At 47.3% G+C, this 57,097-nt stretch carries 60 protein-coding genes (2 of these 60 cut by a window edge); 31 read left to right on the top strand and 29 right to left on the bottom strand.

Translation table 11 applies throughout. The features are described 5' to 3' along the window. Positions 1–827, bottom strand: partial view of a hypothetical protein gene (locus tag N7U64_RS10590; RefSeq protein WP_318929762.1) — the 5' portion only. It extends 436 nt beyond the left edge of the window; only the first 827 of its 1,263 coding nucleotides appear in the window; its start codon is at positions 825–827; its stop codon lies off the left edge, out of view. 125 nt (positions 828–952) lie between these two features. On the opposite strand from N7U64_RS10590, the gene N7U64_RS10585 reads away from it, so the two are divergent. Then, on the top strand, positions 953–1,759 hold the full coding sequence (locus tag N7U64_RS10585; protein ID WP_012371750.1) for a Cof-type HAD-IIB family hydrolase: 807 nt from the start codon (positions 953–955) through the stop codon (positions 1,757–1,759). 54 nt (positions 1,760–1,813) lie between these two features. On the opposite strand, the gene N7U64_RS10580 is transcribed toward N7U64_RS10585, so the two are convergent. After that, a complete protein-coding gene (locus N7U64_RS10580) occupies positions 1,814–2,473 on the bottom strand; it encodes a uracil-DNA glycosylase (protein WP_012371751.1) in 660 nt (219 codons plus the stop codon). 80 nt (positions 2,474–2,553) lie between these two features. On the opposite strand from N7U64_RS10580, the gene N7U64_RS10575 reads away from it, so the two are divergent. Continuing rightward, positions 2,554–3,276 carry a WecB/TagA/CpsF family glycosyltransferase gene (locus N7U64_RS10575; protein ID WP_318929761.1) on the top strand — a complete coding sequence of 241 codons (723 nt, stop codon included), beginning with the start codon at positions 2,554–2,556 and terminating at the stop codon, positions 3,274–3,276. A gap of 50 nt (positions 3,277–3,326) precedes the next feature. On the opposite strand, the gene N7U64_RS10570 is transcribed toward N7U64_RS10575, so the two are convergent. Together N7U64_RS10570 and N7U64_RS10565 are read right to left on the bottom strand one after the other, a co-directional pair. After that, positions 3,327–3,959 (bottom strand): NAD(P)H-dependent oxidoreductase, encoded by a 633-nt coding sequence (locus N7U64_RS10570; RefSeq protein ID WP_012371753.1) that lies wholly within the window; start codon positions 3,957–3,959, stop codon positions 3,327–3,329. A 116-nt stretch (positions 3,960–4,075) separates the two neighbouring features. Next, positions 4,076–4,534: a MarR family winged helix-turn-helix transcriptional regulator gene (locus N7U64_RS10565; protein WP_012371754.1), complete on the bottom strand. Its 459-nt coding sequence runs from the start codon at positions 4,532–4,534 to the stop codon at positions 4,076–4,078. Between the two features lie 171 nt (positions 4,535–4,705). Between N7U64_RS10565 and N7U64_RS10560 the strand changes: the two genes are divergently transcribed. Further along, positions 4,706–4,963 carry a hypothetical protein gene (locus N7U64_RS10560; RefSeq protein ID WP_318929760.1) on the top strand — a complete coding sequence of 86 codons (258 nt, stop codon included), beginning with the start codon at positions 4,706–4,708 and terminating at the stop codon, positions 4,961–4,963. A gap of 12 nt (positions 4,964–4,975) precedes the next feature. Then, entirely contained in the window at positions 4,976–5,941 is a 966-nt protein-coding gene (locus N7U64_RS10555) for a LacI family DNA-binding transcriptional regulator (RefSeq protein WP_318929759.1), read from the top strand. A gap of 62 nt (positions 5,942–6,003) precedes the next feature. Here the strand turns inward: N7U64_RS10555 and N7U64_RS10550 are convergent, their stop codons facing one another. The 5 genes from N7U64_RS10550 to cbpA all read right to left on the bottom strand — a co-directional run bounded on the left by N7U64_RS10550 (position 6,004) and on the right by cbpA (position 12,310). Further along, the gene (locus tag N7U64_RS10550) at positions 6,004–6,666 is read right to left on the bottom strand and encodes a C40 family peptidase (RefSeq protein ID WP_214767629.1); all 663 of its coding nucleotides are present in this window, start codon (positions 6,664–6,666) and stop codon (positions 6,004–6,006) included. Positions 6,667–6,883: 217 nt separating this feature from the next. Beyond that, positions 6,884–10,054 carry an efflux RND transporter permease subunit gene (locus tag N7U64_RS10545; RefSeq protein WP_318929758.1) on the bottom strand — a complete coding sequence of 1,057 codons (3,171 nt, stop codon included), beginning with the start codon at positions 10,052–10,054 and terminating at the stop codon, positions 6,884–6,886. 44 nt (positions 10,055–10,098) lie between these two features. Next, positions 10,099–10,656 carry a TetR/AcrR family transcriptional regulator gene (locus N7U64_RS10540; protein WP_318929757.1) on the bottom strand — a complete coding sequence of 186 codons (558 nt, stop codon included), beginning with the start codon at positions 10,654–10,656 and terminating at the stop codon, positions 10,099–10,101. A gap of 190 nt (positions 10,657–10,846) precedes the next feature. Further along, positions 10,847–11,614: a pyrroline-5-carboxylate reductase family protein gene (locus N7U64_RS10535; RefSeq protein WP_318929756.1), complete on the bottom strand. Its 768-nt coding sequence runs from the start codon at positions 11,612–11,614 to the stop codon at positions 10,847–10,849. Positions 11,615–11,671: 57 nt separating this feature from the next. Beyond that, complete coding sequence (gene cbpA / locus N7U64_RS10530) at positions 11,672–12,310, bottom strand: cyclic di-AMP binding protein CbpA (protein WP_012371761.1); 639 nt, start codon at positions 12,308–12,310, stop codon at positions 11,672–11,674. Positions 12,311–12,645: 335 nt separating this feature from the next. On the opposite strand from cbpA, the gene N7U64_RS10525 reads away from it, so the two are divergent. The 9 genes from N7U64_RS10525 to queF all read left to right on the top strand — a co-directional run bounded on the left by N7U64_RS10525 (position 12,646) and on the right by queF (position 18,806). Continuing rightward, a complete protein-coding gene (locus N7U64_RS10525; RefSeq protein ID WP_012371762.1) occupies positions 12,646–13,263 on the top strand; it encodes a DUF47 domain-containing protein in 618 nt (205 codons plus the stop codon). A 16-nt stretch (positions 13,264–13,279) separates the two neighbouring features. Continuing rightward, positions 13,280–14,284 (top strand): inorganic phosphate transporter, encoded by a 1,005-nt coding sequence (locus N7U64_RS10520; RefSeq protein ID WP_318929755.1) that lies wholly within the window; start codon positions 13,280–13,282, stop codon positions 14,282–14,284. A 131-nt stretch (positions 14,285–14,415) separates the two neighbouring features. Then, positions 14,416–15,231 (top strand): bifunctional hydroxymethylpyrimidine kinase/phosphomethylpyrimidine kinase, encoded by an 816-nt coding sequence (locus tag N7U64_RS10515; RefSeq protein WP_012371764.1) that lies wholly within the window; start codon positions 14,416–14,418, stop codon positions 15,229–15,231. 61 nt (positions 15,232–15,292) lie between these two features. Further along, a complete protein-coding gene (locus tag N7U64_RS10510; protein ID WP_012371765.1) occupies positions 15,293–15,658 on the top strand; it encodes a YojF family protein in 366 nt (121 codons plus the stop codon). Beyond that, a complete protein-coding gene (bshB2, locus tag N7U64_RS10505) occupies positions 15,658–16,314 on the top strand; it encodes a bacillithiol biosynthesis deacetylase BshB2 (protein ID WP_290828097.1) in 657 nt (218 codons plus the stop codon). Before N7U64_RS10510 ends, bshB2 begins: the two co-directional genes overlap by 1 nt. 170 nt (positions 16,315–16,484) lie before the next feature. Continuing rightward, positions 16,485–17,141, top strand: coding sequence for a 7-cyano-7-deazaguanine synthase QueC (gene queC / locus N7U64_RS10500; protein WP_318929754.1), 657 nt, complete (start codon positions 16,485–16,487; stop codon positions 17,139–17,141). Next, complete coding sequence (queD, locus tag N7U64_RS10495; protein WP_012371768.1) at positions 17,138–17,593, top strand: 6-carboxytetrahydropterin synthase QueD; 456 nt, start codon at positions 17,138–17,140, stop codon at positions 17,591–17,593. The genes queC and queD overlap by 4 nt, the downstream gene beginning before the upstream one ends. After that, positions 17,590–18,306 (top strand): 7-carboxy-7-deazaguanine synthase QueE, encoded by a 717-nt coding sequence (queE, locus tag N7U64_RS10490; RefSeq protein ID WP_318929753.1) that lies wholly within the window; start codon positions 17,590–17,592, stop codon positions 18,304–18,306. The genes queD and queE overlap by 4 nt, the downstream gene beginning before the upstream one ends. Positions 18,307–18,317: 11 nt before the next feature. Beyond that, a complete protein-coding gene (queF, locus tag N7U64_RS10485; RefSeq protein ID WP_012371770.1) occupies positions 18,318–18,806 on the top strand; it encodes a preQ(1) synthase in 489 nt (162 codons plus the stop codon). Between the two features lie 48 nt (positions 18,807–18,854). Here queF and N7U64_RS10480 read toward each other — a convergent pair whose 3' ends face one another. Beyond that, positions 18,855–19,139, bottom strand: coding sequence for a helix-turn-helix transcriptional regulator (locus tag N7U64_RS10480; RefSeq protein ID WP_318929752.1), 285 nt, complete (start codon positions 19,137–19,139; stop codon positions 18,855–18,857). A gap of 253 nt (positions 19,140–19,392) precedes the next feature. Between N7U64_RS10480 and N7U64_RS10475 the strand changes: the two genes are divergently transcribed. From N7U64_RS10475 to N7U64_RS10455, 5 genes are all read left to right on the top strand, one after another. Beyond that, positions 19,393–21,048, top strand: a complete 1,656-nt coding sequence (locus N7U64_RS10475; RefSeq protein ID WP_318929751.1) for a PTS transporter subunit IIBC — start codon at positions 19,393–19,395, stop codon at positions 21,046–21,048. 84 nt (positions 21,049–21,132) lie between these two features. Then, complete coding sequence (locus N7U64_RS10470) at positions 21,133–21,936, top strand: endonuclease/exonuclease/phosphatase family protein (protein ID WP_012371773.1); 804 nt, start codon at positions 21,133–21,135, stop codon at positions 21,934–21,936. A 173-nt stretch (positions 21,937–22,109) separates the two neighbouring features. Beyond that, positions 22,110–23,522, top strand: coding sequence for a sucrose-specific PTS transporter subunit IIBC (locus N7U64_RS10465; protein ID WP_214767586.1), 1,413 nt, complete (start codon positions 22,110–22,112; stop codon positions 23,520–23,522). A 57-nt stretch (positions 23,523–23,579) separates the two neighbouring features. Beyond that, positions 23,580–24,482: a PRD domain-containing protein gene (locus N7U64_RS10460; protein WP_214767632.1), complete on the top strand. Its 903-nt coding sequence runs from the start codon at positions 23,580–23,582 to the stop codon at positions 24,480–24,482. Next, positions 24,469–25,404, top strand: coding sequence for a carbohydrate kinase family protein (locus N7U64_RS10455; protein ID WP_290828088.1), 936 nt, complete (start codon positions 24,469–24,471; stop codon positions 25,402–25,404). The genes N7U64_RS10460 and N7U64_RS10455 overlap by 14 nt, the downstream gene beginning before the upstream one ends. Before the next feature lie 85 nt (positions 25,405–25,489). On the opposite strand, the gene N7U64_RS10450 is transcribed toward N7U64_RS10455, so the two are convergent. Then, positions 25,490–26,185, bottom strand: a complete 696-nt coding sequence (locus tag N7U64_RS10450) for an alpha/beta hydrolase (RefSeq protein ID WP_318929750.1) — start codon at positions 26,183–26,185, stop codon at positions 25,490–25,492. 159 nt (positions 26,186–26,344) lie between these two features. Between N7U64_RS10450 and N7U64_RS10445 the strand changes: the two genes are divergently transcribed. Together N7U64_RS10445 and N7U64_RS10440 are read left to right on the top strand one after the other, a co-directional pair. Beyond that, a complete protein-coding gene (locus N7U64_RS10445) occupies positions 26,345–27,616 on the top strand; it encodes a purine/pyrimidine permease (protein WP_012371778.1) in 1,272 nt (423 codons plus the stop codon). A 63-nt stretch (positions 27,617–27,679) separates the two neighbouring features. Beyond that, the gene (locus tag N7U64_RS10440; protein WP_012371779.1) at positions 27,680–28,189 is read left to right on the top strand and encodes a hypothetical protein; all 510 of its coding nucleotides are present in this window, start codon (positions 27,680–27,682) and stop codon (positions 28,187–28,189) included. A gap of 233 nt (positions 28,190–28,422) precedes the next feature. On the opposite strand, the gene N7U64_RS10435 is transcribed toward N7U64_RS10440, so the two are convergent. The 4 genes from N7U64_RS10435 to N7U64_RS10420 all read right to left on the bottom strand — a co-directional run bounded on the left by N7U64_RS10435 (position 28,423) and on the right by N7U64_RS10420 (position 32,341). After that, positions 28,423–29,916: a peptide MFS transporter gene (locus tag N7U64_RS10435; RefSeq protein WP_318929749.1), complete on the bottom strand. Its 1,494-nt coding sequence runs from the start codon at positions 29,914–29,916 to the stop codon at positions 28,423–28,425. Positions 29,917–30,153: 237 nt separating this feature from the next. Continuing rightward, positions 30,154–30,789 carry an NAD(P)H-binding protein gene (locus tag N7U64_RS10430; RefSeq protein WP_318929748.1) on the bottom strand — a complete coding sequence of 212 codons (636 nt, stop codon included), beginning with the start codon at positions 30,787–30,789 and terminating at the stop codon, positions 30,154–30,156. Further along, positions 30,789–32,015, bottom strand: a complete 1,227-nt coding sequence (locus N7U64_RS10425) for a glutathionylspermidine synthase family protein (protein WP_318929747.1) — start codon at positions 32,013–32,015, stop codon at positions 30,789–30,791. Before N7U64_RS10425 ends, N7U64_RS10430 begins: the two co-directional genes overlap by 1 nt. After that, positions 32,012–32,341: a hypothetical protein gene (locus N7U64_RS10420; RefSeq protein WP_318929806.1), complete on the bottom strand. Its 330-nt coding sequence runs from the start codon at positions 32,339–32,341 to the stop codon at positions 32,012–32,014. The genes N7U64_RS10425 and N7U64_RS10420 overlap by 4 nt, the downstream gene beginning before the upstream one ends. Before the next feature lie 142 nt (positions 32,342–32,483). Between N7U64_RS10420 and N7U64_RS10415 the strand changes: the two genes are divergently transcribed. The 4 genes from N7U64_RS10415 (at position 32,484) to N7U64_RS10400 (ending at position 35,724) form a co-directional block, all read left to right on the top strand. Further along, positions 32,484–32,930, top strand: a complete 447-nt coding sequence (locus N7U64_RS10415; RefSeq protein ID WP_214767574.1) for a hypothetical protein — start codon at positions 32,484–32,486, stop codon at positions 32,928–32,930. 86 nt (positions 32,931–33,016) lie between these two features. Beyond that, complete coding sequence (locus N7U64_RS10410) at positions 33,017–33,190, top strand: hypothetical protein (protein WP_012371785.1); 174 nt, start codon at positions 33,017–33,019, stop codon at positions 33,188–33,190. Positions 33,191–33,217: 27 nt separating this feature from the next. Then, the gene (locus N7U64_RS10405) at positions 33,218–34,774 is read left to right on the top strand and encodes an ABC-F family ATP-binding cassette domain-containing protein (protein ID WP_012371786.1); all 1,557 of its coding nucleotides are present in this window, start codon (positions 33,218–33,220) and stop codon (positions 34,772–34,774) included. Positions 34,775–34,938: 164 nt separating this feature from the next. Next, complete coding sequence (locus tag N7U64_RS10400; RefSeq protein ID WP_318929746.1) at positions 34,939–35,724, top strand: alpha/beta hydrolase family protein; 786 nt, start codon at positions 34,939–34,941, stop codon at positions 35,722–35,724. 14 nt (positions 35,725–35,738) lie between these two features. On the opposite strand, the gene N7U64_RS10395 is transcribed toward N7U64_RS10400, so the two are convergent. From N7U64_RS10395 to N7U64_RS10385, 3 genes are read right to left on the bottom strand one after another with little or no spacing between them, the layout of a single operon-like run. Next, positions 35,739–36,314 carry a hypothetical protein gene (locus tag N7U64_RS10395; RefSeq protein ID WP_318091573.1) on the bottom strand — a complete coding sequence of 192 codons (576 nt, stop codon included), beginning with the start codon at positions 36,312–36,314 and terminating at the stop codon, positions 35,739–35,741. After that, positions 36,302–37,192 (bottom strand): FAD:protein FMN transferase, encoded by an 891-nt coding sequence (locus tag N7U64_RS10390; RefSeq protein WP_318929745.1) that lies wholly within the window; start codon positions 37,190–37,192, stop codon positions 36,302–36,304. Before N7U64_RS10390 ends, N7U64_RS10395 begins: the two co-directional genes overlap by 13 nt. Before the next feature lie 13 nt (positions 37,193–37,205). Continuing rightward, the gene (locus N7U64_RS10385; protein ID WP_318091575.1) at positions 37,206–37,526 is read right to left on the bottom strand and encodes a hypothetical protein; all 321 of its coding nucleotides are present in this window, start codon (positions 37,524–37,526) and stop codon (positions 37,206–37,208) included. Between the two features lie 110 nt (positions 37,527–37,636). On the opposite strand from N7U64_RS10385, the gene N7U64_RS10380 reads away from it, so the two are divergent. The 3 genes from N7U64_RS10380 (at position 37,637) to N7U64_RS10370 (ending at position 39,968) form a co-directional block, all read left to right on the top strand. Continuing rightward, positions 37,637–38,314 (top strand): response regulator transcription factor, encoded by a 678-nt coding sequence (locus N7U64_RS10380; protein ID WP_318929744.1) that lies wholly within the window; start codon positions 37,637–37,639, stop codon positions 38,312–38,314. Beyond that, a complete protein-coding gene (locus tag N7U64_RS10375; RefSeq protein ID WP_318929743.1) occupies positions 38,307–39,479 on the top strand; it encodes a HAMP domain-containing sensor histidine kinase in 1,173 nt (390 codons plus the stop codon). The genes N7U64_RS10380 and N7U64_RS10375 overlap by 8 nt, the downstream gene beginning before the upstream one ends. 75 nt (positions 39,480–39,554) lie before the next feature. Further along, positions 39,555–39,968: a DUF2231 domain-containing protein gene (locus tag N7U64_RS10370; protein WP_318929742.1), complete on the top strand. Its 414-nt coding sequence runs from the start codon at positions 39,555–39,557 to the stop codon at positions 39,966–39,968. A 52-nt stretch (positions 39,969–40,020) separates the two neighbouring features. On the opposite strand, the gene N7U64_RS10365 is transcribed toward N7U64_RS10370, so the two are convergent. The 5 genes from N7U64_RS10365 to N7U64_RS10345 all read right to left on the bottom strand — a co-directional run bounded on the left by N7U64_RS10365 (position 40,021) and on the right by N7U64_RS10345 (position 45,673). Next, complete coding sequence (locus N7U64_RS10365) at positions 40,021–41,253, bottom strand: DEAD/DEAH box helicase (RefSeq protein ID WP_318929741.1); 1,233 nt, start codon at positions 41,251–41,253, stop codon at positions 40,021–40,023. 102 nt (positions 41,254–41,355) lie between these two features. Then, positions 41,356–41,655, bottom strand: coding sequence for a DUF3817 domain-containing protein (locus tag N7U64_RS10360; protein ID WP_012371795.1), 300 nt, complete (start codon positions 41,653–41,655; stop codon positions 41,356–41,358). A 77-nt stretch (positions 41,656–41,732) separates the two neighbouring features. Next, complete coding sequence (locus tag N7U64_RS10355) at positions 41,733–42,698, bottom strand: ring-cleaving dioxygenase (RefSeq protein WP_318929740.1); 966 nt, start codon at positions 42,696–42,698, stop codon at positions 41,733–41,735. Positions 42,699–42,824: 126 nt separating this feature from the next. Then, positions 42,825–43,025 (bottom strand): cold-shock protein, encoded by a 201-nt coding sequence (locus tag N7U64_RS10350; RefSeq protein ID WP_012371797.1) that lies wholly within the window; start codon positions 43,023–43,025, stop codon positions 42,825–42,827. Between the two features lie 263 nt (positions 43,026–43,288). Further along, a complete protein-coding gene (locus tag N7U64_RS10345) occupies positions 43,289–45,673 on the bottom strand; it encodes an immune inhibitor A domain-containing protein (RefSeq protein WP_318929739.1) in 2,385 nt (794 codons plus the stop codon). Between the two features lie 280 nt (positions 45,674–45,953). On the opposite strand from N7U64_RS10345, the gene N7U64_RS10340 reads away from it, so the two are divergent. The 3 genes from N7U64_RS10340 to N7U64_RS10330 all read left to right on the top strand — a co-directional run bounded on the left by N7U64_RS10340 (position 45,954) and on the right by N7U64_RS10330 (position 49,614). Further along, on the top strand, positions 45,954–47,447 hold the full coding sequence (locus N7U64_RS10340; protein ID WP_318929738.1) for an HD domain-containing phosphohydrolase: 1,494 nt from the start codon (positions 45,954–45,956) through the stop codon (positions 47,445–47,447). A gap of 21 nt (positions 47,448–47,468) precedes the next feature. After that, positions 47,469–47,900 (top strand): GyrI-like domain-containing protein, encoded by a 432-nt coding sequence (locus N7U64_RS10335; protein WP_318929737.1) that lies wholly within the window; start codon positions 47,469–47,471, stop codon positions 47,898–47,900. Between the two features lie 178 nt (positions 47,901–48,078). Next, on the top strand, positions 48,079–49,614 hold the full coding sequence (locus N7U64_RS10330; RefSeq protein ID WP_318929736.1) for a M4 family metallopeptidase: 1,536 nt from the start codon (positions 48,079–48,081) through the stop codon (positions 49,612–49,614). A gap of 99 nt (positions 49,615–49,713) precedes the next feature. Here N7U64_RS10330 and N7U64_RS10325 read toward each other — a convergent pair whose 3' ends face one another. From N7U64_RS10325 to N7U64_RS10310, 4 genes are all read right to left on the bottom strand, one after another. After that, a complete protein-coding gene (locus N7U64_RS10325; protein ID WP_318929735.1) occupies positions 49,714–50,580 on the bottom strand; it encodes a hypothetical protein in 867 nt (288 codons plus the stop codon). 71 nt (positions 50,581–50,651) lie between these two features. Beyond that, a complete protein-coding gene (locus N7U64_RS10320) occupies positions 50,652–51,635 on the bottom strand; it encodes a YhdH/YhfP family quinone oxidoreductase (protein ID WP_318929734.1) in 984 nt (327 codons plus the stop codon). Positions 51,636–51,921: 286 nt separating this feature from the next. Further along, positions 51,922–52,428, bottom strand: a complete 507-nt coding sequence (locus tag N7U64_RS10315) for a hypothetical protein (RefSeq protein WP_318929733.1) — start codon at positions 52,426–52,428, stop codon at positions 51,922–51,924. A gap of 65 nt (positions 52,429–52,493) precedes the next feature. After that, positions 52,494–53,255, bottom strand: coding sequence for a hypothetical protein (locus N7U64_RS10310; RefSeq protein ID WP_318929732.1), 762 nt, complete (start codon positions 53,253–53,255; stop codon positions 52,494–52,496). Positions 53,256–53,401: 146 nt separating this feature from the next. Between N7U64_RS10310 and N7U64_RS10305 the strand changes: the two genes are divergently transcribed. Continuing rightward, positions 53,402–55,039, top strand: a complete 1,638-nt coding sequence (locus tag N7U64_RS10305; protein WP_318929731.1) for a glycosyl hydrolase family 28-related protein — start codon at positions 53,402–53,404, stop codon at positions 55,037–55,039. Positions 55,040–55,085: 46 nt separating this feature from the next. On the opposite strand, the gene N7U64_RS10300 is transcribed toward N7U64_RS10305, so the two are convergent. Together N7U64_RS10300 and N7U64_RS10295 are read right to left on the bottom strand one after the other, a co-directional pair. Continuing rightward, positions 55,086–55,907 carry a DUF1028 domain-containing protein gene (locus tag N7U64_RS10300; RefSeq protein ID WP_214767236.1) on the bottom strand — a complete coding sequence of 274 codons (822 nt, stop codon included), beginning with the start codon at positions 55,905–55,907 and terminating at the stop codon, positions 55,086–55,088. 110 nt (positions 55,908–56,017) lie between these two features. Continuing rightward, positions 56,018–57,097 carry the 3' portion of a YfcC family protein gene (locus N7U64_RS10295; RefSeq protein ID WP_318929730.1) on the bottom strand. The gene runs 327 nt beyond the window's last position, so the window shows 1,080 of its 1,407 coding nt (coding positions 328–1,407); its start codon lies off the right edge, out of view; it ends in the stop codon at positions 56,018–56,020.

Genomic DNA, 57,097 nt, shown 5'->3' with positions numbered 1-57,097 from the left:
AACGTATACATCGGCTCGACGATTTCTGATGTCTCACCCCAACGGACGGGTGTCAGCCGGGTTTCTTCAAGCTGAAAGACCAGCAGATGCATCTTGGCTTCACGGGTAAAGGAGACGAATACCCCTTTTTTCTTGGCCGGATTGACGGTATCGATTTCAAACAGGTCATGATCCGCAAACAAATCACCGTCTTTGACCGGCAGTGTGATGTCTTGCCGGTTGGTCGGATTTAAGGCTTCTTCATAATATATGAGTTCTGTCGTCTGTTCTTTTTTGAGCAACACCATATCCTGACGTCGATCCTGATTCAAATCGGCAATCGTCAATCGATCATATGTATCGATTTTCGTAACGTGAATCGATGGCTTCATCAAATCTTTCAGGAGATAAACGGTATTCTTTTCAAGACTCGTCACACCAATCATCAGTTGATTCGACTTTTGGGATTCATCCAGGATGACATGGAGTTGGTCAATCGATCGGCCTGTCGCAATCGGCTGGCTGACACGCAACACCCACTTCTTTTTCAGGCGTTCATGTACCAACACTCTGATTTGAAATGCTCCCTGATGTTCAATCCGGTAAAACGTAATGGCTTCGTCCCGCCCATCCTGGTTTAAATCAATCAATTCATACAGCCTGGAAATGGATTGATTACGCGGCGCCACGATTTCCGCCTCTGTCGGCAAATCGGTATCAATTCTTGCTTTTAATGACTTTTCCCATTCCGGTAAAGCCGGGTGCTCCAGCAAGGAAGCAGGATGAGGCAGTGTAAGACCACATCCGGCCAAATATAGGGTCGATAAGAAAATTATAAAATATTTCATCAGACTTAAATCCTTTCCATACATGCTCTTCTCAAACTTTATCACACTCTTTCAAGCGAGAGTATATTGTGGAAGAAGAGTCAACTTGTTAAGATGTAACAGATATTCGAAAGGGGTTTATATTTATGGCTTACGAAATGATTGTACTTGATCTTGACGATACATTATTGACGAGCGACCACACGATTTCTCCAAAAACAAAACAATCGTTACTCGATGCACAGCGTCGCGGAAAAAAAGTCGTGCTCGCGAGCGGCCGTCCGACTTACGCGATGATTGATTTGGCAAAAGAGCTCGAACTTGCCCGCTACGGCAGTTATATTCTGAGTTTCAACGGGGCTTCGATCATCGACTGTAAAACAAACGAGTCCCTGTTCTCCAGTACCCTTCTTCCGGAAACCGTACATCGCCTTTACGATTTAAGTAAACGTGAAAATATCGATATCCACACATATGTCGGGCACGAGATTTTTACGGAACGGGCTAACGAATTTTCGACGATTGAAGGCGAACTGACAGGAATGGATGTCATCACGGTTCCGGACTTCAAGGCAGCCATTACAGAACCGGTCGTCAAGTGTTTGATGCTTGCGGAAGAAAATCGTTTGGCGGAAGTCGAGCTGAAACTTCAGCTTGAGTTAGCCGGTGAGCTCGCCGTCGCCCGCTCCAAACCGTTTTTCCTCGAATTTACGGAGGCCGGCGTGACGAAAGGAACAAGTCTCGCGTTGCTGGCTGAACGCCTCGGGATCAAACAGGCAGATGTCATCGCGTGCGGAGACGGCAACAATGATTTATCGATGATTGAATGGGCCGGTCTTGGTGTTGCCATGGCAAATGCTGCCGATACCGTCAAAGAAAAAGCCCAGTACATGACTGCCTCTAATGATGAAGACGGCATTGCCCTCGTCATCGAAAAATTCATGATGGACTGAACAAAAAAACCAATCCACTCCATTGTTGTCGGAGTAGATTGGTTTTTTGGGATGTCAGGAGATACACCAGTCGATCGGTGTTCGATTTTGTTGCTGCAACCAGTCGTTCGTTTGCGAGTACGGCCGGCTGCCGAAAAACCCGCGGCTCGCCGAAAGCGGACTCGGATGAACGGATTCGAGAACAAGGTGCCGATTCGTATCAATCAAACTCTTTTTACTTTTCGCATGGTTTCCCCAAAGAATGAATACGATCGGTTGTTCCTGTTGTCCAAGCACTTCGATGACGCGATCCGTAAACGATTCCCAGCCTTTTTTGGCGTGGGAACCCGCTTTTCCTGCTTCGACCGTCAAGGACGTATTCAGTAAAAACACACCTTGGTTCGACCAGGCTTCCAGATTACCCGTCGTCGGTGCCGGACATCCGAGATCGGACATTAATTCCTTGTACATGTTACGTAAGGACGGCGGAATTGCAACCCCGTCATTGACGGAAAAACTCAGTCCATTCGCCTGATTCGGTCCGTGGTACGGATCCTGCCCCAAGATGACGCAACGGACATCCTGCGGTGCCACCGCGTCAAAGGCATGGAAAATCCGATCCTTCGGCGGATAAACCGTCGTTTCCCGGTAAGCAGTCTTGACGAAATCCCAGAGCCGGATAAAGTAGTCTTTTTCTTTCTCTTCTTTTAAAATCTCTTGCCAGGCTGTATGCATCCCGTTCGCTCCTTTTTCAGTCTCAAGCCCCTGTTCGTCCGGCCTGATTCTGCTATGATGGTATATGAGGTGGAATAAAGATGATTCAAACAATTCAGTTGTTCGGGTTGCCTTTTGTCGATGCAACACCATCGCATTGGTATACCCATATTAAAACGATTTTACACAATAACGAAAAGGCCTTTCTCGTCACCGCTAATCCGGAACTCGTTTTACGGTCTTTGCGTGATCCCGCGTACAAGCATATTTTACAACAAGCGACGTTCATCACGCCTGATGGAATCGGCGTGACGGCAGCCAGTAAACGGATGGGGAAACCGCTCACTGCGACATTACCCGGCATCGAGACGGCCCGTGAACTGCTCCGGACTGCCGATGCTTTAAAAAAACGTGTCTTTCTACTCGGCGGTCGTCCGGAAGTCATGAAGTCGCTGATTCAGCAATTATCGATTCGTTTTCCTGATATCCAGTTTGTCGGAACCTTTCATGGATTCGGCAAGGAAGAAGAAGCCGCAAAAGCAATCCGGTCGGCCGAAGCGGATTTGATTTTGGTCGCTCTCGGGGCACCGAAACAGGAAGAATGGATTGCCTCTGTTTACGATCAGGTCGACCGCGGACTTTTCATCGGTGTCGGTGGTGCCTTTGATGTCTGGTCGGGTCACAGTAAACGGGCGCCCAAATTATTCCGGCAGTTAAAGTTGGAATGGCTGTACCGGATTTCGAATCATCCGCGTGGACTCGAGAAATTGAAGGATTTACTCCTGTTTGCGTCTCTCGTCTTACGGAAAAAAACGCATCTGTAAACAAAAAATACCCGCTGTCCGGTTGAACGGACAGCGGGTATTTTCGTTTCTTATGCGTTGACTGTTGAGAATGAACGGCCAAGTTCTTTTGCTTTTGCGATTGCTTCTTCTTTAATTTCTTCTGCTTTTTCTGGGTTCATTGCCATACCTTCGATGAACAATGAGTTGTAGTCTGTTACACCAGTGAAAGCAAGTGCTTGACGGAGGTAGTCATCGCCGAAGTTGAGGCCAGAACCAGTGTAGACACCGCCTGTTGCCTGGATGTGGAGCGCTTTTTTGCCTTCCATCAATCCTTTAGGACCTTCTGCCGTGTAAGCAAATGTTTTACCTGCAAGAAGAACGCTGTCGATGTACATTTTAAGACGTGCTGGGAATGAGAAGTTCCACATTGGCGTCACGAATACGTATTCGTCCGCTTCCATGTACTGCTCAAGGTGTTTCGTCATTGTACCGACTTTAGCGATTTCTACTTCTGAAAGCTCTTCACCTGTAGCGAATTTGCCCCATGCGCTGAGTACGTCTGTATCGATTTCTTGGACATCTTCTTTATATAGATCAAGAACTTGGACTTCAGCGTTCGGGTTAGCTGCTTTGTAGCTTTCGAGGAAAGCTTCACCAGCTTGAAGGCTGAATGAATGTTCTGTTGATTTCGGGTTTACAGTTACATAAAGTAATTTAGTCATTTTTATTTCTCCCTTTTATTTAAAGTAAATTCTGTAAGTAAATATACCAACACCATTTTCTTTTGTCAATTAGTTTGATTTCAAAGAAAGCAACAAAAAAAGCTTAATCAGGATGATTAGGCTTTTTTTGAATGTGTATAATGGTCTGCACGATGACCGATCCGTTTGAGCTGATCGATCAACTGTTCTTTTTCTGGAATCGAAAGGTCACTGAACAAGTCTGTGAGGAACGCTTCGTGCTTCGGGAACGTTTCTTCCATTAATTCTCTTCCCGCCTCCGTCAGTGTTCCGAACGTTACGCGACGATCCGTCGGGCATGATCGTCGGGCCAGGAGACCCCGGTTCTCTAATTTATCCACGACGTACGTGACACTGCCACTCGTTAATAAGATTTTATCGCCGATTTGTTGAAGTGGTGTATCGCCTTTGTGGTACAACAATTCCAGTACACCAAATTCCGATAAATTCAGCTGATGGGTCTTGATGTCTACTTTCACTTGTTCCGCTACTGCATGCATTGTGCGAGATAGAACAACGAGCATTTTTAATGCCAGCTTCGAGTCTGTCGATTCCATTTTACGTTCGCCCCTCTTTATCTTGATTCGAACCAATCATAGACCTCTTTTTTCCATTGGTCAATTCCAGTCCGGATTTTCCACTTTTATGACGGCCTCTCAGTTTTTGCTTGCCGTGAAACGCGTTTCATAGTTTACGGTCTTGATATACACTACAAGGGAGGTCTTCTCATGTCAGTTCAAACATTCTTGTCTCGTCTCGTTCAGAAAAATGTTGCTTACGAATTAGCGATTGAACAGTTGCACACATCGACCGGTTACTATTTGTGTAAGCATACGTTGGTCGATCAATTCCCGGACTTGCCGCCAGCTCATCAGGTCGAACTGCTTCAAAGAATTTCGGAACAACTCGATCGTTTGGCTTGGCTGGAAGGCCCGATCACGAGACAGGACTGGATTCAGATCCATCAACAATTATCCAACAGCTAGGAGGAACCTTTGATGACCAACATTCGTGACTTAGCACGTGAAGCAGAGGTTTCAGTGACGACAGTCTCGCGTGTCCTCAATGATCATCCGTACGTCGCGGAAGATAAACGCCGGGCCGTCCAGGACGCCATCACAAAGCTCGGTTATATCCGTAATCAAACCGCTGTCCAGTTGTCGACCGGTCAAACGAAAACGATCGGTGTCATGCTGCCTTACGTCGATCATCCCTACTACGCTGCCATCCTGCAAGGGATTGCCCAGTGCGCTTTTGAGGAAGGCTATCGTTTTTTGACGTGGCAGACGAACTATATTGCGTCACATGAACAGACGGTTCTTCAAGCCCTCGCCCAACGTGAAGTTGACGGACTGATTGTCGTGTCCCACAGTCTGCCGGTCGATGAGATTTTACGATACGAGCAGTACGGTCCGATTGTGTTTTGTGAGCATCATGAAGATGTCTCTTCCGTCTATATCAATCATTATACCGCGTTTCAAAGCGGGTTAAAGACCCTTCAGTCTTTCGGGCATACTCAGATCGGGATTTGTCTTGGTCGCCCTGACAGCACAAACAGCCGTGCCCGAAAGCAGGCCTATCAGGATACCGTGTCACCGGAAGATACGTCATGGATTTATCAACAGGCGTTGACGATTGAGGACGGAGCCGACATCGCCCGGCAGTGGTCCAATCAATCCTGTCGCCCAAGTGCTTTGTTAACCGCCAGTGACCATGTGGCCGCGGGTATCATTCTCGAGCTTCGCAAACAAGGTTACCGGATTCCGGAAGATTTAGCCGTGATCGGATTCGACGGCAGTGATTTGGCTGTCGTCCTGAATCTGACGACGGTTGCCGTCCCTTATGAGACGATCGGCCGCCAAGCCTTTTCCATCGCGATCAGCGACAATTGGCGCGACCATCCCCAAATCGAAATCCCGACTGCTCTGCTGAGTGGATTAACGGCTGTTAAAGTCAAAGAATAGATGAAAACCCGCTCTTGTCTCGCAAATGCGTCAAGAGCGGGTTTTTTGAATGATTTGCTGTTTTATAGAGAACCTGCCGCAACGTAACGCGATCCCCAGTAGCCGCTCCGGAATGATTCTTTGACGACCTGTCCGTAATAGGAATTGGCATTGATCATCGTCGATCCATCAACCGCAATCCCGACATGCTGAATTCCGCTTCCGTGCGTGAAGAAGACGAGATCTCCGGCAACGGGAGCCGTTCGTTTCGTCGCGCCGTATTGTGCCGCTGCCGTCCGCGGTAACGACTTGCCTAACGCGTTGTAAACATAACGTGTGAAGCCGGAACAGTCGAAACTGACAGGCCCCGTCGCACCGAATACGTACGGACGTCCTTTTAAGCCTTCTGCGACCGATACGACGGCTGCTCCATTTTTAGTTAATCCTGTTGTCGCTTTGGCATTAAATGCTTTTGTATATGTAGCCGCTATGTACGCATTTTTTCCCGCATACCGGAGTTGATACCAATTGTTTGCTGTTTTACCGAGGACCGTTACCGTTTGTCCTAGTTTCAGTTGACCCAGTTTTTGTCCCATCGTCGTCGCTTTGGACCGGACATTCAACACATCGACCGCTACGACAACTTTTTTCGATGTACTGGCTTTCGTTTGTTGTGGAACAGCCGCGAAGCTGCTGATGAGTAATGTTGCCAATACAACGATCCGCACTAAAAATGAACTTTTCATCCGTCTGTCTCCTTTATAAATATGCTTATGAAAAAAACTAAATTATCAGATAATTACTGTTTTTATCCTATCATGCTGATTTCTTCCATCGTGTTACAGTTTATTAACAGGGTTAGTTTCCCGTAACACTTCTGTAACAAATAAAAAAACAGGTCCTGAAACGGCAGTTTAGAGCCGTTTCAAGAAACCTGTTCAAATGATTAAACCTTAAGTCTGCTTAATCCATTGACTTCTTTTTCCGAAAGCGTGCAAAGAATTCGTAGACGATCGGAACAATCAGCAACGTCAAGAGTGTCGAACTTGTTAGCCCACCGATGACCGTTACCCCAAGTCCTTTCGAAATCAAGGCGCCGCCTTCAAGACCGAGTGCCAGTGGTGACAAGGCACCGATCGTCGCGAGAGCTGTCATCAAGATCGGACGAAGTCGTGTTCCTGCCGCGTCCAACAAGGCTTCCCGCGTATCGAGTCCTTCTTTTTCCTTATGAATGACACGGTCGATCAATACAATCGCGTTTGTTACGACGATTCCGATCAGCATCAATGCACCGATCAACGAAGAAACGGAAATCGTTTCGCCTGTAATCAACAGGGCAAGTAACCCGCCGATGATCGCAAACGGAAGCGAGAACAAGATGACAAGTGGTGTCAACGCGCCTCCGAATGTGACGACAAGAACCAGATAGACAATCGCGACGGCTGCTGCCATTGCAAGTCCGAGTTGCGTGAACGATTCCTGAATTTGTTCCGTCACACCGCCTGCTTTATAGGAGACACCTGTCGGAAGATCAATCTTTTTGACCGTTTTATCGATTGCTTGTGAAGCTTCTGTTGCTTTGTCTGTTTTTAATTCTGCTGTGACTGTCGCGACCAGCTTACCGTCCCGCTCACTGAGTGAATCCGGTGTCGTCCCTTTTTTGACCGAGACGAAATCCGACAGTTTTCGGACACCAAGCGGCGTCGTCACATCTGTTTTTTGTAGATCGTTGATGGAATCATATGTCGTCTGTTCGTTCGGAACGATGACATCGAGTTCCTTACCGTCTACTTTTATAGTAGAAAGTGGTTTTTCTTCACCTTGCACATTAGCGATCCCTTGAGCCAATTGCGCTGTCGAGATACCGAATTCAGCGGCTTTTTGTTGGTCGACTTCAAATGTGTACTGTGTATACGACTCCTTTAAATCAGTCGTTACTTTACGCACGTATTTCGATTCGCCTTCAATCGCTTTCACGAATTCAGGTGTAATCTTTTGCAGATCCTCAATCGAATTGGCATAAACCGAATACGAGACACCGGAAGAGGCCGCTCCTCCGCTGAAGTCCTGTTCTTTCCATTCGCCGGTCGGAATCTCTTTATTCAATTGTTTGATTGCCTGTTGTTTTACATCTGCAAAATCAGCTGTATCCGGATCATACTGGGCAATGAAAACAGCTTGCTTTGTATTTCCGGGATTCAATGGATTTTCTCCACCGACTGTAAATTGAAGATTATCCACATCACGTTGCTTTTCAAAATATCCTTCTGCCAGGTCGGCAGCCTTCAATGAATCATCTAACGTTTGACCCGGTTTTGGATTATACGTCACGTAAAATGTTTTTTCACTCTCTTGATTCAAGAAGTTGACACCGATGGTCGGAACAAGCGCGAAACTGCCGATCAGCAACAGTACAGCGAGACCAAAGACGACAAATTTATGGTTCAACGACCAATTCAGTACACCACGGTACCAGTTGGCAAGTTTGCCACCGTCTTCTTTTTCCGGTTTTGGTGCCTTCCCGCGTTTAAAGAGTGAATCAGCAAACATCGGAACAACCGTTACAGCTACGATCAATGAGGCAAAGAGTGCAAAGACGACCGTCAAGGCGAACGGAAGGAACAGTTCACCAACAAATCCTGTAACGAATCCGAGCGGCAGGAAGACGGCAATCGTGACGATTGTCGATGAAGCGACCGGAATGAAGACTTCACGTGTTGCCTCAATGATGAGCGCCTTCCCTTTTAATGGTTCAGTCGGATCCGTCAATCGACGGTAAATGTTTTCAATGACGACAATCGAATCATCCACGACTCGACCAATCGCAACTGTCATCGCCCCAAGCGTCATGATGTTGAGTGAGATGTCCAACTGTTTCAAGACCAAAATCGCCATCAGCAGGGATAATGGAATCGAAATGACCGCAATGATTGTTGATTTGAAGTTCCGTAAGAACAAGAGAATAATGACGACCGCGAACAAGGCACCAATCAATGCTTTGCTGATCATCGTCGAGACAGATTCTTCAATCGGCTTCCCTTGATCAAGCGTGACCGATGCTTTGACGCCGTCGTTCTCTTTCTCAAAGTCTTTAATCGTCTCTTTGACCGCATTGACGACTTCGACGGTATTGGCATCCTGTGATTTCGTTACCTGGACGCCGATTGAACGTTCCCCGTTCGATCGGGAAATCGATTCTTCGATTCCTTTGTCTTCAATCGTCGCCAGTTGTGACAATTTGACGGTCGGAACTTGCGTCGGTGTTGCAGTAGCCGGCGTTTGTCCTGCCGTTGCCGTCGGTGCAGATGATGCAGGTGACTGTCCTTGTCCTGTACCTGATCCTGATGCAGGTGTTGGCGTCTGTCCTTGTCCTGCGTCTGGTGTTGCTTGTGGCGTGTATGGCAAACGGAGATTTTTTAACTCGTTGACCGTTGTGGCCTTTCCATCGAGTACGACTGCCTGTTCTTTATCGCCTAATTCATATAACCCGAGAGCTAAGCGGGAATCATTTGCTTGAATCAGTTGTTTGACGTTCTCTTCCGTCAATCCGTACTGTTGCAGTTTCTTCTCATCAAATCGAATCTCAATTCGACGGATTTCCTGACCGGCGATTTGAACCGTCTGTGCTCCTTCGATTCCTTCAAGTTTCGGTTGGAGTTCGTTTTCGACCAGTTTCGTCAAATCGGATAAGGAACGGTTTTCGTCCGATACAGCAAAGCCGATGATCGGGAAAGCATCAAATGAAATACGCGAAACTTGAGGTTCCTGTGCGCCTTCCGGTAAATCTACATTAGCTAATGCTTCTTTGACTTTTTGTTCCGCTTCGTCCATGTCTGTACTGAAGCTGTAGTCGATTTGTAGATTTGAAGCATTCTGGAAAGAGGACGAGCGGACGGTTTCGACTCCGCCAAGATTCTCGACCTTACTTTCAAGTTCACGACTGACCTCATCGAGTACTTGTTCTGGTGTTGCACCCGGATAAATCGTCGTCACAGACACAGTTGGTGTCGTGATGTCCGGCAACGTCTCGAGTTTCATCGTCGTTCCGGCATAAATTCCGGCAACTGTGATGATAATCGTCAGTAACCAAAGAGCAAACTTATTATTGACTGAAAATTGAATGATACGCTTCATGGTAAAAATCCGCCTTCTCTCTCTTCTTTTTCAATTCCATCTTGTTACTTCGCTGCTTGATCAATCTTACGTGCTTGTTTTAATAAACGTTCAATCAAGGCTTGCCGTACGTCAGGTGCGGGCTGACCAAACTGAAAATGTTCCGACATTTTCAAGCCGTCCAGTGTAAAACGGATCATCATCGCTTCGACAGGATCTGCCTGTTCCATCAAGTGATCAAAAAATTGATGGACCTGCTTTTTTCGTTCTTCCACGAAAGCGGCATTTTCCTTTAGCAGGGACAATAAAAACAATACCGTGTCAATATCGAGACAAAACTCTTCATCCCGCTGTGCCTGTAGCATGACGAAAGCTTCCATCGGACCAAACCCTTGTCCGAGATACGTCTGATACTGCTGGAACTGACGCCGTTCCTGTTCTTCGATCACACCCATCAACAATTCTTCTTTTGAAGAAAAATGATACAACAGCCCGCCTTTCGAGACATTCGCCTGTTTCGCCACTTCTTCAAGTGTCAGTTGCGGAAATCCTTGGGTCAGCATGACTTGAACGGTCGCATCCGTAATCCGACGTCGTGTTTCTAACGCTTTTGTACTGACCATAACCTTTCTCCCTTCATTTTACTGTACCGTCTGGACGGTTTCTTTTTTAAATATACGAAGTTCTGTTACGCTTTGCAAGATTAAATCCATGTTTCACGTGAAACGCTTTATTTCACTCGAAGCAACTCTATTCAAAAGCGCCCGCCGTTTCTCTTTTAATCAAGAAGCGGCGGGCGTTTCGGATGATTTTTTAATTTTTTTCGCGAGCGCTCTCCATCAAAGCCTCATACATCGCTTGTGCCAAGTCATGTTCACGCAACACACGGACTCCACGATCCGTCGGGCCACCCGGTGCTGCCACATCCTTGATCAGTTCTTCCGTCGGACGTTCTTCATGCAACAGCAGTTCCGCTGATCCTTTCATCGCCTGGGCGATGATTCTCCGGGCAGAAGACGCATCGAAACCGGCTTTCGTCAGCACAGGTGTCATCGCACCGACGATTTCATAGAAGAATGCGGGACTGCATCCTGCAGCTGCCATCAGATACGGCATCGTCACTGCATCCGTTTCGACCGTTTCACCCACACGTTCAAACAATGCCGTCGCCTGTTGTCTTTTCTCGTCCGATACAAGGTCACCAAACCAAAGTCCGGTCATCCCTGTCCGAAATGCGACCGGCGTATTCGGCATCGCGCAGACAGCACCACATGAAATATGTGCTTCGATTTCTGCCGGTGTAATGTGCGCCGCGACGGACACGACCAGTTGATCCGACCAGGTCTGCTGTTTGATGTAGTCGAGCACTCCGTCCGGCTGCATGGCCAAAACGACGACATCAAATTGATTCACCTGTTCCTCAGCCGTCGTCCGGACACCGTACTGCTCCGCCAGAGCAAACAGACGCGACCGGTCTGCCCGATTGGTCATCGTAATCGTTTGAGGAGATATCCCGGAATCCAGCCAGCCTTTGACTAACGACTCACTCATCGAACCTGCTCCTACCATTAAAATATTCATTCGATTGCCTCCCAACAAAAAAAGGACCAATTGCTGGTCCTTCGGATTTCCTAGTCATTATACACGAACTGCCAAGTCCTCGACAGCAACGACGCGGAGTCCTTTTTCGTTTAACTTCTTGACGATTTTCTTTTTCGTCTTCTCATCACAATCCGTCGGTAATGTGATCAAGACGCGGCGCATGACACTGCTTTTTGCATCCAATGTCATCAGACTCGCAACCGTTGAGTATTTGTTAATGATTTTCGCGATTTTTTCAAGCGCCCCTTTTTGTTCGCTGAGGGCGACTGTCAGGACATAACTGCCTGAATCGCGGTTCCACGCTTCTTCGAGCATACCAAGCATTTTTCCGTGGGGTAAAATCCCGAAAAATTGTCCATCATCGTTCAGGACAGCAATGTAAGGTAACTCTTTGATGGAGAAAAAGACTTCAAAGAAGTTACTGCCTGTGTAAATGAACTTCGTCGTGTTTTTGATCAGTGTCATAACGTTGTCGTCTAAACTTCCGCCGTTCATTCCGTGACGGTAAATATGCATTTTATAGATGTTTCCTTTGAACAACTGACCGGTTTGATCAAGAACCGGGACACAGCGGTATCCTGTCTCTTCCAGCGTCTGTAACGCTTCTCGCAGGGTAGCCGTCTCTGAAATCTTGACACACTGGTGTTTCGGAATACACAAACTTTGAACGAGCATACAAAACGTCCTCCTCTTTCCTCTACATAATTCTAACTGATTTACGTGGCGTCCTAACTTAATTCCTTGTTCGCTCTCACTTTTCCTGCTTTTCTTCTATTCCCTTACAAAGGGCAACGGAAAACACAAGTTTCCTCAAGATTAATAAAGGAATCCATGTTATTGTCGCAATTTTTAATTCTTTGTTAAATCAGCAATCCCCTTAGTATTAAGATTTATTAAGATTTCGTAAAGACGGGACATAGTTGTATTCTTTTACAATAGCGTCTGATACAATCGAACTCGTGAAGTCACTTCACTATTCTATTCTTGTTCTTAATATGGAGGCAGAAGAAATGTTCAGTAAAAAACAAGATCCATTCGCGGTTAAATTATCTGAGATTGCAGGACACCTGCAACGAACATCACAATTTTTCGTCGATTTTAAAATTAATGGTATTGCCGATGTCAAAGAATTCGCCCATAAAGTAAAAGATTTTGAAACAGCCGGTGACGATCTGATGCACCAATTGATCATCGATTTGAACAACGCGTTCATCACACCGATCGACCGTGAAGATTTATTAGCACTTGCTAATTCACTTGACGATGTCCTTGATGGTTTTGAAGAATGTTCTGCTATTTTTGAAATTTACAACATCGTCCAAGCAGACGAGCATATGATCCGTTTCGTGGATGAGATCCACATTGCGGTCAACGAACTCGCTTTATCAATGGACTTGTTAGTAGCACGTAAACTTCAACCGATGCGTGAACACGTCATCAAAGTAAAAGAACAAGAAACAATCTGTGACAACCTGCGTCGTAAATCAATCAAAGCATTGTTCGCAACAGAAACAGATCCAATCAAAATCATTCAATACAAAGAAATTTATGAGTCGCTCGAGTCAATCGCCGATTACTGCCAAGATGCAGCTAACGTCATTGAAACGATCATCATGAAAAACGCATAAGTGAGGAGCTAACGAGATGGATAGTCTTTTTATCATCACCGCCATAATCGTCGTTCTTGCACTCGGCTTTGATTTCATTAACGGTTTCCACGATACAGCGAACTCGATTGCGACTTCGGTGTCGACTCGTGCTTTGAAACCGCGTCATGCCATTATCTTGGCTGCGACGATGAACTTTTTAGGTGCAATCACGTTTACTGGCGTTGCTAAAACAATTTCCGGCGATATCGTTGATCCGTCAACACTCGAACACGGAAGTTATGTCGTCATTGCTGCTTTACTTTCTGCGATTGCCTGGAACCTCTTGACGTGGTATTTCGGTATTCCGTCCAGTTCTTCGCACACGTTGATCGGTTCAATCGCCGGTGCTGCTATTGCGTCTGTCGGCTTCGGCGGAATTGAAGCAAAAGGACTTTTAAAAATCGTTCAGGCTCTGATCATTTCACCGATTCTTGCCTTTACACTCGGATTTATCGTTTACGGTATCTTCAAAGTGGTGTTCAAAAAAGGGAATTTGGCGAAGACGAATCGTCGTTTCCGTCATATGCAAATCGCAACAGCTGCGCTTCAATCGTACACACACGGAACGAATGATGCGCAAAAAGCGATGGGTATCATCACGCTTGCCCTCATTTCATCCGGTTTCCAAACCGATCATGAAGTTGCGACATGGGTAAAACTATCTTGTGCGATTGCGATGGGTCTCGGAACGTCCGTTGGTGGATGGCGGATCATCAAAACGGTTGGTGGACAAATCATGAAAATCCGTCCCGTTAACGGGGTTGCGGCTGACTTGACGTCTGCTGCCATCATCTTTGGTGCGACAGCAATCCACTTGCCGGTTTCAACGACACACGTCATCTCTTCTGCCATTCTCGGTGTAGGTACATCACATCGGAAAAAAGGCGTTAAATGGGGAACAGCTCAACGTATGTTGATTACATGGGTCATCACATTGCCGATTTCAATGGCAGTGGCGGCGCTCATCTACTACATTCTTGATTTCCTATTCATTAAATGATTCATTCCCCATCTAGTCAGCTAGGTGGGGATTTTCTGTCTTGATTAAGCCCCTGCAGTTGTCGCTTGGACTAGAATTCGCTATGATTGATGGCAAGAAGATATGCTTATTTTATTTAGGAGGAATTCCACATGACAAAACGTAAAGCTTTAACGATTGCCGGCTCTGACACGAGTGGCGGCGCTGGTATTCAAGCTGATTTGAAAACGTTCCAAGAACTTGAAGTCTACGGGATGAACGCATTGACGGTCATCGTTGCTCAAGATCCTGATCATTCTTGGCACCATGCGGTTTATCCAATCGATGCCGAACTCGTCCGGACACAAATCCATACGGTCCTTGGAGGAATTGGTGTAGATGCGATGAAGACGGGTATGCTCCCGACTGTCGAAATCATTGAAGTGGTCGCTGAAAAAATCAAATCATCCGGTGTTAAAAATGTCGTCATCGATCCGGTCATGGTCTGTAAAGGCGAAGATGAAGTGCTGAATCCGGATACGGCTAACGCTTTACGCGATATCCTGACACCGCTCGCAACGGTCGTGACTCCTAACGTCTTTGAAGCAGGTCAATTATCCGGTCTCGGGAAAACGCCTTCGACAATCGACGAAATGAAGCTCGCCGCTGCCCGGATTCATGAAAAAGGTGCGCAATATGTCCTTGTCAAAGGCGGCAGCAAGATCGACCACCCGCAAGCAGTTGACGTGCTTTATGACGGAAAAGAGTTTATCCTAATTGAGGACGAACGTATTGAGACACCGTATACGCACGGAGCAGGATGCACCTACTCTGCCGCCATCACGGCTGAACTTGCAAAAGGAGCTTCCGTGGAACAAGCGGTCCGTACAGCGAAATCGTTTATCACTTCTGCGATTCGTCATTCATTCCGGTTGAATGAATATGTCGGCCCGACTGACCACGCTGCTCATCGAACAGTAACGTCTTGATCGTTCAGGAAGTCCGCGCAATGCTCGCGGACTTCTTTCTGTATAGGAAAGGGGATTTATCATGCAAGCACTGGATTTAACTGCTGTACAAGACTATATCGATAAGCATGCCAATACACCACTTTACGTACACGTCGAAACGACGAACGGGGCATATGCGACACACCAGGACCCGACATTCCACAGTGCCGGTATGTTTTTCCGTAATGCCGAGATTACGTATGAACGTGGACTGATCACCGGAAACGGTCCTTACCGGATTGGTCTGAAACTGGCCCACGGCTGGTTGTATGGTGAAGGATTAACTGATTATGAATTTGCAGGTGATCAACTGTTGATTGCCGGACACGACGTTGAAGGACGCCTTGCGATTGCCTTCGAACTCAGTCCGACTCCATTCGCGCAAGGCGCAGAGGAGGTAGAATAATGGCGTACAACGAACAAGATCATCTTCTCGTCATCTTCCCTCACCCGGACGATGAAGCATTCAGCTCGGCTGGAACGATTATTGAACATGCAGAGAATCGCGGACCTGTCACGTATGCCTGCCTGACACTCGGTGAAATGGGACGCAATATGGGACGTCCTGTCTTTACGAATCGTGAAGAGCTCGCGACGATCCGCAAACGTGAACTGATTGCCGCTTCGGAAAAGATGAAGATCTCCGACTTACAAATGTGGGGACTTCGCGACAAGACGGTCGAATTCGAAGACGAAGCGATGCTTGCTGAGCGGATCGGCGAATTGATTGCGAAAACACAACCGACACGTGTGATTTCGTTTTATCCCGGTTACGCCGTCCATCCGGATCACGAAGCAACAGCCCGTGCCGTCGTCCGGGCACTTCGCGCGATTGACGAAAACGAGCGGCCTGAATTTTTAGCCGTCGCTTTCGCTAACAATACGCGTGACGAACTCGGTGAAGGAACGTTTGTTCATGATGTCAGCGCTTATACCGATCAAAAAATCGCTGCCCTTCAGGCACATGCTTCCCAAACCGGCGGCCTGATGAAAGTCATCTCAGAAGACTCGAATATCCGTGATCTGCTCGTCAAAGAGCGGTATTATCATTATCCGTTATGATTTTTTCACCCTTGAGCGTACTGTCGTTCAAGGGTGTTTTTTTTGTCTCGTGAAATCCTTGATTGTCAGTCGACTTTTCAGCCACCTTCTGCTAGTGTGAATAGTTGAGACTGTGTCTCCGGAGTTCGTAACCTCCTCCGTCACAAAAACTAGGAATGGAAGTGTATCCAATGAAAAATGAACGTACTCTTGTCGTCTTCAGTGGCGGTCAAGATTCGACGACCTGTCTGTTTCAGGCACTCGCCGATTATTCAGAAGTTGAAGTCGTTACCTTCAACTACGGACAACGTCATGCCGCAGAACTCGATGTCGCTCGCGAAATCGCATCTGAACTCGGTGTGAAGCATCATGAACTCGATCTCTCACTCCTCAGTCAATTGACAAGCAACTCTTTGACTGACCACTCACAATCAATCACGACAAACGAAGACGGGCTTCCTTCTACCTTTGTAGACGGCCGAAATCATCTGTTCCTGTCCTTTGCAGCCGTTCTTGCAAAAGGACGCGGTATCCGCCACATCATCACCGGCGTATGCGAAACGGACTTTTCCGGTTATCCCGACTGCCGTGATTCCTTCATCAAGTCACTGAATGTGACGCTTAACCTCGCGATGGACTATCCATTCGTGATTCATACTCCGCTTATGTGGCTCGATAAAAAAGAGACATGGGCACTGGCTGATTCGCTCGGCGCATTTGATTTTATCCGCGAACGGACATTGACGTGCTACAACGGCATCATCGGAGACGGCTGCGGCGATTGCCCGGCTTGTGAATTACGGAAAAAAGGCTTAGATGCCTACATCGAGGAGGTCCAACACACATGAAATTCAATTATGAAGCACCTGAAACTGTCGAGCGCCCGACCGGCGACTCGCTCATTTATACAAAATCCCGTGTCATGATCGTTAAAAAATTGACGTTTGACGCAGCGCATCACCTGTATGACTATGACGGCAAATGCCGTGCTCTGCACGGGCATACGTATCACGTCGATCTCGGCATCAGCGGATTCCTGGATCATCGCGGCATGACACTCGACTTTGGTGATTTGAAGAAAATTTTCAAAGAGCATCTCGAACCGTTGCTTGACCACCGGTACTTGAACGAGTCTCTTCCTTACATGAATACAACGGCTGAAAACATGTCGGCCTGGATTTTTGAAACACTCGGCAAACACCTGCCGGACGAACGGGGTCTCCGTGTCGAATTCGTCAAATTGTATGAAACACCGACGGCATTTGCTGAAGTCCGCCGGGAATGGATGCTTGAGTCATGAGTCAACTGAAGAAAACACCGAAGATTCCTGTCCTTGAAATCTTCGGTCCGACTTTCCAAGGCGAAGGACGTTCCATCGGTCAAAAAACGATGTTCGTCCGGACCGGCGGCTGCGATTATTCCTGCGCTTGGTGTGACTCGGCATTTACTTGGGACGGATCGGAGAAGCCGGATTTACTGACAGCAGATGAAATCCTGGTACAACTCGATGCCCTCGGTTCATACGGACATGTCACGATTTCTGGTGGTAATCCGTTGTTGCACGCCTCGATTGGAACCCTGGTCGATGCGCTGAAGAGCCGCGGCATCACGATGTCGGTCGAAACACAAGGTTCTTACTGGCAGAACTGGGTTCTTGATATTGAAGACGTCACGATCAGTCCAAAACCGCCGTCAAGCGGAATGACCGTTGACTATGACCGTCTCGATGTCTTTTTCAAGCGGTTGCCGGAGCAGCAACGGGCTGTTAAAATCGTCATCTTTGACGAGACGGATCTTGATTTTGCCGCTGCCATCTCTGATCGGTATGCCTTAAAAACACTGTACCTGTCACTCGGTAATCCGGATCCTGCGGAAGAAGGTACGATTGCTCCGCGGATGTTATCTGATTTAAAAACTTTATGGGAACGCGTTGCAGCTGACGAACGATTTAATCACGCACGTGTCCTTCCACAACTACATGCCCTCGTTTTCGCAAACGACCGCGGCGTTTAAGGAGATTAATTATGCGTCCAGAAGATTTAAACGATTTGTCCTTACTTGGTCAAAAGTCTGTCCCTTATATTTTTGAATATCAGCCGGAAGTGCTTGAAGCCTTCCCGAACCGTCACCCGGAAAATGATTACTTTGTTAAATTCAATGCCCCTGAATTTACAAGTCTTTGCCCGATTACGAATCAACCGGACTTTGCGACGATCTATATCTCGTATATCCCGGATGAAAAATTAGTCGAATCCAAATCATTAAAACTCTACCTGTTCAGTTTCCGCAATCACGGTGACTTCCATGAAAACTGTATCAATGTCATCGGGAAAGATCTCGTCAAACTGATGGAACCCCGTTACCTTGAAGTATGGGGAAAATTCACGCCACGCGGCGGAATTTCGATCGATCCGTACTACAATTACGGTAAACCGGGAACGAAATATGAACAGATGGCCGAACACCGTCTCTTCAATCATGATTTATATCCAGAAACAATCGATAACCGGTAATACCAAAAATCCTCTTCCACCTGTCGGTGAAAGAGGATTTTTCCGTTGTTAACTGGATGGTAAATCAATGATTTTTTGATCTTCTTCTTGTTGAAAAATCATTTGCGCCGGCCAAATGTCACGCAGTAAATGTTCGTACGGAACACCCAGAACCTTTGCCAGCCGTTCAATCATCGAAAAGGACGGATGAGCCAGGCTTCGTTCAATCCGATTCATCATTTCCGGTGTCGTTTCCGTCAGCTCGGCAAGCTGTTCGAGCTCCATGCCTTGCCGGTTCCGTAACGTTCGAATTCGTTCTCCATAGTTCGTCAGAGGACTGATCGATTCACTCATGATTTCGTCTCCTTTTTCCAAGCACACGACGCTCCGCTTTTATTCCTGTTAACTTATTCCCGATTTTCTTTTTTCAACACTTCTTCTTTTCGTAATATTCATGATATGAAATATAATTTCAAAAAAATCATAAAAAAGAACTAGCTTTTTAAAAAGTTATCGCTTACAATTTTAGGTGCAAGCGGTTGCATTAATCGCTTACATTTTTTGCACTAATTACACAGATAACAGATACATAGAGGAGTGAAACCACATGAAAAACAAGATTTCATTTGATTTCTGGCAAAAGCTAGGAAAAGCGTTAATGGTAGTCATCGCAGTCATGCCAGCTGCCGGAATCATGATCTCGATCGGGAAGTTGATCGGGATGTACGGTGGCGACATCGTATTTATGCAAACGGTTGCAAGAATCGTCGAAGATTTAGGTTGGGCCATCATTACTAATCTGCACGTTTTGTTCGCCGTTGCGATCGGTGGATCGTGGGCAAAAGAACGGGCCGGCGGCGCATTCGCCGCATTGCTTGCGTTTATTTTGGTCAACCGCGTTACAGGTGCCATCTTCGGTGTCAATTCGGCGATGCTGGCAGATCCAAAAGCAACTGTCACATCTTTACTTGGTTCTGATTTAATCGTGAAAGATTATTTCACTTCTGTCCTTGGTGCTCCGGCACTCAACATGGGCGTATTCGTCGGAATTATTTCCGGTTTCCTCGGAGCCGTACTCTTCAATAAATTTTATAACTTCAGCAAGCTGCCTGATGCACTTGCGTTCTTCAACGGTAAACGGTTTGTGCCATTCGTCGTCATCGGTGGATCCGTCGTTGCCGCGTTCGTTTTATCACTCGTTTGGCCGTTCGTTCAAGGATTACTCAATGACTTCGGACGCTGGATCGCGACGTCACGCGATACGGCACCGATCCTTGCTCCGTTTGTCTACGGAACACTGGAACGTCTGCTCTTACCGTTTGGTCTTCACCACATGCTGACGGTTCCGATGAACTACACGGAGCTCGGAGGAACTTATAAGATTTTAACAGGTGCGGCCCAAGGTTCGACCGTCGCAGGTCAAGACCCGTTATGGCTCGCTTGGATTACCGATCTCGTCAACTTAAAACAAGCAGGTAATACCCAAGGATACAACGATTTAATCAACAGTGTCGTCCCGGCACGTTTCAAAGAAGGACAAGTTGTCACTTCTCTTGCTTCTTTAATCGGTGTCGCGGTTGCCATGTACATGTCGGTTGACGAAGACAAAAAGAAAGCGTACAAACCGGTCTTCTTATCTGCTGGTCTTGCCGTCTTCTTAACAGGAGTCACAGAGCCGATCGAATTCATGTTCATGTTCATCGCACCTGTACTTTACGTCATCTATGCCGTCTTAACAGGTGTCGCCTTTGCTTTGGCTGACGTCATGCATCTTCGGATTCATGCGTTCGGCGCCATTGAATTGCTGACACGGATTCCGCTGATTGCCAAAGCAGGACTGATTGGTGATTTAATCCGCTTCATCGGTGTCTGTGTCTTCTTCTTCTTCTTGAACTTCTTTACATTCCGTTTCGTCATTAAAAAGTTCAACTATGCGACACCAGGCCGTAACGGAAACTACTTGGATGATGTCGTCGTTTCGGACAATGCTCAAGCTTCGAATGAAGCGGCTTCAACAACCGATCAATCACAGGCATCACGGATTATTGGATTACTCGGCGGTCAATCGAACATCGAGGAAGTAGATGCCTGCATGACACGGTTACGTGTCACGGTCAAAGATCCAAGCCTCGTTGCCCCAGAATCGGATTGGAAATCCAACGGTGCACTCGGATTAATCCTAAAAAATAATGGCGTGCAAGCCATTTACGGTCCTAAAGCAGATGTCTTAAAATCAGATATCCAAGATCGAATCGGCGCATAAACCAGATGATTTAGGGTAAATAAGAAAAGGTGAAGCTCTTGTTGAGTTTCACCTTTCTTTATTGAAAAACAGGAGGATCAACCCATGCGATTACTCACATTAAACTGCCACTCTTGGCAAGAAACTGATCAACTCGAAAAACTTGATCAAATCGTCACGCAAATCATTCAACAGGATTATGATGTCATCGCCTTACAGGAAGTCAGTCAACTGATGGACACGCCTGTTCTGTATAACAACATCCGTGAAGATAATTTTGTCTATCTGATTCAACAAGCCTTGGCTAAACAAGGTTTCGATTATTCGTTTGTCTGGGACTTCTCGCATATCGGATATGATGCGTATGAAGAAGGTCTTGCCCTCTTGACGAAACATCCTATTTTAAAGTCGGACAGTTATTACATCAGCCGCAGTCAGGACACGATGGACTGGAAGTCCCGCAAAATCGTCCGGGCGACCATCGATCTCGACGGGACACCAATCACCTTTAATTCCTGCCATCTCGGCTGGTGGGAAGATGCGGATGAGCCGTTCAGCGAACAGTTCAACAATCTGATTGCCCGCATGGATCCTTTGGAATGGACGATGTTCATGGGAGACTTCAACAATGATGCCTTGGAACGTGAGACCGGTTATGACTATATGATGCAACGCGGCCTTCATGATGTCTTTTTGCTGGCACAGGAAACCGTCGGCATCGAGACGGTCGAAGGAAAAATCGATGGTTGGGAAGAAAATCAAAAAGGATTACGTCTCGACTTGGTCTTATCGAACCGAAAAATTGATGTCGATCGTGTCGGAGTCGTCTTTGACGGTGTTTTCGCACCGGTCGTTTCCGACCACTTCGGAGTCGAAGTCGATATCTCAATTCAAAAAGAACCCATTTAACGGTTGACAACGCTTTCTTTTCTTTTTATGATGAGAACAACAAGTCAATAGTGCGGATTGTGACAGTACGGCTGGCAAGACCGATTCAGCATCTCGTTCGTGGAGATGCTGTTCGGTCTTGCCTTTTTTTGTGCCTTGTTTGCCGCACGCCTTTCCTAAAGGAGGAACTCAAGATGGATTACAAACAAACTGCAGCCCGTGTCCTTGAACTCGTCGGAGGTCGGGAAAATATTATTACCGCCGCCCATTGCGCGACACGCCTTCGTCTTGTCTTACACGATGAATCGAAAGTCGATCAAGCTGCACTCGAAGATTTAGACGGTGTCAGCGGTGCATTTTCAAGTTCCGGTCAATACCAAATCATCTTCGGAACAGGCACAGTCAACAAAGTTTTTGCTGAATTCGCCCCGCTTGCCGGTGTGAAACTGGACGGTGAAGAACCGCTTGATGTCAAAAAAGCCGCTTCGCAAAAATTAAATCCGTTTGCCCGTCTCGCCCGCTCGTTATCCAACGTCTTCGTACCGTTGATTCCGGCCATCGTCGCTGCCGGTCTGTTAATGGGACTGCTCGGCATGATTAAAGCCTTCGGTTGGGTCAGTGGTGACTCGGCCATCGTTCAGTTGCTCGATATGTTCTCGTCCTCTGCCTTCATCATCTTACCGATTCTGATTGGTTTCTCGGCGGCCCGTGAATTCGGAGCGAATCCGTATCTCGGTGCCGTCATCGGCGGCATCATGACCCATCCGTCGTTGTTGAATCCGTGGACACTCGGAAACAGCGAACCGGAAGTGATGCATTTCCTCGGCATGAACATTGAATTGATCGGCTATCAAGGAACAGTTTTCCCGGTCCTTCTGACAGTTTGGGTCATGGCTAAAATCGAACAGCAGGTCCGTAAACGGACACCGGAAACACTCGATCTTCTCGTCACACCGTTCGTAACGATCCTTGTAACGGGATTCCTCGCCCTGATCGTCATCGGCCCGATCGGAACGTTGCTCGGAAAAGGGATCTCGTTTGTTCTCGTCTTCTTCTATGAGCAATTCTCGGTCGTCGCCGGCCTTCTGTTCGGCGGTCTGTACTCGACGATTGTCATTACAGGGATGCACCACAGTTTCCATGCGATTGAAGCAGGACTCCTTGCCGACAAGAGTATCGGCAAAAACTTCCTGCTCCCGATCTGGTCGATGGCGAACGTCGCTCAAGGCGGAGCTGGCCTTGCGGTTTACTTCATGACGAAAAACGTTAAACTCAAAGCACTCGCTCTTCCGTCCGCTTTTTCGGCGTTTCTCGGAATCACGGAACCGGTCATCTACGGGGTCAACCTCCGACTCGGTAAACCGTTTATCGGTGGCGCAATCGGCGGTGCAATCGGCGGTGGATACGTCGTCTTAACGCAAGTCGCAGCGAATGCTTACGGATTGACGGGTATCCCGATGATCGCCATCGTCGCACCGCTTGGCGCTTCGAATTTAATCAACTACCTCGTTGGTTTTGCGATTGCTGTCGCAACGGCCTTCGTTTCTACCGTCATCTTGATGCGTCTCGATGCACGCAAACAAAAACAGACGGATTTGGCTGCTTAATTAAAAAATGCGACCCCTTGAGAATCCTCTTCGGGTCGCATTTGTCAGTTTTCCTAGATTGCCGATAACCCGTATAATAGAAGTAGAAAGGAGGTAGTCAGACTGATCATTCATAAAGTACTCAATAACAACGCGATCGTCACAAAAGAACAAGGTCAGGAACGGATCATCATGGGACCGGGCATTGCTTTCGGCAAGAAAAAGAAGGATCCCGTTGATCCGACGAAAATCGAAAAAATGTTCATCCCATCTTTTGAGAATGCTGAACAGTTCAAGGAAATCCTGACGACGACACCACTCGATATCATCGATTTGTCGGAACAGATCATTTCTTATGCCGAAGGCGAACTGAAAACACCTTTTCATGACTACATTCATGTCAGTCTGACCGATCACCTCGCCCACGCCGTCCGGCTGGCCCGGGAACAACTGGTCGTCCACAACCGGTTGGCGGAAGAAATCCGGTTGCTGTATACCGCCGAATATCAGATCGGTGAATGGGCCGTCGCCCATATCGAACAAAAGTTAGCTGTTTCCTTACCAAAAGAAGAGGCTGCGAATATCGCCCTTCACCTGTACAATGCGCGGCAACGGCATCCCAACATGGCAACCGCCCTCCAAACGGCGACGTTACTAAACGAGTTGCGGGAACAAATCGAAGCCTTTTTCGGTCAGACGATCGAAACGACGTCGATGACCTATTACCGGTTCTTCACCCATATGAAACTCGTTTTAGCCCGGATCGAACAAGGGCAAACGTTGCATGATATGGATAATGTCATCTTGTCTGCCGTCAAAACGCGGTATACGGACGCTTTCCGCTGTGCGGAAAATATGGCTGCTTGGTTGGAACAGGAACTGCAGACGACTGTGCCGCAATCCGAAGTCGGCTATATGGCCCTTCATGTAGAACGGATCCGGCCAGATTTTGAAAGGAGTAAATCACATGAAAATTTATAGTCTTGGTGAAGCACTGATTGATTTAATTCCACTCGATGCTGATAATGTAACATTCCAAAAAAATCCGGGTGGTGCTCCGGCCAATGTCGCCGTCGGATTAGCACGGCTCGGTGCCGACAGTTATTTCCTCGGTTCCGTCGGTGATGATTCGATGGGACACTTTTTGAAAGATACACTCCACCATTACGGGGTGAAGACGGATCATCTCGTCTTTGATCCAGAGCATAAAACCGGTCTTGTCCTCGTCACAAACGCAGCGAATGGTGAACGGTCATTTGAGTTCATTAACAGCTATCGTGCGGATATGAGTTTTCATGAAAAAGATATTCCAGCTTCCCTTGCAGACGCGGACCTCTTGCACATCGGATCGATCTCATTAATTTCCGGAGATGCGGTCGAAGCAACACGGCGGGCGATTGAAGTCGCAAAGTCGAATAATGTCCCCATCTCTTACGATCCAAACTTACGTGAATCGTTATGGTCGGACTTGGACGCCGCCCGTTCCACGATTCGTTCCGTCTTACCGGATGCTCAAATCGTGAAATTGGCGGAGGAGGAACTAACCTTTTTAACGGGACAGACGAATCTGGATGAAGGGGCTGCCGAGCTGCTCGCAGAATATCCGATCCGTTTGCTCGCTGTAACACGTGGCGCAGAAGGTTCTCTGCTTTATACCGACCGCTCGATGGCTGAAATCCAGGCGATTTCGGTGGATGCAATCGATACGACGGGAGCAGGCGACGCCTTCATGTCCGGTCTCCTGCATCAATGCGCGATCCGCTCGTTTTCGTTTGACTGGGATGAAACAGAATTACAGGATATCGGTCGATTTGCCGCGATTTCCGGCGGATTGGCTGCCTCGGTGAAAGGCGCGATGGCCGCCTTACCGACGCTTGACGAGGTCTCCCGAAGATTAACATAACCGTGACACAAGCAGAGGAAACACGATATTTCACACAACATCAAGCCCGCTCCCCTGTCCGGTCAGACAGAAGAGCGGGCTTTTGTTATTGTCCAGATACAAATTTCTGAATTACCTTCAACGTTTCATCCTGTTGTGCTTTTGACGTCAACGGACTGTTGTTGTCTCCTTTTTGTTTTCCATACATCCCGAAGTTTGCATGGTTCCCGTCTTTGATCAAATGAAAGACCGCATCGGAGCGGACATCCTGTTTGCTGTCCTCAATATCCTCGACCGGTAACACCCCATCCCGTCCACCGTAAACGGTTAGCGATGGGGTATCGATGGCATCAATCGGATAAGAAGCCAAAAAAATCATGCCTTTGATTTTCGGACTGTCTTCCAAAATCGTTGAGGCTGCGCTTCCGCCTAACGAATGTCCGATCAAATACCAACGTTTGATTTTCGGATGATCTTCGATGATCGATAATCCTTTTTTAGAGTCAAGCAGCGCAATATTAAAAGGTAATTTCGGAAGCGCTACGTAATATCCTTCTTTCGCTAATTGATGACCGAGATAACTGTACGCGGCAGGATCCACTTTTGCACCTTGATAAAAAATGAACCCTGTTTCACTCGTATCATCTCCGAATTGATAACCTTGTCCGACCGGTTCACCGAGATATTGCTGCGCTTCTTTTGTAGGCATGTAATCAAATTGAGCCCAAATCATGAATGCTACAACTAAGATCCCCACTAGAATCAGCAAACTGACACTGATTCGTTTTAACCATCTTTTCATGTTCATCCCTCCTCTTTTATGATACCCAATGTAGTGTGCTAAATCACATATGAAAACATTGTTTAGAATTTTCAGTTAATGTAAGCATATCTATCTCTTTTTCAATATTTGGTTTAAGATGAAAAAAGCATCCGTTATTCGAAAGGGGAATCATTTGTTTTGCCACGTACTGTTGTTTCCACGATTCAGTGGTTTTTGTTTATTATCTGTACTAACATTGCCCCGCCACTCGCGATTGCCGCCTCATTTGAACTATCAAGTGCAGATACCCTCGCCTTCCTCTCTCGTTGTTTATTCGTTTTTGCGATTTTGAGTCTGGTTCAGGTTTTATTCGGTCATCGTCTGCCGATCATGGAAGGTCCTGCCGGTATTTGGTGGGGAGTATTCGCGCTTTATTCTTCCATCGGGATCACCTTGTACGGCAGTTACTCCAATACGTTACAGTCTCTTGGTTTTCTCCTGATCCTAAGCGGGATTATCTGTATCATCTTGACCCTGACCGGGGTACTTCGCCGCCTCGTTCCTTTGTTCACACCACAGGTCATCGGTGTTTATATGTTACTGTTATCGGCTCAATTATCCGGTTCGGTCATGAAAGGACTGCTGAATATTGAAGATGGAAAGATTCAGGTGCTTCCTGCCGTCATTTCTGTCTTAACTGTCATCATCTCACTCTACTTGGAACGCAGCGACCGGTTACGGCAGTATGCTTTATTGATTACCCTGCTCGTCGGTTGGAGTATGTTTGCTTTGATTGGGCGTGCCGAGATGCCGGCGTTTGACGGTCCATTCTTTACCTTCCCTGATTTGATGCCGTTCGGTGGCATTCAGCTCGATTGGAGTTTACTTCCGACAGCACTTATCATCTCGTTATTACTGATGACAAACGTCTTGGCGAACATCAAAGTCATTGAACGAATCATCAGCGCAAAACGTGGAGAGAAGGTCAAAGGACAAGTTGCGACTGCCGGTGTGACTGCCGGAATCGGACAAATCTTCGCAGGAATGTTCGGAACAGTCGGTCCTGTTGCGATTTCCGGGACAGCCGGTTTCATCGCCTCGACGGATAATACGGACCGGAAAGCCTTTGCGATCGCTAACGTTGTTTGTCTGTTCCTCAGCGTGGTCACGCCGTTCGTCGGACTGATTGCCAAGATCCCGGTCGCTGTCGGATACGCGATGGTCGCTCCGATCGTTGCCGGTATGGCCATCATCGGTGTGACGGAAGCTTCGCGGGAGTTGAACCGTCAGACCGCGATGATTACGGTCGGACTGCCGGTTCTCGTCGGAATCGGTGCCCTGCTCCTTCCGAAAGGCGCCACTTCCGATTTACCTCCGCTCGTCACGACATTGATGTCGAACGGTCTCGTACTCGGAACACTCGTCGCCCTGCTCGCAGAATCTTTACGCCATATTCGGACGAATGATTGAATTGCAAAAAAACCCTTAAATGTTATATTGAAACAGTTATAAATAAACATTTGAAGGTTTATGATGAAGAAATTCACAAAAATTTTAGGTGCAACTTTACTTTTATCAACTTCCCTTTCACTAATAAGCCCTAAAGATACCCAGGCCTTAAGTGGAAATGAAGGTACTTATTTCTATTATACTCCTGCAGCATCTCCTGTTTATAAATCAAAAAGTTATGGTGCATGGAAAGCAGAATCCAAGACAATGCACGGTCCACAAAAAATGAGTATATCCGAGAAAGTAAAAACTAGCTGGAGTGTTACTGGAGCAGGTGAAATTTCAAGGGGTTCTATTAAGGGGTCTTTAGAAGGGTTCTTCGGTAAAGATAAAACTATAACGGTGAAGTCTGAAGAATACATTCCAAAAGGTAAAAAAGGTACTTTTAAAACGCGTGTTGTGTACAAAAACTATACACAGAAATACAATCAATGGTTTACCACAGATGGTCATCGTAGCAAAACAGGCAAAACAAAAACAATTAAAATCAAGAAAAAATATAATGTAGAAGGTAAAATCAGTATTACGAAATAACAGTTTACACAGAAAACTTATAAAACAACTCCAGTATGAATATGGAGTTGTTTTTTTATCTATTTTGGAAGTAAACTATTCATCACGAAAAATAAAAAATACCTACTATGGCAGACAGTTTGATTGTTTCAACTGTCTGTCATAGTAGGCGTTATACAGCGCTACTTTTTTTATTTGTTCGATTGATTCTCATAATGAAAACAGACGGTTTTCCATACCTTATCAGTATAGGATCAACGGATTCCTTTCATAAGTACTTGGAGCTTTTTCGAAAAAACAAGCAGTAATAATCCGAAGAAAACGGCAACTAAGCCCGTGATACCAAAATACATGACTTCCGTATCACGATCATAAAACTTAACGATTTGGGCATTGACAGCCTGTCCAGTAGCATTTGTCATGAACCATAAACTCATGGTCTGTGCCGAAAATGCAGATGGAGCAAGTTTTGTCGTCGCAGATAAACCGACCGGAGAAAGAAGAAGTTCGCCGATCACGACTAGCAGAAAACTAAATACTAACCAAAGCGGACTGACCAATCCTTCAGTTCCGAACAATAGACCCGGAAGCATCATGACGATGAAGGATAAGCCGGCAAATACTAAACCAAACGAAAACTTTTGAAGTGTTGTCGGCTGACGATCGCCAAGCTTAATCCAAATACTTGCAAAAACCGGTGCCAGTGCAATAATAAACAGCGGATTGACGGATTGGAAAAGTGCCGGACTAAATTCATATCCGAGGAAACTTAACTCCGTACGTTGATCCGCAAATTTAGATAATACATATGTTCCCTGTTCTTGAATGGCCCAAAAAATAACAGCGGCCAAAAACAATGGAATGTATGCGTACAATCTTGATTTTTCATCAGAGGTAATTTTAGGACTACGCAACATGAAATAGAAATAAAAGATTGGAATGATGACTCCAAGAATAGTCACAACAAACGAAAACGTATTAATCGTCAACCAACCGATTGTTGAAGCAATCCAGCCAAGAACCACAATACCAACCAAGGCAAAAGAAGATACTTTATAAAAACGTACTCTTTCTTCTTTTGACATCGGATTTAATACATATTGACCTGCTTGGCCAAGATTTTTTTTCTTTGTCAATACAAAGACGACCAATCCTAAAAACATACCCACTGCTGCAACAGCAAACCCGGCGTGGAAACCTGCCTGCAGACGTACTCCGTCCACGATGATCGGAGATAAGAACGCCCCTGCATTGATTCCAGTATAAAAAATACTAAAACCGGCATCGCGTCGACTGTCCGTTTTGCTGTAAAGATCACCTACAATATTTGAAACGTTTGGCTTCAATAATCCTGTCCCAATTACGATCAAACCCATTGAGAAGAACAGTGCTGTAGCGCCTGCCGGTAAGGACAGAACGATATGCCCGGTCATAATCAATACACCACCGTAAAATACGGTACGCGACGTTCCGAGTAAACGGTCAGCTATCCATCCGCCGATGACGCCGGACATATAAACGAGCGATCCGTAGATCGCCATGATGGAAGACGCCATTTTCTCGTCTATTCCAAGACCACCATCTTTTACAGAGTAGTACATATAATAGATAAGGATGGCACGCATCCCGTAGTAGGAGAACCGCTCCCAAAATTCAGTAAAGAATAACGTGAACAGTCCTTTTGGATTTCCAAAGAATCCTTTTTGCGGAACAGTCTTGTAGACCTGATCGCGATCAAACTCTGCCATATGAACGGCTCCTTTCGTCTACCCTCGATCTGTGTACGTTGTCCAATCTTTTTCCCGCTTTCCCCAAGCGATAAGCATGAACAAACCAATTGAACGCAAATACACTGTTTTGCCTGAATTGTCTCACTTCTTTTTTTGTTTATGAGACAGCACTATATCATTCAACCGTAAATCATTTGATGAGTCAAATATTAATTTCCGTCCATAAAAAAAGAGTGACACGAAAAATCCGTTCACTCAGGTCTGCATCTCTTTTGATTCCACAATCGTCACGCCCGGCGGTTCATGCAAGGTATGATGAATCATTGCCTGTGCGACCTTTGCCGCTTCAATCGGTGCATACGGACTGCGCCGCAACAAGGGGCGTAATACGGTCGACACCCGGGCCGCCGCCTGTTCACCGAAGCGGAATTCGTCCCGATCTCCTAATAACAATGAAGGTCGGAAGATCAGCAAGGCATCATAGCCGAGCACACGTAATCCGTTTTCCGCATCGCCTTTGACACGGTTATAAAATGTTTTCGCATTCGGATGCGCACCAAGTGCTGAAATCAGGGCGAATCGAGTGGCTCCGAGATCAAGCAATTCCCGCCCTGCCTCGATCGGATACGTGTAATCCACGAGACGAAACGCTTCTTGCGATCCGGCCTGTTTAATCGTCGTCCCCAATGCACAGTAGACGTGGTCTACTTCCGGTAATTCGATTTCCGTTACATGATCAAAATCAATTACCCATTCTTCGAGTTTCTGATGAAATCGATTCATCGGACGACGTACGAGAACATGTACTTCCTGATACGCATCATGCGCCAGTAGTTGATCGACCAGCTCCTGCCCCACTAAGCCGGTCGCGCCTAAAATAGCTGCTTTCATCATCCATCCTCCTCTTGATTTTCACGTTGCCCGATCGGTAAGAAATAGGATCGATTTCCCGTGATCCGTTCACCTGCACGTACCCCGACAGCACTCGGTCGCCCGCCAAGCACAAACACGCCAAACATGTATGCGACTTCTGTTTCATCTTCCAATGACCACATCGGTAATTCCTGATACCGCTGATACACGGCCGACTGATTACTGAATGAACGTTGTTCGTTGCTGAACAGGACCGTTCCATCCCCTTGACGGACGGTCACGGTATCCCCTTCCCGTCCAAAAATCGGTTTTTCGACGAAAGCTTGATGCTGACGTAAAAAAGGCTCCGGACTCAAATAGGTCGGCAGGAAGTACTCCTCAATGACTTCATGATCGTGTCCGGTCAAATAAGGATGGTTCGTTTCATGCAGGAGCCAAATCAATGCCAGGACCGACTTCGCCTGCATCAGGAAAGCCGATGGTGGATTGATGATTTCAAGCAGCCCCATCTCGACGAGCTGAAGCAATAAACGCCCGAGCTCTGTTCCGTCTTCATCACGGTCGAGTAAAGCCATCTCGATCGGAAACGTCTGCCTGTAAAGAATATCGATTCGTCGTCCCTGCTGGTCATACAATCCATCTTCTGCTCGTATCTCAAGTTCGTCAAGAGGACAGTATGTAGCACCGGCAACAAATTGTTGCAGATACTCTGTCGTCCACCGGTCTTCGATGTTGTCTCCGTGTGAAGTAAACACGACATGCGGATTTTCGAGATGGATCCGGTGGCTTGCCGCCTTCACCGCACGATCAACGCTGTCCGCCAACTGTTTCGCCTGCCCGTCATTGAACGGTCCAAATCCCGCTTTTCGTGCAATCCGGTCGTTGACTTCAAAACATTCCTTGATGAACGTCGGCGTATCCGCATTCCATTCCATGACCGATATACGATTTCCTGTGACAATAAAATCAAAACGGCTGATGATCGATAAAGGGCGCATCGTCTGCAACCGTAAAAAGGACAGGGCAGCTTTCGGAAAACCGAGTTCAATCAATCCGTCGTCATCCATCGTCCAAAGAATCGGAATCACTTTCTCAAAGATGGTATAGGCTTCCCGTGCCGCCGTCCGCAAGGCTTCGATCGTTTCTTTCGGAACAGGCATCACTTCTGTTAAGGCATACTTTTCACCGTCGAGCACATCCCAAAAAGCTTCGATATCCCCGTAGAGTTCCTGCCGCGTCCTCATCCGCCGAAGAAGCCGGACGATGATCCCGTCCCAAATCCTTTTGTCTTGGCATTATAACTTTTAACGTCTTTTGACCGAGGTGTATACCCTTTCGTCCGCATTGCACTATGCATCAAGGCGCGTGAAGCAAAATAACTTCCTCCCCAGTAAAAGAACCCGGAGTGTGTCGAACTTGAATCATCACAATACCAGACACCTTCATCATTATCATATTCATAATCGTCACAATCCGGATCATCCGGACGCTCCGCTTTTGCATTATCCGATCCACAACCGCTGAGCGTCGTTCCGACCAATAATGTAGCTGCAAGTGTCGCCTGCTTCATCCAACTCACATCGCATACCCCTTTCATCACAATTTGTTATTCTAAGTATACGCTTTTTCCAGCAAAAAAGTTTCTAAGTCGTTCCGGAACTTTTTTCGTTAATGCCAGTAGAATAACGAAGAAGACTTGAGGAGGAATTCAAATGTCACTTGCCTATTATGTCGAAGATCAAAATGAATTTAAATCCATTTATCAATACAGCCGTTTCGCCATTGACCCGGAAGAAATCATTGCGCATCAACTCTGCGAATTCCATATCATCGAAGGGCACTTATACGAGTTGCGGTCCAATGAAATGGACGGGGAATATGACCAGTTGATTGTCGATCATGTCGAGGCTTCCCCCCGTGATCCGGCGGACCGTGTCTATCCGCCGCACCAGATTCATCTCGAGTTCCGGCGCTTCCAGGCAGGCGGTTCACATCCCGTCATCAAGACAGTGACAGTCCCGAATCATATTCAGGCCATGCGCTTTTTGGTCAAAGATAAACTGAGTGTACCGGATCACGGGGTCTTTGAGCGGGACAGCTGTGAAGTCGATTTAGACCGAAACTGTTACGTGATTTATTTAGGTGAAGAAATCATTTAATGAAAGAATTAAGTATAGTTCGTTTTCAAGACACGTTTTTTTTGGCATACTAGAGGATAAGAACGAATTAATCGAGGTGAACACACATGAGCGAACAACCAAAAAAATTGTCTCTTCAAGAAGCAATGATTGAACAATTAAAAGCAAAAAAACAATCACAGACAAAACGTCCGACCGGTTTGCGCGGAACAGAAACAAAACAAATGACAAGCCAAAAAACGAAAAAAACGAACAACCAGAAAAAACGGACAGGCGTCTAATTGAATTCGTGAAATAAGGGAGTAACTATGAGTATTTTAACGGTATCAAACTTAAGCCATGGTTTTGGCGATCGTGCGATTTTCGAAGATGTCTCGTTCCGTCTGTTAAAAGGGGAACACATCGGTCTCGTCGGAGCGAACGGCGAAGGAAAATCGACGTTCATGAACATCATTACTTCGCAGCTTGAACCAGACGAAGGAAAAGTCGAATGGGCAAAACACGTTCGGGTCGGCTATCTGGATCAGCACGCTGTTCTTTCCAAAGGACTCACGATTCGTGATGCCTTAAAGGGAGCATTCCAATATCTGTTCGACATCGAACAGGAAATCAATGATCTGTATACAAAAATGGGCGAAGTCGAACCAGACGAACTCGAAAAAATGTTAGAAGAAGTCGGTGTCTTGCAAGACATCTTGACGAACAATGATTTTTATACGATCGATGCGAAAGTCGAAGAAATTGCACGCGGTCTAGGTCTTGATGAGATCGGTCTCGATCGTGATGTCCAGGAACTCAGCGGCGGACAGCGGACAAAAATTCTGCTTGCCAAACTGTTGCTTGAAAAACCGGATATCCTTTTACTCGATGAGCCGACCAACTACCTGGATGTGCAACATATCGAATGGTTGAAACGTTACCTTAATGATTACGAAAATGCGTTCATCTTGATTTCACACGACATTCCATTCCTGAACAGTGTCATCAACTTGATCTACCATATGGAGAACCAAGGACTCAACCGTTACGTCGGTGATTACGACAACTTCCTGACTGTCCATGAGGCGAAGAAGAAGCAACATGAGTCAGCCTTTAAACGTCAACAGCAGGAAATTTCCGAGCTGAAAGATTTCGTCGCCCGCAATAAGGCCCGTGTCTCGACACGTAACATGGCGATGTCGCGTCAGAAGAAGCTTGATAAGATGGACGTCATCGAACTCGCGCAGGAACGTCCAAAACCTGAGTTTCATTTCCAGACAGCCCGGACACCAAGTAAGTTGATGTTCGAAGCAAAAGGACTTGTCATCGGATACGATGAGCCGCTTTCCCGTCCGCTTGATTTGATGATCGAGCGCGGTCAAAAAATCGCGTTGCACGGAGCGAACGGTATCGGGAAGTCGACTTTGCTGAAAAGTCTGCTCGGAGAGATTCCTTCGGTTTCCGGTACAGTCGAACGCGGGGAAAATCTTCACATCGGCTACTTCGAACAGGAAATTAAAGAAAAAAATTCGAATACGTGTATCGAAGAGATCTGGGGTACGTTTCCGTCTCTGACACAGCAACAGGTCCGGGCCATGCTCGCGAAATGCGGTCTGATGACGAAACACATCGAATCGAAAATCGAAGTGCTCAGCGGTGGGGAAAAGGCGAAAGTCCGCCTTTGTAAATTGATGAACACGGAATCTAATATTCTGGTTCTCGATGAGCCGACCAACCACTTGGACGTCGAAGCAAAAGAAGAACTCAAACGTGCGTTACAGGAATACAAGGGAACCGTTCTGTTGATTTCACATGAACCTGAATTTTATGAAGCCGTCGCAACGGATTTATGGAATTGTGAATCATGGACGACTAAAGTATTCTAAAGGCAAAAACGATTGGACGGAAGACGGAACCCGATTTTACATCGAGTCCTGCCTTCCGTCTTTTTTTGTGTTCTCATTTAATTCATAGACTTAATCATTGCCTTGTTCATCGATTTGTATCAAACTAAATGGCAGATGCAACTTTTTCTGAAGGAGTGGATGTCATGGAAACCATTACTAAAAAAGCCAACTTATCATTACTCGAACTCCCGAGCGGCGGGGAGGAATCGTTATTTTGCCGGCTTTATTCCCCGGCACTTGCCGCTCCCGCTCCACTCATCGTTCTGTTCCATGGATTCCCCGGGAAACAATTGAACATGGATTGGGCCGTTCAATTACAAAACCTTGGTTTTCATGTCCTCGTGACGTCTTACCGCGGAACGATCGGCAGTCCGGGTTCATTCCGTTTCCGGCATGTTCTTGAAGACGCGACCGCCGTCATGCAACATGTCGTTTCTCCTGAATTTACGCAGGCACATGATATCTCAGCCGATCAGATTTCAATCGTCGGTCACAGTATGGGCGGCTTTGCCGGACTCCACGCATTCATTGATGTTCCGGACATTGCCCATTACATTGGAATCTCTCCGTTTAACTTCGGTTTGATCGGTCAACTCGTACTCGACTACCCGGAACACGAAGAAGCGTTGCAGGGTGTGTTGAGCCGTGGTGCCACATTCCTGTCGCACACGGACGGTGCTACGTTACTCGATGAATTAAAACAGCATCATGCGAAATGGAATCTGTTATCACTGAAAGAACAACTCGGAACACGCTCAGCCCTGCTCGTCACGTCGGAGCGGGATGAAACATCCATCAAATCGCTTCACCATGACTTGCTGCAGGATGCGAGCGCCTTTGAACAAATCATCGTCGACAGTGACCACAACTATATCGACAATCGGGAAGAGGCCTTTGAGGCCTGGACGACCTGGTTAAGACAACGTTAAAAAAACAAGCATCCTCATTTCACGAATGAGGATGCTTGTTTTTTAGGTGCTGCCGTTTTCGGTCGGATTTGCATCCGGTACAAAATCAGTGTAAACAGTGTCAGTGTCGAACAGGCGTACCAAATGGTCGTAAAGAGCGTTCCGGTATCCGTCCCGATGAAAATGCCATGAAGCGTCATCAAAAGCCAGGCCGGAAGGACAAGCCAGTGCGTTAATTTCCATAATGTCTTTCCGAGCGTCTCTTTCAAGAAATCGGAAGTCACCAAAACAAATCCGAACAGGTAGAGGCTGATCGTTCCAAATGCATTCCAAAGCGGCTCATATGAGGCTGTTCCCGGAACCAGAATCTCCAGTAAGCTCAGAGGGGCATACGTATCGACAATGATCAATGTCGCATGAAGTACAATCGCCAGTAAGCCGGCCCAGCCACTGTACAGATGAATGTTGTGCAAACGAGCTTTTTGTTTTTTTAAGGCCGGGAACGAACCGAGTAAACCGGCTAATACCGATAATGTCAAAAAGAAATGTCCGGTCAGTCCGCTCAAACGAATCATCGTCCATGTTGAAAATAACCATTTCATCCAGTCCATATGGCTTGTCCTCCTTTCTCTTCCGCAACCATTTTTCCGGATGCATCCATCAACAACAGCCGCCCGTTCGGAAACCATTTGAACAGTTTGTCCTGTCGTTCGGCTTCTGTCATCTGAAAAGCCAGTTTCGTCATTACTTCTGCCTCATAGAGCTGTGGAGCGGATGCCGTGACTTGGACGAACCGGCTTTCAATCGGGCGCCCTGTCTTGCCGCTTAATAAATGGTGATTCGTTCTCTCGCCGACTTTCCAGGAACGATACAGCCGGCTTGAGGTCGCTACCGCCCCTTGCCGTAACCGGACTTCCGCAATTTCCGCTTCCGTTCCGGGATCCGTAATGGCAATTTTCCACGGCTCACCATCGGACCAGGCGATGACATCCCCGCCCGCTTCAATTAACCCGCGCGGCTGATTCTTACGTAAACGCTGGGCTGCCATCATCGCAGCCGCTCCTTTGCCGATTCCACCTAAGTCAATCGTTCCTCCCCCGACCCGGGTCACTTCGCATCCCTCCACTAAAAATGGACTGATTTCAGGCGGCAGATTCATTTCTGATTCAACCGCCCGGCGGAAGGGAAATGATCGGTCGTAACCGTTTGCGCGTTGCTGATCGAGTAAGAAGGGAGAAAAATAATGTTCAGTCTGTTCAAAATAACGGATTGCCCGTTGCAACAGTCGTGCAAGCGGTAACGATACTGTCAGCGTCTGACCAATCAGCAGTTGATTCAACTGACTGACTTCGCTGGATGAGTCGAATCGTGACCATTGCCGGTCCACATACTGAAAGAATTGCTCGATGTCCTGCCATTCCTTTTCTTCGATCCTTTGGTGCGTGACAAAACGAATGATGTTATGCATTGAATAGAGTTGCCGCTCCATTTCGTTTCACCCCCTATTTCGAATGACTGGACTGGCCGTCACTTCCGCCGCTCGGTTGATTAAATCCGGAAGAATCGTTGCTTTGCCAATTGCCGTCATCACCGTCATCCTCTTCGTTGTAATATCCGTTTTCATCATCCGACTCTCCCCATTCATCGTCATCACCGTTAGACGGTTGGCTCGGGATTGTCGTCTCGTTTGAATAAGAATCTCCCGTATTGACGGTATTCGCTGGCTGATCGTTTGTCGCAACGGTCAACTGACCAATCGCAAGCCCTAAAAATACACTGCTGCTCAGTCCCACAATCCATTTGGCGAACGGTTTCGGTTTCACATTTTTCCTCTCCTCTCGTTTCCTGTTATCTTTACTGTATCGATAAAAACTGACAACTAGCTGATGACAACTGTGGGATAATAAGAAAAAACAAACCGGGAGGAACAGGGATGCGGATTTTGATTGCAGAGGATGACAAGCGGCTTGCCAAAATGTTGCGGCTTCATTTGGAACGTGCCGGCTATCAGGTCGATGTTGCTCATGACGGACTCGAAGCCATCGAGCAATGCCAGACTTTTCGTTATGATTTATTGGTCCTCGATTGGATGATGCCGCATAAAAGCGGGATTGAAGTAGCGACTGAATTGCGCAAGGAACGCTTTGAAGGCGGGATTCTGATGTTGACGGCCCGTGATACGGAAATCGATTTGGTACACGGACTCGACAGCGGTGCCGATGATTATCTCGTGAAACCCTTTCAGGCAAACGAACTGTTAGCACGCTTACGCGCCTTGAGCCGGCGTCAGAAAAAGGCATTCGTCTCGACTGTTTCGTATCAAGAACTTGAACTTGATATCGCGACTCAGACGATTTCCTATGCCGGACAGTTACTTGAGCTGACACGTCGTGAATTTGAATTTCTATCCCTGTTGCTTCGCCGCCCGGAACAGGTCATGGGACGAGAGCTGATCATTGAAGTCGTCTGGGGAATCGGCGCAGATATCACCGATAATGCACTCGACGCACTCGTCCGGCTCGTCCGGAAAAAGCTCGATGCCTCCGGTGCACCGGCTTTGATTCAAACCGTCCGCGGATTCGGTTATCGGCTCGGAGGTCCTCATGCTTGAAACCATTCGAAAACGGCTGACGTTATTGTTCAGCGGAACGTTTTTACTGTTGTTGATTCTGATTTTAGTCGGCGTTTACTTCACAACAGCCCGGCTGCTCGATCAAACCGAGCTGAACCAATTAAAGTCGGTGTCCGACCGTGATCTGTTCGAACGGATCGAGCACGGCGAAGACCGGTTAATCCGCAATCCGATTTACTTTCAGATTATGAATCCGGACGGATCAGTCCGCTACACGTCGCTTCCTGACGACTTACCGGCGAAGACCCTTCAACGCTTTATGACCTCGGACGAAGAAACTCAAAAAATCGAATTCGACGACCGGCATTATCTGCTTTATCAACGGGATAATGATGAACAGGGAATAATTGTTTTGATGAAAGACATCTCTGCCACACAGGATACACTCCAGCGCCTGATTGCCATGTTAGCCGGTATCACGATTCTGTCGACCCTCGTCTTGATGGGTCTCAGTTATGTATTAGCCGGCCGTTCCGTCGTTCCGGTCCAACAAGCATTTGACCGGCAACGCCGGTTTACATCGGACGCTTCCCATGAATTGCGGACGCCGCTGACGATTTTATACAGCGGCATCGAGTTACTCGAGACCGAGCCGCTCAGTACGGAAGGAAAAACCATCTTATCGGATTTGAAGGCAGAGACAGCCTCGATGCAGTATTTAGTTTCTGATTTACTGTTATTGGCCCGTGAAGGTCAACCCGGTTCGATGAGCCCCGTCGATTTAAGTACGCTCGTCACACAGACTTCTGAACGGTTTAAACATACGTTGGTCGACCGGACATTGTCTTTATCTGTCGCGCCCAATCTGTTCGTCAAGGGGGACCCAAATCAGTTGATCCGTCTGTTGACGATCTTTTTAGAAAATGCTGCCGCTTACAGCGATGCTGATATCGAGGTACAACTGCAACAGACGTCAACGAATGTCCGATTGACCATTACCGACTCCGGAATCGGTATTCCACCCGAAAATCACGATAAGATATTTGAACGGTTTTTCCGCGGTGATCACTCCCGTCACGGCAACGGAACCGGGCTCGGGCTCGCCATCGCTAAATCCATTGCCGACGCCCATGATGCGACCATCTTCATTGAATCGGCACCGCAATCCGGAACACGCTTCACGATTCTTTTTCCAACTTCTTGATTCCCGTCAGCTAACTGTCAGATAACCCGGGTAGAGTAAAAGTATGTTCTTATTACTTATCAAGGAGGTTATCGTATGTTAGGTGGCGTACCAATTCATCCCCTGCTCGTTCACGCACCCATCGCTCTTTTACTATTCGCGACGATTTTATTACTGTTTAGTTTGAAATGGGTCCAGTTAAAATTATTTGTCCTCATCACGTTATTTGCCGGTCTCCTGTCCGGTGTCGCCGCTTACTTATCCGGTGACGGGGCAGAAGAATATGCAGAAACCAATCTCAGCAGCGCAACGCACGCAGCCATCTCGAATCATGAAAATTTCGCCTTGTTCAGCCTCGTTGCTTTTGGAATCACATTTGTTCTTCTGTTACTCGGTTATCGGTCCAACAAAAAAACAATGCTCATGCTGAGCCTGCTCGTTGCCATCGTCGGAAGCGGTTTACTCGCTTATACCGGTCATCTCGGCGGACAAATGGTCTACGCAAAATAAAAAATCCCCTTTTCTCCATAAAATTCATGGAGCGAAGGGGATTTTCGTTTACTTATTTGTGATGACCGCGGCCCGGACGACGGTTGCTCGAGCGGCGTGTATTGCCACGACCTTCCGCCGGTTTTTTCGTTCCTTTGCTTTGATCATGTTGTGCACGAATCATTTCATCCGACAGTTCGACGACAATCGGCGTGACTTCGACGCCGAGTTCCCGCTCCATATCGCGGAAGCTGCGGCCGTCACGCGGTGTGACGATTGAAATCGCTACGCCGTCGTTACCGGCACGGCCTGTCCGGCCGATCCGGTGAACGTAACTTTCGGCATCATCCGGTAAATCGTAGTTGAAGACGTGTGTAACACCCGTAACATCAAGCCCGCGTGACGCGACGTCCGTCGCAATCAGGAATGGTGTTTTTCCTTGATAGAACTTCGCCATCGCCTTTTCACGTTTCCCTTGCGTCAATCCGCCGTGCAATTCATCCGTCGGATATCCCTGCATCTGTAACTCTTCGTTCAGCTTACTGACACGGCGTTGTGTCCGGCAGAAGATGATGGCGGCATACGGACGCATCTCGTCAAGCATCGTCCGGAGTGTCGCTTGTTTCCGGCGGTCTGTCGTCTCGACGACAAACTGTTCAATCGCATCGACCGTTACTTTTTCAGCTTCGACTTGGACTTCGATTGGATCACGCAAATACGTTTTCGCGAGTTGCTCGACTTTCTCCGGCATCGTCGCCGACAACATGACGAACTGACGATCAACCGGTGCTGCTGCGATGATGTCTTCGATTTCCGGTAAAAATCCGATTTGCAGCATCTGATCCGCTTCGTCCAAGACAAGCGTCTTCAGTTCGCTCAAATCAAGAGTTCCCCGACCGACGTGATCTAAAATCCTTCCCGGTGTCCCGATGATGATTTGCGGCATCCGGCCGAGACGTTGAATTTGTTTGAAGACATCCTGCCCGCCGTATACAGCCAGTGCCCGGATATCTTCCATGTTCCGGATTAACTTGTGTGTTTCGTCGGCAATCTGACGCGCGAGTTCACGTGTCGGTGCGACGATCAACGCTTGGACCGTTTTGCTTTCTAAATCGATTTGTTCAAGAATCGGCAGGAGAAACGCAAGTGTCTTCCCTGTACCGGTTTGCGCTTTTCCTATTAAATCACGACCGGCGAGCAAATGCGGAATCGCCTGCTCCTGAATCGGCGTCGGTTGTTTAATGCCTTGTTTTTGTAATTTCTTGATCCATTGTTCTTGAATGTGTAGTGCTTCAAATGTTGACATAGTATCCTCCTAAAAATTATCCACAGAAAAAAGCTGTGGATAACCTGCTTCGAATCGACAAAAACAGTTATCCACAGCCGTGCTTTTTCTAGTATACACAATTTACGCGTTTGTTGCTTCCTGTTTTAACTTTCGATCGAGTACAAATGTCCCAAATGGAATGAACGAAGCAATAAAGGCGATCCCTGCTTTTACAAACGACCAACGATATTTAAATTTAACGACAGCAAGCCATAACGCATACATGACGAACAAGACACCATGCATAGCTCCGACGACGGAAACGGCTTCCGGAATGCCTGCCATATATTTTAACGGCATGGCAATCAACAGTAAGACTAAAAATGAAATACCTTCTAAAATCGCAATCAATCGAAATTGACCTAACGTAGTTCCTAACATCCCGTCACTCCTTTTTTCTGGTTCCTGCCTTTAGTATACGGGACGTCCGTCAGTCTGTGACCTGTGTCACAGGATTGTCAGATTTCAAGTGGACGCAGACGGGCTTCAATCTGTTCCCGTTGCGGTTCAAGAAATGGTGGTAACGCCAAGGTCTCTCCGAGCGTTTCGACTGATTCATCGGTTGCAAATCCCGGCGTATCCGTCGATAACTCGAACAAAATATGATTTGGTTCGCGGAAATAAAGTGCTTGGAAATAATGACGGTCGACTTTCCCTGAGTTTGGCAGACGATACTCGTTCAGCCGTTTTACCCATAAGTCATACTCTTCGCTGTTCGGAACACGGAAGGCCACATGATGAACACCGCCGCGACCGAGACGTTCCCGATCGAGATCCGGTCGCGCCTCGAGGTGCACTTCTGCCCCGATTCCGCCTTGCCCCGTCGAATAGACATCAATTTCCGCAAAGTCGCCGGCAAGGGACGGATAACTGCCGATTTTCTTAAAGCCGAGGACTTCCGTTAAGACGAGGGCTGTCGGTTCCGGATCATTAACTGTCAACGTCACGGCGCCTAAGCCGATGATCGCATGTTCAGCTGGAATCTCATCGTGTTTCCACGGGACGCCACCTGCGACACCTTGTTCCCCATCTTCTGCGACGAGAATCAGGCGGGTTCCTTCCTGATCACGAAACGCCAGCGTCTGACGTCCTGCCCGTTCAATAATCGCATCATGGTCAACGCCTTGTTGCGCCAAACGCTTTGCCCAAAACTGAAGGGACGCTGTCGTTTTGACGCGGAGTGATGTCGACGAGATACTCGATGCGCCGGGTACACCGGTTCCTAAATGCGGAATATCAAAAAAAGTCAAATCTGTTCCCGGATTTCCTTCTGCATCCCCGTAAAACAAATGATAAGACGTCGTATCATCCTGATTGACGGTTTTCTTGATCAGACGCATCCCAAGAACTTGTGTATAAAATTGATAGTTCCGTTCTGCCATTCCCGTTAAAATAGATACATGATGAATGCCGAGTAATTCCATGTTTGCCACGTCCTTTTCTGAATGAATAGTTGGTACCATTAGTATATCTCACATATATCTTGAATTCAAGATATTAACTCATTAAAAAAATCGCCCTTCCGAAAAAGGACGATTGAAAAGTTGAGATTAAAGTTTTACGACGTTAGCAGCTTGTGCTCCACGTGCGCCTTCAGTGATTTCGAATTCAACTTCTTGACCTTCGTCAAGTGATTTGAAACCTTCACCAGTGATTGCTGAGAAATGTACGAATACGTCTTCTCCGCCTTCAACTTCGATGAAACCGAAACCTTTTTCTGCGTTAAACCATTTTACTTTACCTGTGTTCATGGGAACAACCTCCAAAAATAAATTACTTAATACATATGCCTCGCATATGAAAGAAATTCATTATTGTCCCGAAATACATGGAGCGACGAAAAGATTGTTCGTGACGCAATGTGAATCAGTAGTGACAATAACAATATTAAGCTAACGTCAGTATAAAATGATTGCGCTTTAAAAGTCAAGTTGTCTGACCAATAAATTTCCAATTGATTCCACTTTTCAAGCAAAAAAGCAGGTTCGGAATGATCCGAACCTGCTTCTGTTTATTAACGGTGGATCCAGACAGCTCCAGCAGAGTTATCTTTCGCTTCACCGATGACTTGAATTTTAAGACCATTGTTCGGGAGCAGTTTTCCTGCATCCGGAATCAATTGATTGATATACGATTTAGAATCATCAAACTTCGTCACACCTGCAAGTCCTTTGTAATCGTAAAGACCACGTGATGGCGAATCGATGAGCCATGCTGGTGCTTTATCGAAGCTGAAAGCCGCATCCGCGATTTGATAACGTGTGCTTCCTGCAACGACTGGTTTCCCTTTCAGAGTTCCGACGATTGCTTCAGGGTGCGAATCGACGACACCGAGGAATCCTTCACCCGGGTGAACGCCAACCCAGTTGTCCGTGAAGCTGCTGTCAGCATACCAAACGACAAGACCTGTGTTGTATTTTACGCCACGTGCATACTCAAGCGCTTTATCTGATCCTGCATAGTTCCGCCACTCGAGGTAGTATGCGTTATCCGCATAGCTGAAACCGTCCGAAGCAACGAAGCCATCTAATTTGAATTTCGGAGTACCTTCTGCATCGTCTTCAAAGATAACTTTTCCGTCGACTGTCAATTTCGCGTTATCCAGTGCGAATCCGTCGAGGGCAAGACCGGCATCCCCTGTGTAGTCGAATGTCAATGTGACCTTTTTACCAGCAAATTCGCTGAGGTCATATGATTTGTCGACCCATGCACCTTTTGAAGACTCAGCGCGTTGATCGCCGTCTGTATCTTCATCACCGATGACATCGATAACTTTTGAGACGCCGCCAGCTGTCGCTGTGACTTTCAAGAAGTCATAATCGAATTCGACATCAAAGTACGCTTTGTAATCGAACTTCGCTGATGTCGCAGCCGTCAAATCGAATTCCGGAGATGTCATTGACGTGTGGAGATCATTTCCTTTTGTGCTGTAGTAATATTTTTTACCGAAAGCCGGTGCGATGCCTTTAACCGGTTTTTTCGGAAGATTAACTTTGATGATGCCAGGGTTTTTCGATTTCGTTACACTTTGGTCAAGGTACGAAGCCGTTCCTGCTTTTGAAAGTGAATCAAAGTCAACGTTTTGGATGTTGGCCCAGTTCCCGCCCATGACGTTTTGGAAGAACTCTTTGTTTTGTGGTGAGAAGCTTGTCGGTTCTGCTCCGGCAATGTTCCCGTTCCAGCTACCGCCGCTCATGATCGACCATGAAGCAACCGGCTCTCCTTGACCTGTGTACTGTGTATCATACTCATCCGGAAGTCCAAGATCGTGTCCGAATTCGTGTGCGAAGACGCCGACTGCGCCGTCTTCCGGTTGAACTGTGTAATCGAAGGCTGCCATCTTGCCGCCCCAGTTTGTAGAATTTGAAGTTGTATTCGCTACAGGATACACACCATCGAGTGTCCAGCGGTGCGACCAGATTGCGTCGTCGCCGAGCTTACCGCCGCCTGCTTCTTGTCCTGTTCCGGCATGAAGAATCATCAAGTGATCGACAAGACCGTCCGGCTCATTCAGGTTGCCGTCACCGTCCAGATCGTACTGATCGAATTGATCGTACTCTGCCAGGTTAATGCCGGATTTTACTGCTGCATTCAATGAATCTTTAACAAGACCACGTGGTCCTTTTGCGCCCGGAAGGTTATCGTTGCCGCCTTTCGGATTGTCTGAACCATAATCTTTTGCCGTACCCGGTACTGTTAACCAGTTCGACACTTTCCCATCGACAGAATAGCTGCCGCCGGATTGTTCTTCATAATATTGTTTAAACGTTTTGACCTTATCACCGTTGAACAGTTCGAATTCCTTATCCCCGAACATCAAGTCCTGATAATGTTTTTGGTTGAAGTCTTTCGAATACATGTAGCCCGGCTCTTGGACGACATTGTTGTGTTTAAAATCACTGTATTCAACGAGCAAGACCAGTACTTTATCCGTCCGAGTAGAACCGTTGTAAGCTGCTTGTTTGGCTTTATCGACTTTGACAAACCCATCTTTTTTACCTTTTTTGTAGTTATTGTGATTTTTAGCGAGTTGTTTCGCTAATTGATCTTTTTGTTTCGTTAAGAAATCTTTTGTTTTCTGATCGAATTTTGCTTCTTTTTCCGACTCATGATCATGATTGGCTTCCGGTTTCCCGTTCGCCTTTTTATCAAGATACTTTTGAACGGCTTTTTGTTTTTCAGCTGCAGATGCAGCTTTTGAGACGACCCCACGCTTTTCGAGCACTTTTAATAACCGATCCTGATCGACCGTGTTTAAATCCATCGGTGCACCAGCGACTGCTTTTTCAGCAGCTTCAACAGATTTTACCTTCCCACCAGGTAAAACTGGACCAACGGCAAATGCAGCTGCCGTGATTCCGGATAAGACCGCTAAGCTAAGCTGTTTCTTTTTTCCCACGTGAACTGACCCCCTATGTAGTAGTGAAAAGCATGACTGAGATAACTTTTCTGAATATTCAAATCATATATTGTTTTAGTTGCTTAATCAATTACTTTTAGAACAATTAGTTCTTTATAACTATACCTATTTTTGGAATTTAGTTCATTTTTACGGAAATCGACCGATATTAATAATAAACGTTCATTAATCCTTATCCTCATTTTTTAAAAGTGAGAAGATTGTTGATTCCTTCTCGCGATACGCTACATACATGATCCAATCCTAAAGGAGGCACCTTATGACACCTCTCCAAAAATTCGAACGGCAACTTTTGAAGAACTACTTAATCGGATCCTTTGTCGCTGTTTTCGGCGTCGGCTGTTTGTTCATTTTCGAAACACTGACTTTCGACGTACGGGAACGCGCGATCTTGCTGGCAATCATGACCCTCTCGGTTGTGTTAATGTTCAGCTTTGAATACATGGTCTACCGAAAACATATGCGACCGCTCTATCAATTCTTTCAAACACCTGTACCAAGTCAGGAGCAGCTTGCTGCGGCGTTTCGGACAACTCACCGTTTTCCGTTACTGACCATTAAACGGATCCTCGGACCGCATTTCCTGGGATTGTCGATTCCTTCATCTTCCTTAACGGCACTCGCCATTCATTACGGCTGGCTCGAAATGCCTTATTACCTGATCGGTCTTGCTTGTTTTGGTGCCGTTCTCGTCGCCATTCTCCATGCGCTGATCGAATTTTTCCTGACGTATCGTGTGACGGAATCCATGTTGGCGGAACTAACCGTTCAATCTCAAACATACGGGGATGGTGCGCTCACATTAACGAAAAAAGAATTCATTAGTCTGCGCCAAAAAATGTTGATCAGCACACTGATCATCGGTGTGTTCCCGATCCTGTTATTCGTCCTTGCTTCTGCTGTCCAGCTGACAGAAAACGAAAGCCTGCGTTCTTACTGGAGTTGGTCGACGTTAATTTTAGTCGTCATTCTTTGTCTCGCGACATTTTGCAGTTTGCTTCTATATGAAAATATTCAAAAACCGATTCTGGCTTTACAAGAAGGAGTCGCGCAGATTGAATCAGGCCAATTGAATACGATTGACAACCCTTTCTCCGATGAGTTCTCTCAACTCGTCGGCGGCTTCAATTTGATGGTCGAAGGGATTCAAGGGCGCGATCAGGAAAATGAGCAGTTGCTCGACAGCCTGTTTACTTTGTTTGCTGCAACACTCGATGCCCGGGATCCCTATACCGCCGGACATTCCTTACGTGTTGCGGAATATTCGGTTGAGATTGCCCGCGCCGCCGGCTTACCCGACGATCAAGTCGAGCTGTTGCGTAAATCTGCCCTTTTACATGACATCGGAAAAATTGGAATTCGGGATGATGTTTTATTGAAGGAAGGACGTTTAACGGATGAGGAATTCGATAAAATCAAACAACATCCGGTCATCGGTGTGCACATTTTATCGCAAGTTCATCTGCCGGAGAAGTTACAACCGATTCTTCCTGGGGTAAAGTACCATCACGAGCGTTACGATGGGAAAGGATATCCAGAAGGTTTGGCGGGAGAATCGATTCCTGTCTTCGGACGGATCATGGCGATTGCTGATGCTTACGACGCCATGACATCCGATCGACCTTACCGAAAAGGAATGCTCGTCGCGAAAGCACTCGCCATTTTGGAAGAGGGCCGCGGGACACAGTGGGACGCTTCCTTTACACAACTGTTCCTTGATTTAAAGAGACCTTCCGTCATCACTGCCTCTTGATTCTCATGAAAGGAGTTTCTTATGCATCCTAAAATTGTCGATCGTCACGAATTGTATGTCATCGGACTTGGCTTGACGTGTGAAGAAAATGAATTGCATACCCTGATGCCGGAACTGTGGCGCGAGTTTTCACGCCGTTCGCACGAAATTCCTGCTGAACCGGGAAGTTATCCACTTGATTTGTCACTCGGACAACGCGGGACTAAACATATTCAGTGTATCGGTCTTCCTGTCACGTCACTTGACCAGATTCCTAAAGGGATGAAAGGACATCATATTCCTTCTGCCCGTTATATCTTTTGGAAACACGAAGGTCCCGATATTGAGATTTGGAAATCGTTTGAAAAGATGCAACGATTTGCGCAAAAACAAGGAATCACACTGGATCCGCTCAATTTTAAAATTGATGAGACACGTGACAATACACATCATCTCTATCAACGCATCCTTTAAAACCGCCTCCTGAAGCGGTTTTTTTGCTGTTTTGTTCAATTCCATTAGGTGACTTAACTATTCAGTCCGGGTATTAAGCACTATATTCAGAAAATTCTAATTAATGCAATCGGCTTATTCTCGTTTCCTCTTTTCTTTGGCATAGTTAGACTCAACCCAAACAAGGAGGCGATTTATTTTGAAAAAGTTTCTCGCTACATCGCTTGTCGCAAGTGTACTTGTCGTTCCTACAGTAGTCGGAGCAGAAGGTCTTCAAACTGGTAAACTGACAAAAGCTTCATCAGCACCAGCTGCATCAATCGTTAAAGAGTACGTCAACAAAAAAGGTGACTTCTCTGTCCAGAATGTCGAAAAAGACGGATCTTCACAGATCGTACGTCTCCAACAAGAAGTGGATGGCGTCCCTGTCTTTGGTAGTGTCGTCGTCGGGAACGTTGCGAAAGACGGTACATTGAAAGCAGTCGTAAATGATGCCATCAACGTCAAAGGGAAACCAGGTCTCGCTAAAAAAGCATCACTTTCTGAGAAAAAAGCACTCAAACTTTATCAAAAAGCTATCAAAGCAACAGAATTCGAAGTAGCTCCTAAAGCAGAACTCGTCATCTATCCAGTCAAAGACGATGCGGTCTATGCTTACAAAGTCACATCAACAGTCCTCGCCGGTAAAGAGCCGTCACGCTGGACTTACTTCATCGATGCGAATTCAGGTAAAGTGCTTAATAAATACGATCAACTCGCTCATGCGAAACCAGTCAACACAGTAACCGGAACGACTTCAGTCGGTACAGGTACGACAGTTCTTGGAACAACTGCCACTTTCAACACAGTGAAGAGCGGTTCTTACTACTACTTACAAGATTCGACACGCGGTAAAGGCATCTACACGTACGATGCGAAAAATCGTAACACGCTTCCAGGTTCGCTTTGGGCGGATCTCGATAACCAATTCAATACAACATATGATCGTGCCGCTGTCAGCGCGCAAGTTAACGCCGTGAAGACATATGACTTCTACAAAAACACTTACGGCCGCAACAGTTATGACAATGCAGGTGCTGCACTTAACTCTTCTGTCCACTATTCAACAAGCTACAACAATGCGTTCTGGGATGGAACGAAGATGGTCTATGGGGATGGAGACGGTTCGACATTCACATACCTCTCTGGTGCACTTGACGTCGTTGCGCACGAATTGACGCATGCCGTCACGGAGTACACGGCTGGACTCGTCTACCAAAATGAATCGGGTGCCATCAACGAAGCGGTTTCCGATATCATGGGAACAGTTGCTGAGTACTCAGTCGGATCGAACTTCGACTGGCTCGTAGGAGAAGACATCTATACACCTGGTGTTAGCGGCGACGCACTCCGTTCGATGTCTAACCCGGCTGCTTACGGCGACCCGGATCACTACTCAAAACGCTACACAGGTACACAGGATAATGGTGGTGTTCACACGAACTCAGGTATCGTCAACAAAGCCGCTTACCTTCTCGGTAACGGTGGAACACACACTGGTGTTACAGTCACTGGTGTCGGCGTACCGAAACTCGGCGCAATCTACTACCGTGCCCTCAGCGTCTACTTGACTCCGAACTCGAACTTCAGCTCGCTTCGCGCAGCAGTCGTTCAATCGGCGAAAGACCTTTACGGTTCAACAAGTGCAGAAGCAACAGCAGCAGCGAAATCATTTGATGCTGTCGGCGTCTACTAAGAAAACTTCCTCCCAAGGATTTTCGACCTCCCGAGTCTATCGCTCGGGAGGTTTTTTTGGTCGAAAAAAAACGATCTGTCACAGACAGACCGTTCCGGTTTACTTCCCAGAATCACGTGCGAGACGAAGTCGCGTTGATCCGTTGTCCGGGAAAGCTTTCAATTGCAGTTTTTCACCTTGGTACCATGTTCCGTAACTCGTTTCAACGACCGGTTGACCTAAAGCTGACAGACTGGAAGCCGATGCATTCGTCCAGTCGATTGCTTCGACGATTCCGTCGGAGACGACAAGCAGATAACCCGCATTTGAGAAGTGATACGTGTTGACGGCGTCTTTTTGTGTATTTCCAAGCTTACCGTACTTCGCTTCAAATTTTTCAAGCGGTTGCCCGAGGTATTGTTCCGGCTTCTCGATCGGTTGATTGGCAACGGCTTGGGATAACGTCTCAAGCAAGGTCTTGTCCTTAACCGATGACGGAACATCCATCCGGACATCTGTTTCCGGAATATAACCTTCGACCGCATCACTCAATTTTAAGTGAACCATCCCGTTTTCCGCATCTAAAATTTCATAGACATCCCCTAAATCAGCTTTGTAAATCACACTGCTCCTGTTGGCATTTTGATAGACATCCGCAAAAGGACGTGTAACCCATGCAGCTTGGCTGATTTCCGGTTTATCCGCTTTTTTCTTCGGTTTCTTTTCTTTTTTCTTTTGCTCGTTCGACGCTGATTTTTTCGTATCTTTCTTGTCTTTCTCTTGCTCGCTTCCGACCGCTTTAGGGGACTCGACGGTCGACGTCGCTTGGCTGGCATCATTCGTCGACACCATGTAACCCCATCCTCCGACAATCAGCACGGTTGCCAAAATACCACCAAGCGCAACGCTCCGGCGATTCCGTTTTTGCTTACGGCGCTCTTTCCGGGATAACCGGTCCTGTTCCTTCTGTTGTTCATTTTGACTCATCTATTGTTCCTCCTGAATTGATCGCGACACTTTTTTAATCACTATACCACCGAATCCTGTACCGGCAGTGGTTAAATTTCGATGACAGTTCTGCCTTGGTGGGTTCCGTCAAGAAGTGACGCGACGACGTCTGAAATCTCCAGTAGACTTTTCGTCTCCACCCGTTCACGAATCGGCAGTTTCCAGTCATTCGTCAGTTGATGCCACAGTCGAACCCGTTCAGCAATCGGAAGTTGAACAGCATCAATTCCGATCAAGCGAACCCCCCGTAGGATAAACGGATATACAGTTAACGTCATTTCAGCCCCGCCGACGTTGCCGCATGTCGTGACGACGCCCCCGTATTGAACATAACGAATGATGGAGGCAAGTAACGGTCCTCCGACCGTATCGATGATTCCGGCGTACGTCCCTTTTTTCAGCGGGCGGGTCGTCTCATCCAAAAACGATTGACGGGATAACACTTCCGTCACACCTTCCTGTTTCAACCGGTCGGCTTCCGCTTCTTTTCCGGTAACCGCATGAACGGTGAATCCGAGTTTCAACAGAAGCATAACTGCAGTACTGCCGACTCCCCCCGTTGCACCGGTCACGAGAACCGGTCCGTCTTCCGGCTTGACCCGCTGCATCAGTTCGTCAACCGACTGGGCGGCTGTTAATCCTGCTGTCCCGTAAGCCATCGCTTCAAAAGTCGTGACTCCATTCGGCAACGGTGTGATCCAGTCTCCCGGAACGCGTATGTACTCTTGAAAACCACCGGACGTATTCATGCCAAAATCAAAACCGTTGACGACAACCGCCTCGCCTTCTTGAAACCGCGGATCGGTCGACGTGACGATATGACCGGCTGCATCGACTCCCGGCGTATGCGGATATTCTTTCGTCACTCCGTGGTTCCCGGAAACCGACAGCGCATCTTTATAGTTGATGCAGGAATAGTCGACGCGAATCAAAACCTCCCCTTCCGGTAAATCGGCAATGTGCTTCGTTTCGAGTGCTCCCATAAATTCCCCGTCCTGTTCCCGAACGACGAATGCTTTAAATGTCTCTTTCATCTTCCAGTCCTCCTTCATGAATGACTTCCAGTAAGTTATACCCAAACACTGTCCCGGGCATACCTGTTCTGATTGGATGGCTATAAAAAAAAACCGTGAATGCCGAAGCATTCACGGTTTTTGGCGTCTGACGAAAGGAAACTGGTTTTCCGCAGGTAGTCACGAGTGACAGGTAAACATGTCATCGGTCAGTGGTCATAGGTGTGCCGTGGCCGTCGTAATTCCCGATTGGAAGAGGTTTGTGTCAAAGCGCCGTCCTTGATCAGGAGTCTCACCTGATCAAGGCTTACATATAAGGTGTACCGTCAAAATCAATTTCCGTCCGGTAATTGGCGGCATTGATCGCATTGGAAATCCGGTGCGCTACCCTTTCAACTTCCTGCGCTTTAATCCGGTATGCATCCGGATCGTACAGGGCATGCCGGATGACCGTCGTCCCTTCAAATCCATATTGGAATTCGCGTTTCGGACGGGCCGCAAGTTCCTGGAACTGGGTTGCCTTTGCCCGAAGTTGCGTTGCCAGTTCAATCGCTTCGACGAGCGGCATTTCACCTTCCGTCGTCTCGATCATGGTCGACAAGTTCGCTGCGTACACTAACCGATCGAGTGTCCGCATATCCCGTCGGACTTCATCCATCGCTGACTCGACATCGAGCAGCGTCCGTTCCTGAGCGGTCGGCAAAGCCTCACCTTTTTCGAGATCCACAAACGCAATCCGGTCCACTTCCTCGACCAGCTGTTCGAGTTGCTTCCGTAAGATACTTTTTAGCTTCACAGCATCTGCTAAGTACATCGCTTCAGTCCCCCGTTTCTTGATACCGTTCTTCCAATCTGTACGCCTCCCCGGTCAGAAAAGTTTCACTTCAATTGTCCGAGATAGGCGGAAAAGTCTTGCTCAATGTCGGTCAGTACCGTTTTTGTCATCTCAGACGATCGATTCGGATCATAGCGGACCGTCTCGTACAGCTGTTGCAATTCAGGCGACGGCTGAAAACCGATCCGGGCAAACCATTCCCGGAACGACTCCGTTTCCCGGCGTTTCAGTTTTTGCGGGAGATGACGGTTGAACAGGACGACCTGTTGCCGGACCTGTTCAACCGGTAATGGTGGCAGTTCGTCTGCTGGATTCGTTTCTTCCAGGCGTTTTTTGATTCGAACCGAACGGGGGCTTATTCCCTCTTCCGCAGAGTTCCATTTCTTCCGTTTCCGGAAACGACGACCGATCAGAAACAGTAAGATCACCCCGGCAAGACCGGTTGCGACCAGCAAATACGGAAAGCCCTTTTCACCTTCTTCACCCTCGCCTTTTACGAATGAGTGAAAGCCAAGAGAAATGAATTTTTCTTTTTCTGGTTTTCCACCGCCTTCTCCTGGTTCATCCGTCTCATATCCATATTTAATTTGTCCAGGCGGTAATTCTTTTTTCTTAAACAAGTACGACCACCAAAACGTCAACGGTTCAGATTCACAGTTGCTTACACAACTCGGCTGCTGACCGCCACCCGGAAACACTTCGACGTTTTGTAAAGCACCGTATCCTGCCTCAGCCAATGGTTTTATGATGCCAAGTCCTAAAATGACCACACCTATCAAAATAAGCAATCGACTTCGAAAGCGCACATCCTCACCTCGTTAATGTCATTTTTATCCATTATATACGAGTCTGACCCTAATTATCGGAATTTTTTGTTTTTTAAAGAAAAGAGCTTGAATCCGGAGTGGGACGGGAAAAGGAAAGAAGTGATTTTTAGAGAGGGGTTTCAAGTATGTTGAACTTAGATCATACACATGATCCATATCAAAACGGACAACTGATTGCAGAATATACCGAAACGAAATCAAATCAAGAGGCCGTCTTCCGGGCGGAGCAACTGATGAAAGACAGCTCATTCGTCGCGCCGCGCCGTACACCTCATCCGAGCCGGTATCTCCGGTCCTTGATTTCACCGCTCTTTTTGACGGATCGGGATAAACACATCCTTCCGTTGACGAAAGCGTTCGTCAGTGAACAAGATGAAGTCCGGCCCAGCTGGTTCGGACGGCTGACGTATGAATTCGAGCAATTGATCAGTAACGTCGAAAAAGTCGATGTCAAAGACTATGGGGCGGTCGGTGACGGCGTGACCGACGATACGCTCGCTTTTAAGGAAGCACTCGCGGACGGGCACCGGCAAGTCCACGTTCCGGCCGGCACGTATCTGGTCCGCGGCATCCGCCTGCCGAGTTACACGATTTTGACCGGGGACGGAAAAGGACAGACAATTTTAAAACTGCATGACGCGGCACCGAAAGGACGCCGGTTGATTACGAATCAAAATTACTTACTCGGCAATCATCATCTGCTCGTTGAACGGATGACACTGGATTGGAACATCGAGCGGATCGGTGACGCCAAAAAAAGTAGCACGTGGGGCAATCATTCGAGTTGCTTGACCTATGCGCACGTGACGTACGGGTGGGTCTTTGACGTCGATGCGGTCAATCCGGGATTACACTGCTTTGATATTTCAACTCCGTACTACAACTATAACGGTGACGGGGCACGGGCCAATCTCAGCAGTTCGTTCATCTGGTTCGACGGTCTGACCGGATCCGGATTTGGTGATGACGGGATTACGACCCATCACAGTGACCATCTGTTCATCTCGAACTGTTTCATGCATGATCCGAGCGGACGCGCCCATGCGGCCGGCTTCTCGAACTCAAACGGGATTGAGATCGATGACGGTTCCCGGGATGTCTGGTTATTTAACAATGCGACGACCCGCTGCTTCGGCGGTCTTGAAATCAAGGCGCACGCGACGTCATCTGCCGCATCGACCGTTAAAATCGTCGGGCATCTGTCTGTCGATGATCACCGGTCATTTAACTTCCGTCATATCGGTCATCATCAAGCAACGGATCCGACGTCCCAAACGGCATACAACATCATTGCGACCCGACTGATTGCCCAGACACCGCTGTATACGCCGCTGTATCAAAACTCGAAGCCGCGTGCTCTTATCGTCTCTGCCTATCGAAATGTCGTCATTCACGATTTCACGGTCCTCGGTGATCCGTATTATGATTATCAGGAACAGCCGGTCATCGGGATTCAATACAAAGCCCGAAACGTCACATTGAGTCAGGTCAAGATGAGCGGCTTCCGTCAGGCGAAAACGGATATCCAGGTCTTCGGCGGAGACAACCGGGCAGAAGACGTCCGGCTGATTGATGTCCGGATTGAAGATTCAGCCAAACACGGCATCACGATCGGTCCGAACATCGAACACGTCCGGTTGACAAATGTCGCCATTAAGGGCGATGGAACAGTTGGTCTGAACGCCAAGTCTGAGCCGGAACTGGAACGGTTTATTGCGACCGGCTACAAAGTACCGGTCCGGACACACGCTACATTAAGTTGATTCACGAAAATAAGGCTGCTTCGACTCGTGTCGAAACAGCCTTATTTCATTGTGCCCGCAAATAGGCGAGGACCCGCGTATCAATCGACCGATCCGTCTGTTCCCGCATCTCGAAGTTTTCCGTATGCAGATACGTCCGGAACGCTTCCGCAAACGAACCGCGGTATCCGAGTTCAAGCAGCTTATCCATCAACTCCGATTCGAGCGCATCATCAATCGGTTTGATTTCTTCCGGCTTACTTGGTTGTAAATAGAGTGTATGCAACTGATAAATCCGCTCCAGTTCCTGAATCGGACTCGCATGATCATCGACACGCAAATCAATGTACCGGTCATTAAAACCACCGTAACCGCCGCCTTCTTTGACGACTAACAATGCTGCAGACTGCATGCCCCGTGAATCTCCGCCTGCTGCCTGACCGGCCGCAAGTGCCCGAAGCAACCGTTCTGCCAGTGGTCCTTCTGTCGTCTCAAACACACGCGCCATTTCCTTGACCGTATTGCCGTCGACGAGAATATTCCCTTGTGCCGCAAAGTGTTTTCCAGCGATGCCGCCGGCCCAGTCGTTGCATCCGTCACCTGTGAACGTCGCGCTCTTACCCGATGCATCCACGATTCCGACTTGGCGATCGGCCCGTCCTTCATCCGCTTCCGTCAAGCGTTTCAATACTTCGTCCGCCGACTTACCTTCTTCAATCATTCGCAACCCTTCCGGTCCATAGGCTGTATTCGCAAACGACTGAGTCGCAATTGCGCCAACACCGGCTTTCGCAAACGGTACGGCACTGCCGACTGCTAAAAATTTAGATTGAACCGCTACACCCCAAGCCTGTTCTTTTTCACAATACCCAACGATTGAATATGTCATCTGTCTAAAATCCCCCTTGATTGTCATACGTATCCGTTCGTCGTAGGAATTCCCGTTTCCTGCATGTGAAAAACCTTCCGTTCATTTCGAACGAAAGGTTTGAAACGTACTTATTGAATTCCGAGGACGACTGCAAGCAGTAATGCACCACATGCCAGGACAATCCAGATCGCAAACAGTTTCCAGACGAATCGTAACCATTTTTCGTATGGAATACCGGCAATCGCCAGGAACGCCATCAAGTGCGCACTCGTCGGGAAAATCATATTCGTCAAACCGTCGCCGTACTGAAAGGCGAGGACTGCGACTTGCCGCTCAATTCCGAGCAAGTCGGCAAGCGGCGCCATGATTGGCATCGTCGTTGCCGCCTGACCGCTTCCGGACGGGATAAAGAAGTTTGTAATCAATTGGACGACGTACATCCCGATGACGGCAAGGGACGTCGGTAACTGACCGACGGCATTCGACAAACCGTAAATCACGGTATCGATGACCCGACCATCTTCTAAAATGACGACGATTGCCCGGGCAAAACCAACGATCAAGGCACCAAACGTAACGGCCTTGGCTCCGTCGATTAAACTTTCGAATGTCCGGTTGACACCCATCGTCACGATTCCTGCGAGCAAGCCGATAATCAGGAACGAAGCTGTCAGTTCCGTCAAATACCAGCCCCACTCAAAGATGCCGATGACGTTTAGCGTGATTCCGCCAACAAGCACAACCAAAACAAACAGATGTTTTTTCGAGAATTGAGAAAAAGTTGCTGTCGTTTCTTGTTTCCGATGTTTCTCAAGGTCATGCACAAGACTCTGTTCCGGATTTTTTTTGACTTTCTGTGCATAGTTCATGACATAAAGAATCGTCACGACTAAAAAGACAAGATAGACCGCCGTCCGGTAACCGAGTCCACTGAACAGCGGCACTTCCGCAATCGACTGCGCGACGCCGACCGTAAACGGATTCAGCATACCTCCGGCAAAACCGACGGCGGCTCCGAGACTGACGATCGCCGCCCCCGTCATCGCATCGTAACCAAGGGCACGTGCCAACATGATGCCGATCGGGACGAAGATAATGGTTTCTTCCGCCATTCCGATTGTCGCACCGGCAACGGAAAAGACGAACATCGTCATCGGGATCATGATATGCCCTTTTTGACCGAACCGATTAATCAATTGATTGATACC

Source organism: Exiguobacterium sp. K1 (assembly GCF_033721435.1).
Lineage (GTDB): Bacteria > Bacillota > Bacilli > Exiguobacteriales > Exiguobacteriaceae > Exiguobacterium_A > Exiguobacterium_A artemiae.
This window is presented reverse-complemented; position numbering and strand designations above follow the sequence as displayed.

Bases quoted from the DNA above. Each gene is read 5' to 3' on its own strand.
- N7U64_RS10365 (WP_318929741.1), bottom strand. From the start codon at position 41,253: ATGTCAACATTTGAAGCACTACACATTCAAGAACAATGGATCAAGAAA.
- N7U64_RS10375 (WP_318929743.1), top strand. From the start codon at position 38,307: ATGCTTGAAACCATTCGAAAACGGCTGACGTTATTGTTCAGCGGAACG.
- N7U64_RS10400 (WP_318929746.1), top strand. From the start codon at position 34,939: ATGGAAACCATTACTAAAAAAGCCAACTTATCATTACTCGAACTCCCG.
- N7U64_RS10540 (WP_318929757.1), bottom strand. From the start codon at position 10,656: ATGGTCAGTACAAAAGCGTTAGAAACACGACGTCGGATTACGGATGCG.
- N7U64_RS10325 (WP_318929735.1), bottom strand. From the start codon at position 50,580: ATGAGTCAAAATGAACAACAGAAGGAACAGGACCGGTTATCCCGGAAA.
- queD (WP_012371768.1), top strand. From the start codon at position 17,138: ATGAAATTCAATTATGAAGCACCTGAAACTGTCGAGCGCCCGACCGGC.
- N7U64_RS10570 (WP_012371753.1), bottom strand. From the start codon at position 3,959: ATGACTAAATTACTTTATGTAACTGTAAACCCGAAATCAACAGAACAT.
- bshB2 (WP_290828097.1), top strand. From the start codon at position 15,658: ATGGCGTACAACGAACAAGATCATCTTCTCGTCATCTTCCCTCACCCG.
- N7U64_RS10525 (WP_012371762.1), top strand. From the start codon at position 12,646: ATGTTCAGTAAAAAACAAGATCCATTCGCGGTTAAATTATCTGAGATT.
- N7U64_RS10480 (WP_318929752.1), bottom strand. From the start codon at position 19,139: ATGAGTGAATCGATCAGTCCTCTGACGAACTATGGAGAACGAATTCGA.
- N7U64_RS10550 (WP_214767629.1), bottom strand. From the start codon at position 6,666: ATGAAAAGTTCATTTTTAGTGCGGATCGTTGTATTGGCAACATTACTC.
- queC (WP_318929754.1), top strand. From the start codon at position 16,485: ATGAAAAATGAACGTACTCTTGTCGTCTTCAGTGGCGGTCAAGATTCG.
- N7U64_RS10420 (WP_318929806.1), bottom strand. From the start codon at position 32,341: ATGAAGCAGGCGACACTTGCAGCTACATTATTGGTCGGAACGACGCTC.
- N7U64_RS10555 (WP_318929759.1), top strand. From the start codon at position 4,976: ATGACCAACATTCGTGACTTAGCACGTGAAGCAGAGGTTTCAGTGACG.
- queF (WP_012371770.1), top strand. From the start codon at position 18,318: ATGCGTCCAGAAGATTTAAACGATTTGTCCTTACTTGGTCAAAAGTCT.
- cbpA (WP_012371761.1), bottom strand. From the start codon at position 12,310: ATGCTCGTTCAAAGTTTGTGTATTCCGAAACACCAGTGTGTCAAGATT.
- N7U64_RS10320 (WP_318929734.1), bottom strand. From the start codon at position 51,635: ATGAAAGAGACATTTAAAGCATTCGTCGTTCGGGAACAGGACGGGGAA.
- N7U64_RS10350 (WP_012371797.1), bottom strand. From the start codon at position 43,025: ATGAACACAGGTAAAGTAAAATGGTTTAACGCAGAAAAAGGTTTCGGT.
- N7U64_RS10370 (WP_318929742.1), top strand. From the start codon at position 39,555: ATGTTAGGTGGCGTACCAATTCATCCCCTGCTCGTTCACGCACCCATC.
- N7U64_RS10415 (WP_214767574.1), top strand. From the start codon at position 32,484: ATGTCACTTGCCTATTATGTCGAAGATCAAAATGAATTTAAATCCATT.
- N7U64_RS10405 (WP_012371786.1), top strand. From the start codon at position 33,218: ATGAGTATTTTAACGGTATCAAACTTAAGCCATGGTTTTGGCGATCGT.
- N7U64_RS10430 (WP_318929748.1), bottom strand. From the start codon at position 30,789: ATGAAAGCAGCTATTTTAGGCGCGACCGGCTTAGTGGGGCAGGAGCTG.
- N7U64_RS10300 (WP_214767236.1), bottom strand. From the start codon at position 55,907: ATGACATATTCAATCGTTGGGTATTGTGAAAAAGAACAGGCTTGGGGT.
- N7U64_RS10455 (WP_290828088.1), top strand. From the start codon at position 24,469: ATGAAAATTTATAGTCTTGGTGAAGCACTGATTGATTTAATTCCACTC.
- N7U64_RS10315 (WP_318929733.1), bottom strand. From the start codon at position 52,428: ATGTACTTAGCAGATGCTGTGAAGCTAAAAAGTATCTTACGGAAGCAA.
- N7U64_RS10355 (WP_318929740.1), bottom strand. From the start codon at position 42,698: ATGGAATTACTCGGCATTCATCATGTATCTATTTTAACGGGAATGGCA.
- N7U64_RS10560 (WP_318929760.1), top strand. From the start codon at position 4,706: ATGTCAGTTCAAACATTCTTGTCTCGTCTCGTTCAGAAAAATGTTGCT.
- N7U64_RS10465 (WP_214767586.1), top strand. From the start codon at position 22,110: ATGGATTACAAACAAACTGCAGCCCGTGTCCTTGAACTCGTCGGAGGT.
- N7U64_RS10340 (WP_318929738.1), top strand. From the start codon at position 45,954: ATGACACCTCTCCAAAAATTCGAACGGCAACTTTTGAAGAACTACTTA.
- N7U64_RS10395 (WP_318091573.1), bottom strand. From the start codon at position 36,314: ATGGACTGGATGAAATGGTTATTTTCAACATGGACGATGATTCGTTTG.
- N7U64_RS10440 (WP_012371779.1), top strand. From the start codon at position 27,680: ATGAAGAAATTCACAAAAATTTTAGGTGCAACTTTACTTTTATCAACT.
- N7U64_RS10470 (WP_012371773.1), top strand. From the start codon at position 21,133: ATGCGATTACTCACATTAAACTGCCACTCTTGGCAAGAAACTGATCAA.
- N7U64_RS10435 (WP_318929749.1), bottom strand. From the start codon at position 29,916: ATGGCAGAGTTTGATCGCGATCAGGTCTACAAGACTGTTCCGCAAAAA.
- N7U64_RS10520 (WP_318929755.1), top strand. From the start codon at position 13,280: ATGGATAGTCTTTTTATCATCACCGCCATAATCGTCGTTCTTGCACTC.
- N7U64_RS10410 (WP_012371785.1), top strand. From the start codon at position 33,017: ATGAGCGAACAACCAAAAAAATTGTCTCTTCAAGAAGCAATGATTGAA.
- N7U64_RS10515 (WP_012371764.1), top strand. From the start codon at position 14,416: ATGACAAAACGTAAAGCTTTAACGATTGCCGGCTCTGACACGAGTGGC.
- queE (WP_318929753.1), top strand. From the start codon at position 17,590: ATGAGTCAACTGAAGAAAACACCGAAGATTCCTGTCCTTGAAATCTTC.
- N7U64_RS10305 (WP_318929731.1), top strand. From the start codon at position 53,402: ATGTTGAACTTAGATCATACACATGATCCATATCAAAACGGACAACTG.
- N7U64_RS10425 (WP_318929747.1), bottom strand. From the start codon at position 32,015: ATGAGGACGCGGCAGGAACTCTACGGGGATATCGAAGCTTTTTGGGAT.
- N7U64_RS10565 (WP_012371754.1), bottom strand. From the start codon at position 4,534: ATGGAATCGACAGACTCGAAGCTGGCATTAAAAATGCTCGTTGTTCTA.
- N7U64_RS10360 (WP_012371795.1), bottom strand. From the start codon at position 41,655: ATGTTAGGAACTACGTTAGGTCAATTTCGATTGATTGCGATTTTAGAA.
- N7U64_RS10390 (WP_318929745.1), bottom strand. From the start codon at position 37,192: ATGGAGCGGCAACTCTATTCAATGCATAACATCATTCGTTTTGTCACG.
- N7U64_RS10510 (WP_012371765.1), top strand. From the start codon at position 15,293: ATGCAAGCACTGGATTTAACTGCTGTACAAGACTATATCGATAAGCAT.
- N7U64_RS10535 (WP_318929756.1), bottom strand. From the start codon at position 11,614: ATGAATATTTTAATGGTAGGAGCAGGTTCGATGAGTGAGTCGTTAGTC.
- N7U64_RS10575 (WP_318929761.1), top strand. From the start codon at position 2,554: ATGATTCAAACAATTCAGTTGTTCGGGTTGCCTTTTGTCGATGCAACA.
- N7U64_RS10475 (WP_318929751.1), top strand. From the start codon at position 19,393: ATGAAAAACAAGATTTCATTTGATTTCTGGCAAAAGCTAGGAAAAGCG.
- N7U64_RS10380 (WP_318929744.1), top strand. From the start codon at position 37,637: ATGCGGATTTTGATTGCAGAGGATGACAAGCGGCTTGCCAAAATGTTG.
- N7U64_RS10580 (WP_012371751.1), bottom strand. From the start codon at position 2,473: ATGCATACAGCCTGGCAAGAGATTTTAAAAGAAGAGAAAGAAAAAGAC.
- N7U64_RS10450 (WP_318929750.1), bottom strand. From the start codon at position 26,185: ATGAAAAGATGGTTAAAACGAATCAGTGTCAGTTTGCTGATTCTAGTG.
- N7U64_RS10585 (WP_012371750.1), top strand. From the start codon at position 953: ATGGCTTACGAAATGATTGTACTTGATCTTGACGATACATTATTGACG.
- N7U64_RS10545 (WP_318929758.1), bottom strand. From the start codon at position 10,054: ATGAAGCGTATCATTCAATTTTCAGTCAATAATAAGTTTGCTCTTTGG.
- N7U64_RS10335 (WP_318929737.1), top strand. From the start codon at position 47,469: ATGCATCCTAAAATTGTCGATCGTCACGAATTGTATGTCATCGGACTT.